General features: G+C 71.4%; 56 protein-coding genes, 2 tRNA genes and 1 other RNA gene (2 of these 59 running past the window's edge). 37 read left to right on the top strand and 22 right to left on the bottom strand.

What is annotated here, in order from left to right:
* Positions 1 to 457 carry the 3' end of a CCA tRNA nucleotidyltransferase gene (locus FHS22_RS30195; RefSeq protein ID WP_184947312.1) on the top strand. It extends 941 nt beyond the left edge of the window, so only the last 457 of its 1,398 coding nucleotides appear in the window; its start codon lies off the left edge, out of view; its stop codon occupies positions 455 to 457.
* Between the two features lie 80 nt (positions 458 to 537).
* On the top strand, positions 538 to 1,758 hold the full coding sequence (locus FHS22_RS30190; protein WP_184947373.1) for an adenosylmethionine--8-amino-7-oxononanoate transaminase: 1,221 nt from the start codon (positions 538 to 540) through the stop codon (positions 1,756 to 1,758).
* Here the strand turns inward: FHS22_RS30190 and FHS22_RS30185 are convergent.
* Positions 1,712 to 3,010, bottom strand: coding sequence for an MFS transporter (locus FHS22_RS30185; RefSeq protein WP_184947309.1), 1,299 nt, complete (start codon positions 3,008 to 3,010; stop codon positions 1,712 to 1,714). The genes FHS22_RS30190 and FHS22_RS30185 overlap by 47 nt on opposite strands.
* A gap of 160 nt (positions 3,011 to 3,170) precedes the next feature.
* Between FHS22_RS30185 and idi the strand changes: the two genes are divergently transcribed.
* Positions 3,171 to 3,752 (top strand): isopentenyl-diphosphate Delta-isomerase, encoded by a 582-nt coding sequence (gene idi / locus FHS22_RS30180; protein WP_184947306.1) that lies wholly within the window; start codon positions 3,171 to 3,173, stop codon positions 3,750 to 3,752.
* 52 nt (positions 3,753 to 3,804) lie between these two features.
* Here idi and FHS22_RS30175 read toward each other — a convergent pair whose 3' ends face one another.
* From FHS22_RS30175 to FHS22_RS30165, 3 genes are all read right to left on the bottom strand, one after another.
* A complete protein-coding gene (locus FHS22_RS30175) occupies positions 3,805 to 4,059 on the bottom strand; it encodes a hypothetical protein (RefSeq protein ID WP_184947304.1) in 255 nt (84 codons plus the stop codon).
* A 227-nt stretch (positions 4,060 to 4,286) separates the two neighbouring features.
* Positions 4,287 to 5,366, bottom strand: coding sequence for an inositol-3-phosphate synthase (locus FHS22_RS30170; RefSeq protein ID WP_184947301.1), 1,080 nt, complete (start codon positions 5,364 to 5,366; stop codon positions 4,287 to 4,289).
* A 23-nt stretch (positions 5,367 to 5,389) separates the two neighbouring features.
* Entirely contained in the window at positions 5,390 to 6,073 is a 684-nt protein-coding gene (locus FHS22_RS30165) for a PadR family transcriptional regulator (RefSeq protein ID WP_184947298.1), read from the bottom strand.
* 543 nt (positions 6,074 to 6,616) lie between these two features.
* Between FHS22_RS30165 and FHS22_RS30160 the strand changes: the two genes are divergently transcribed.
* From FHS22_RS30160 to FHS22_RS30150, 3 genes are read left to right on the top strand one after another with little or no spacing between them, the layout of a single operon-like run.
* Positions 6,617 to 9,277: a transglycosylase domain-containing protein gene (locus FHS22_RS30160; RefSeq protein WP_184947295.1), complete on the top strand. Its 2,661-nt coding sequence runs from the start codon at positions 6,617 to 6,619 to the stop codon at positions 9,275 to 9,277.
* Positions 9,274 to 10,590 (top strand): glycosyltransferase family 87 protein, encoded by a 1,317-nt coding sequence (locus tag FHS22_RS30155; RefSeq protein ID WP_184947292.1) that lies wholly within the window; start codon positions 9,274 to 9,276, stop codon positions 10,588 to 10,590. The genes FHS22_RS30160 and FHS22_RS30155 overlap by 4 nt, the downstream gene beginning before the upstream one ends.
* Before the next feature lie 18 nt (positions 10,591 to 10,608).
* Positions 10,609 to 11,772, top strand: a complete 1,164-nt coding sequence (locus FHS22_RS30150; protein WP_184947289.1) for a mannosyltransferase family protein — start codon at positions 10,609 to 10,611, stop codon at positions 11,770 to 11,772.
* Positions 11,773 to 11,952: 180 nt separating this feature from the next.
* On the opposite strand, the gene FHS22_RS30145 is transcribed toward FHS22_RS30150, so the two are convergent.
* Positions 11,953 to 12,711: a deoxyribonuclease IV gene (locus FHS22_RS30145; protein ID WP_184947286.1), complete on the bottom strand. Its 759-nt coding sequence runs from the start codon at positions 12,709 to 12,711 to the stop codon at positions 11,953 to 11,955.
* A gap of 95 nt (positions 12,712 to 12,806) precedes the next feature.
* On the opposite strand from FHS22_RS30145, the gene FHS22_RS30140 reads away from it, so the two are divergent.
* On the top strand, positions 12,807 to 12,986 hold the full coding sequence (locus FHS22_RS30140; protein WP_184947283.1) for a hypothetical protein: 180 nt from the start codon (positions 12,807 to 12,809) through the stop codon (positions 12,984 to 12,986).
* Positions 12,987 to 13,095: 109 nt separating this feature from the next.
* Here FHS22_RS30140 and FHS22_RS30135 read toward each other — a convergent pair whose 3' ends face one another.
* Positions 13,096 to 13,431: a hypothetical protein gene (locus FHS22_RS30135; RefSeq protein ID WP_184947280.1), complete on the bottom strand. Its 336-nt coding sequence runs from the start codon at positions 13,429 to 13,431 to the stop codon at positions 13,096 to 13,098.
* Between the two features lie 220 nt (positions 13,432 to 13,651).
* Between FHS22_RS30135 and rpsF the strand changes: the two genes are divergently transcribed.
* The 7 genes from rpsF to FHS22_RS30100 all read left to right on the top strand — a co-directional run bounded on the left by rpsF (position 13,652) and on the right by FHS22_RS30100 (position 18,104).
* Complete coding sequence (rpsF, locus tag FHS22_RS30130) at positions 13,652 to 13,942, top strand: 30S ribosomal protein S6 (RefSeq protein WP_184947277.1); 291 nt, start codon at positions 13,652 to 13,654, stop codon at positions 13,940 to 13,942.
* A 74-nt stretch (positions 13,943 to 14,016) separates the two neighbouring features.
* Positions 14,017 to 14,601 (top strand): single-stranded DNA-binding protein, encoded by a 585-nt coding sequence (locus tag FHS22_RS30125; protein WP_184947274.1) that lies wholly within the window; start codon positions 14,017 to 14,019, stop codon positions 14,599 to 14,601.
* Positions 14,602 to 14,689: 88 nt separating this feature from the next.
* The gene (gene rpsR / locus FHS22_RS30120) at positions 14,690 to 14,926 is read left to right on the top strand and encodes a 30S ribosomal protein S18 (RefSeq protein WP_012895699.1); all 237 of its coding nucleotides are present in this window, start codon (positions 14,690 to 14,692) and stop codon (positions 14,924 to 14,926) included.
* Between the two features lie 13 nt (positions 14,927 to 14,939).
* Complete coding sequence (rplI, locus tag FHS22_RS30115) at positions 14,940 to 15,386, top strand: 50S ribosomal protein L9 (protein WP_184947271.1); 447 nt, start codon at positions 14,940 to 14,942, stop codon at positions 15,384 to 15,386.
* Between the two features lie 144 nt (positions 15,387 to 15,530).
* Positions 15,531 to 16,409: an ABC transporter substrate-binding protein gene (locus FHS22_RS30110; RefSeq protein WP_184947268.1), complete on the top strand. Its 879-nt coding sequence runs from the start codon at positions 15,531 to 15,533 to the stop codon at positions 16,407 to 16,409.
* Between the two features lie 73 nt (positions 16,410 to 16,482).
* Positions 16,483 to 17,328, top strand: coding sequence for an amino acid ABC transporter permease (locus tag FHS22_RS30105; protein ID WP_184947266.1), 846 nt, complete (start codon positions 16,483 to 16,485; stop codon positions 17,326 to 17,328).
* Positions 17,329 to 17,360: 32 nt separating this feature from the next.
* Positions 17,361 to 18,104, top strand: coding sequence for an ATP-binding cassette domain-containing protein (locus tag FHS22_RS30100; protein WP_184947263.1), 744 nt, complete (start codon positions 17,361 to 17,363; stop codon positions 18,102 to 18,104).
* 84 nt (positions 18,105 to 18,188) lie between these two features.
* On the opposite strand, the gene FHS22_RS30095 is transcribed toward FHS22_RS30100, so the two are convergent.
* The 3 genes from FHS22_RS30095 to FHS22_RS30085 form a co-directional block, all read right to left on the bottom strand.
* A complete protein-coding gene (locus FHS22_RS30095) occupies positions 18,189 to 19,073 on the bottom strand; it encodes a glycoside hydrolase family 16 protein (RefSeq protein WP_184947260.1) in 885 nt (294 codons plus the stop codon).
* Positions 19,074 to 19,150: 77 nt separating this feature from the next.
* Positions 19,151 to 20,680: an APC family permease gene (locus tag FHS22_RS30090; protein ID WP_184947258.1), complete on the bottom strand. Its 1,530-nt coding sequence runs from the start codon at positions 20,678 to 20,680 to the stop codon at positions 19,151 to 19,153.
* Between the two features lie 116 nt (positions 20,681 to 20,796).
* Complete coding sequence (locus tag FHS22_RS30085; RefSeq protein WP_184947255.1) at positions 20,797 to 22,098, bottom strand: MATE family efflux transporter; 1,302 nt, start codon at positions 22,096 to 22,098, stop codon at positions 20,797 to 20,799.
* A gap of 399 nt (positions 22,099 to 22,497) precedes the next feature.
* Between FHS22_RS30085 and dnaB the strand changes: the two genes are divergently transcribed.
* Together dnaB and FHS22_RS30075 are read left to right on the top strand one after the other, a co-directional pair.
* Positions 22,498 to 25,143 carry a replicative DNA helicase gene (gene dnaB, locus FHS22_RS30080; RefSeq protein WP_338048014.1) on the top strand — a complete coding sequence of 882 codons (2,646 nt, stop codon included), beginning with the start codon at positions 22,498 to 22,500 and terminating at the stop codon, positions 25,141 to 25,143.
* A gap of 16 nt (positions 25,144 to 25,159) precedes the next feature.
* On the top strand, positions 25,160 to 25,510 hold the full coding sequence (locus FHS22_RS30075; protein ID WP_221474287.1) for a TetR/AcrR family transcriptional regulator C-terminal domain-containing protein: 351 nt from the start codon (positions 25,160 to 25,162) through the stop codon (positions 25,508 to 25,510).
* Positions 25,511 to 25,527: 17 nt separating this feature from the next.
* Here FHS22_RS30075 and FHS22_RS30070 read toward each other — a convergent pair whose 3' ends face one another.
* Entirely contained in the window at positions 25,528 to 26,271 is a 744-nt protein-coding gene (locus tag FHS22_RS30070; protein WP_184947250.1) for a phosphodiesterase, read from the bottom strand.
* A gap of 265 nt (positions 26,272 to 26,536) precedes the next feature.
* Here FHS22_RS30070 and FHS22_RS30065 point away from each other — a divergent pair, with 265 nt between their 5' ends.
* Positions 26,537 to 27,751 carry a DUF5685 family protein gene (locus tag FHS22_RS30065; protein WP_184947247.1) on the top strand — a complete coding sequence of 405 codons (1,215 nt, stop codon included), beginning with the start codon at positions 26,537 to 26,539 and terminating at the stop codon, positions 27,749 to 27,751.
* 117 nt (positions 27,752 to 27,868) lie between these two features.
* Here the strand turns inward: FHS22_RS30065 and FHS22_RS30060 are convergent, their stop codons facing one another.
* Both FHS22_RS30060 and FHS22_RS30055 read right to left on the bottom strand, forming a co-directional pair.
* A complete protein-coding gene (locus tag FHS22_RS30060) occupies positions 27,869 to 28,603 on the bottom strand; it encodes an ABC transporter permease (protein ID WP_184947245.1) in 735 nt (244 codons plus the stop codon).
* Complete coding sequence (locus FHS22_RS30055) at positions 28,600 to 29,511, bottom strand: ABC transporter ATP-binding protein (protein WP_184947242.1); 912 nt, start codon at positions 29,509 to 29,511, stop codon at positions 28,600 to 28,602. The genes FHS22_RS30060 and FHS22_RS30055 overlap by 4 nt, the downstream gene beginning before the upstream one ends.
* A 156-nt stretch (positions 29,512 to 29,667) precedes the next feature.
* On the opposite strand from FHS22_RS30055, the gene FHS22_RS30050 reads away from it, so the two are divergent.
* Entirely contained in the window at positions 29,668 to 31,194 is a 1,527-nt protein-coding gene (locus FHS22_RS30050) for a sensor histidine kinase (protein ID WP_184947240.1), read from the top strand.
* Positions 31,195 to 31,219: 25 nt separating this feature from the next.
* Positions 31,220 to 31,879 carry a response regulator transcription factor gene (locus tag FHS22_RS30045; RefSeq protein ID WP_184947237.1) on the top strand — a complete coding sequence of 220 codons (660 nt, stop codon included), beginning with the start codon at positions 31,220 to 31,222 and terminating at the stop codon, positions 31,877 to 31,879.
* Here FHS22_RS30045 and FHS22_RS30040 read toward each other — a convergent pair.
* On the bottom strand, positions 31,860 to 33,437 hold the full coding sequence (locus FHS22_RS30040; protein WP_184947235.1) for a methyl-accepting chemotaxis protein: 1,578 nt from the start codon (positions 33,435 to 33,437) through the stop codon (positions 31,860 to 31,862). The genes FHS22_RS30045 and FHS22_RS30040 overlap by 20 nt on opposite strands.
* A gap of 184 nt (positions 33,438 to 33,621) precedes the next feature.
* Between FHS22_RS30040 and dnaN the strand changes: the two genes are divergently transcribed.
* Positions 33,622 to 34,722 (top strand): DNA polymerase III subunit beta, encoded by a 1,101-nt coding sequence (gene dnaN / locus FHS22_RS30035; RefSeq protein WP_184947232.1) that lies wholly within the window; start codon positions 33,622 to 33,624, stop codon positions 34,720 to 34,722.
* A gap of 102 nt (positions 34,723 to 34,824) precedes the next feature.
* Here dnaN and FHS22_RS30030 read toward each other — a convergent pair whose 3' ends face one another.
* The 6 genes from FHS22_RS30030 to upp all read right to left on the bottom strand — a co-directional run bounded on the left by FHS22_RS30030 (position 34,825) and on the right by upp (position 38,986).
* Positions 34,825 to 35,514: a FadR/GntR family transcriptional regulator gene (locus FHS22_RS30030; RefSeq protein ID WP_184947229.1), complete on the bottom strand. Its 690-nt coding sequence runs from the start codon at positions 35,512 to 35,514 to the stop codon at positions 34,825 to 34,827.
* Between the two features lie 109 nt (positions 35,515 to 35,623).
* Complete coding sequence (locus FHS22_RS30025) at positions 35,624 to 36,982, bottom strand: helix-turn-helix domain-containing protein (protein WP_184947226.1); 1,359 nt, start codon at positions 36,980 to 36,982, stop codon at positions 35,624 to 35,626.
* A 133-nt stretch (positions 36,983 to 37,115) separates the two neighbouring features.
* The gene (locus FHS22_RS30020; RefSeq protein ID WP_184947223.1) at positions 37,116 to 37,649 is read right to left on the bottom strand and encodes a PH domain-containing protein; all 534 of its coding nucleotides are present in this window, start codon (positions 37,647 to 37,649) and stop codon (positions 37,116 to 37,118) included.
* The gene (locus tag FHS22_RS30015) at positions 37,646 to 37,804 is read right to left on the bottom strand and encodes a hypothetical protein (protein WP_184947220.1); all 159 of its coding nucleotides are present in this window, start codon (positions 37,802 to 37,804) and stop codon (positions 37,646 to 37,648) included. Before FHS22_RS30015 ends, FHS22_RS30020 begins: the two co-directional genes overlap by 4 nt.
* Positions 37,805 to 37,935: 131 nt before the next feature.
* A complete protein-coding gene (locus FHS22_RS30010; protein ID WP_184947217.1) occupies positions 37,936 to 38,160 on the bottom strand; it encodes a hypothetical protein in 225 nt (74 codons plus the stop codon).
* Between the two features lie 187 nt (positions 38,161 to 38,347).
* Complete coding sequence (gene upp / locus FHS22_RS30005; protein ID WP_184947213.1) at positions 38,348 to 38,986, bottom strand: uracil phosphoribosyltransferase; 639 nt, start codon at positions 38,984 to 38,986, stop codon at positions 38,348 to 38,350.
* 160 nt (positions 38,987 to 39,146) lie between these two features.
* Here upp and FHS22_RS30000 point away from each other — a divergent pair, with 160 nt between their 5' ends.
* From FHS22_RS30000 to FHS22_RS29985, 4 genes are all read left to right on the top strand, one after another.
* Entirely contained in the window at positions 39,147 to 39,656 is a 510-nt protein-coding gene (locus tag FHS22_RS30000) for a tRNA adenosine deaminase-associated protein (protein WP_377297256.1), read from the top strand.
* A 16-nt stretch (positions 39,657 to 39,672) separates the two neighbouring features.
* Positions 39,673 to 40,164, top strand: coding sequence for a tRNA adenosine deaminase-associated protein (locus FHS22_RS29995; protein WP_184947208.1), 492 nt, complete (start codon positions 39,673 to 39,675; stop codon positions 40,162 to 40,164).
* A 29-nt stretch (positions 40,165 to 40,193) separates the two neighbouring features.
* On the top strand, positions 40,194 to 40,637 hold the full coding sequence (tadA, locus tag FHS22_RS29990) for a tRNA adenosine(34) deaminase TadA (RefSeq protein WP_184947205.1): 444 nt from the start codon (positions 40,194 to 40,196) through the stop codon (positions 40,635 to 40,637).
* 24 nt (positions 40,638 to 40,661) lie between these two features.
* Positions 40,662 to 40,748, top strand: a tRNA-Ser gene (locus FHS22_RS29985).
* A gap of 572 nt (positions 40,749 to 41,320) precedes the next feature.
* On the opposite strand, the gene FHS22_RS29980 is transcribed toward FHS22_RS29985, so the two are convergent.
* On the bottom strand, positions 41,321 to 41,545 hold the full coding sequence (locus tag FHS22_RS29980) for a hypothetical protein (RefSeq protein WP_184947202.1): 225 nt from the start codon (positions 41,543 to 41,545) through the stop codon (positions 41,321 to 41,323).
* A 282-nt stretch (positions 41,546 to 41,827) separates the two neighbouring features.
* Here FHS22_RS29980 and ypfJ point away from each other — a divergent pair, with 282 nt between their 5' ends.
* The 3 genes from ypfJ to FHS22_RS39705 all read left to right on the top strand — a co-directional run bounded on the left by ypfJ (position 41,828) and on the right by FHS22_RS39705 (position 43,720).
* Complete coding sequence (gene ypfJ / locus FHS22_RS29975; RefSeq protein ID WP_184947199.1) at positions 41,828 to 42,682, top strand: KPN_02809 family neutral zinc metallopeptidase; 855 nt, start codon at positions 41,828 to 41,830, stop codon at positions 42,680 to 42,682.
* 70 nt (positions 42,683 to 42,752) lie between these two features.
* Complete coding sequence (locus FHS22_RS29970) at positions 42,753 to 43,055, top strand: type II toxin-antitoxin system VapB family antitoxin (RefSeq protein WP_184947196.1); 303 nt, start codon at positions 42,753 to 42,755, stop codon at positions 43,053 to 43,055.
* Between the two features lie 215 nt (positions 43,056 to 43,270).
* On the top strand, positions 43,271 to 43,720 hold the full coding sequence (locus tag FHS22_RS39705; protein ID WP_221474298.1) for a tyrosine-type recombinase/integrase: 450 nt from the start codon (positions 43,271 to 43,273) through the stop codon (positions 43,718 to 43,720).
* 781 nt (positions 43,721 to 44,501) lie between these two features.
* Here FHS22_RS39705 and FHS22_RS29960 read toward each other — a convergent pair.
* Positions 44,502 to 44,590 (bottom strand) — tRNA-Ser (locus tag FHS22_RS29960).
* Positions 44,591 to 44,672: 82 nt separating this feature from the next.
* On the opposite strand from FHS22_RS29960, the gene ffs reads away from it, so the two are divergent.
* From ffs to FHS22_RS29925, 7 genes are all read left to right on the top strand, one after another.
* An RNA gene (gene ffs / locus FHS22_RS29955) (signal recognition particle sRNA small type) lies at positions 44,673 to 44,771 on the top strand.
* 31 nt (positions 44,772 to 44,802) lie between these two features.
* Complete coding sequence (locus FHS22_RS29950) at positions 44,803 to 47,199, top strand: DNA polymerase III subunit gamma and tau (RefSeq protein WP_184947193.1); 2,397 nt, start codon at positions 44,803 to 44,805, stop codon at positions 47,197 to 47,199.
* 285 nt (positions 47,200 to 47,484) lie between these two features.
* Complete coding sequence (locus FHS22_RS29945; RefSeq protein WP_184947192.1) at positions 47,485 to 47,838, top strand: YbaB/EbfC family nucleoid-associated protein; 354 nt, start codon at positions 47,485 to 47,487, stop codon at positions 47,836 to 47,838.
* 3 nt (positions 47,839 to 47,841) lie between these two features.
* Positions 47,842 to 48,441, top strand: coding sequence for a recombination mediator RecR (recR, locus tag FHS22_RS29940; RefSeq protein WP_184947189.1), 600 nt, complete (start codon positions 47,842 to 47,844; stop codon positions 48,439 to 48,441).
* Positions 48,434 to 48,964: a DUF5063 domain-containing protein gene (locus tag FHS22_RS29935; RefSeq protein WP_184947187.1), complete on the top strand. Its 531-nt coding sequence runs from the start codon at positions 48,434 to 48,436 to the stop codon at positions 48,962 to 48,964. Before recR ends, FHS22_RS29935 begins: the two co-directional genes overlap by 8 nt.
* A gap of 91 nt (positions 48,965 to 49,055) precedes the next feature.
* Positions 49,056 to 50,330: an aspartate kinase gene (locus FHS22_RS29930; protein WP_184947184.1), complete on the top strand. Its 1,275-nt coding sequence runs from the start codon at positions 49,056 to 49,058 to the stop codon at positions 50,328 to 50,330.
* The gene (locus FHS22_RS29925) at positions 50,327 to 51,400 is read left to right on the top strand and encodes an aspartate-semialdehyde dehydrogenase (protein WP_184947181.1); all 1,074 of its coding nucleotides are present in this window, start codon (positions 50,327 to 50,329) and stop codon (positions 51,398 to 51,400) included. The genes FHS22_RS29930 and FHS22_RS29925 overlap by 4 nt, the downstream gene beginning before the upstream one ends.
* Before the next feature lie 55 nt (positions 51,401 to 51,455).
* Here the strand turns inward: FHS22_RS29925 and FHS22_RS29920 are convergent, their stop codons facing one another.
* Positions 51,456 to 52,001, bottom strand: a complete 546-nt coding sequence (locus FHS22_RS29920) for a hypothetical protein (RefSeq protein WP_184947178.1) — start codon at positions 51,999 to 52,001, stop codon at positions 51,456 to 51,458.
* 220 nt (positions 52,002 to 52,221) lie between these two features.
* On the opposite strand from FHS22_RS29920, the gene FHS22_RS29915 reads away from it, so the two are divergent.
* From FHS22_RS29915 to FHS22_RS29905, 3 genes are all read left to right on the top strand, one after another.
* Entirely contained in the window at positions 52,222 to 52,896 is a 675-nt protein-coding gene (locus FHS22_RS29915) for a TetR family transcriptional regulator (RefSeq protein ID WP_184947176.1), read from the top strand.
* Positions 52,897 to 53,050: 154 nt separating this feature from the next.
* On the top strand, positions 53,051 to 54,019 hold the full coding sequence (locus FHS22_RS29910; RefSeq protein ID WP_184947173.1) for an LLM class F420-dependent oxidoreductase: 969 nt from the start codon (positions 53,051 to 53,053) through the stop codon (positions 54,017 to 54,019).
* 201 nt (positions 54,020 to 54,220) lie between these two features.
* Positions 54,221 to 54,404 carry the 5' portion of a YkvA family protein gene (locus FHS22_RS29905; RefSeq protein WP_184947170.1) on the top strand. The gene runs 155 nt beyond the window's last position, so the window shows 184 of its 339 coding nt (coding positions 1–184); its start codon is at positions 54,221 to 54,223; its stop codon lies off the right edge, out of view.

Genomic DNA, 54,404 nt, shown 5'->3' with positions numbered 1-54,404 from the left:
CCTGGGCGAGCTCCGCTTCCCCAAGGACGTGGTGGCCGACGTCTCCCGCCTGGTCGAGCTGCACCTGCGCTTCCACGGGTACGGCAGCGGCGAGTGGACCGACTCGGCGGTGCGCCGCTACGTCAGGGACGCCGGGCACCTGCTGGAGCGCCTGCACAAGCTGACCCGCGCCGACTGCACCACCCGCAACCGGCGCAAGGCCCAGGCCCTGTCCCGGACCTACGACCAGCTCGAGGAGCGCATCGCCCGGCTCGCCGAGGAGGAGGAGCTCGGCAAGATCCGCCCGGAGCTGGACGGCAACGAGATCCAGGAGATCCTCGGCGTCCCGCCGGGCCCGGTCGTCGGCCGGGCGTACAAGTTCCTCCTCGACATGCGGATGGACCAGGGCATCGTCGGCAAGGAGGGCGCCGCCGAGGCCCTGCGGGCGTGGGCGGGGGAGAACGGCCTGCTCCCCTGAGCCCGGGGCGACCGCGCGGCCCCGCCCGCGCGGAGGGCTCCGCCGGCGCCGCGGGCGGCCAATAGGGTGGCGGGGTGGACGTGCTGAATCTTGATCGTGATCATGTGTGGCACCCCTACGCCGCGGTGCCCCCTGCGGTGCCCGTGCACCGGGTCGTGCGGGCCGCCGGGGTGCGGCTGACGCTCGCCGACGGCCGGGAGCTCGTCGACGGCATGTCGTCGTGGTGGGCGGCGATCCACGGCTACAACCACCCGCGCCTCAACCAGGCGGTCAGGGACCAGCTCGGCGACATGGCGCACGTCATGTTCGGCGGCCTCACCCACGAGCCCGCCGTACGGCTCGCGCACCGGCTGGCGGAGGCGACCGGCCTGCCGAAGGTGTTCCTGGCCGACTCCGGCTCGGTGGCCGTCGAGGTCGCGATCAAGATGGCGTTCCAGCTCACCGGGCGGCACCGGCTGCTGACGGTGCGGGGCGGCTACCACGGCGACACGTTCGGGGCGATGGCCGTCTGCGACCCGGTCAACGGCATGCACCACCTGTTCTCCGGCGCGCTCCCGCAGCACGTCTTCGCCCCCCGCCCGCCCGCCGGCCCCGACGGGGCCTACCTCGCCGAGCTGGCGGAGACGGTCGCCCGGCACGCCCACGAGCTGGCGGCGATCATCGTCGAGCCGGTGGTCCAGGGCGCGGGCGGCATGCACTTCTACCACCCGGTCCACCTGCGCAGGCTCCGCGAGCTGGCCGACGAGCACGGCCTCCTGCTGATCGCCGACGAGATCGCCACCGGCTTCGGCCGGACCGGCGAGCTGTTCGGCTGCGATCACGCCGGGATCAGGCCCGACATCATGTGCCTGGGCAAGGCCCTGACCGGCGGTTACCTGTCCCTGGCCGCGACGTTGTGCACCGAGCGGGTGGCGGCGGGCATCGGGGTGCTGATGCACGGGCCCACGTTCATGGGCAACCCGCTGGCCGCGGCGGTCGCGGGGGCCTCGCTCGACCTGCTGGCCGAGCGGCCGTGGCGGGAGGAGGTCGCCGGGATCGAGGCGGGGCTCACCGAGGGCCTGTCGGGGGTCGCCGGGCTCCCCGGGGTGAAGGACGTGCGGGTGCTCGGCGCGATCGGGGTGATCGAGACGGTGGAGCCCGTCGACGTCCGGAGGGTCCAGGACCTCGTGATGGGGCACGGCGTCTGGCTCCGGCCGTTCGGCCGCCTGATCTACACCATGCCGCCGTACGGCGTCGGCGACGACCTGGAGCGGGTCACGGCAGCGATGACGGCTGCGGCGCGGGCGCTCGGGACGGCGTGACCATCCGGTAGAGCACCGCGCCCACGGCGTACCCGGCGGTGATGAGCCCGAGGACGGGCAGCGACCTCCCGTCCGGCGGCAGCAGCACCGCCGCCAGGGCCGCGGCCAGCACGTAGCTGCCGTTGAAGAGCATGTCGTAGATCGAGAACGCCCGGCCGAGATAGGCGTCCTCGACATCCCGCTGGACCACCGTGTCCGCGCAGATCTTGACGCTCTGCCCCGCGACGCCGAGCACGAAGCCCGCGGTCGCGAAGCCCCACTGCTGGAACGGCGCGCACAGCGCGAACGACAGGACCCCGGCGGTGACCAGCATGGCCGAGACCCACCGCTCGGTGCCGAACCGCTGGGTGGCCCACGGCGTGACCAGCACGGCCACCGCGAAGCCCGCCCCCGACGTGGCGACCACGACGGCCACCGCGTCCAGCGCCTCCTCGGTGTTCTCGGCGAAGTAGTAGCGCGAGAGCATCACCAGCATCGCCGTGCACAGGCCGTACATGAACCGGTGCGTGGCCATCGCGCCCATCGCCGCGGCGGCGGCCCGGTGGTGGACGATGTGCCGCGCGCCCTCGGCGAGACCTCTCACCACGTGGCGCACGGCCTCGCGGGCCTGCGGCCGGTCCGGGTCGTAGGCGGGCCCGAGCAGCTCGCGGCGCATCGTCCTGGCGATCAGCGCGCTGACCCCGAAGATGAGCCCGGACACGACCATGAGCACCGCGACGCCCTGGTCGTCGGCTCCGAAGAGTTTGCGCAGCAGGAAACCGGCGCCCACGCCGACGACGGTCAGCACGGTGCCCGAGGTGGGGGTCACCGCGTTGGCCACCATCAGCCGCTCGGCCGGGACGACGTGCGGGAGCGAGGCTCCGAGCGCGGCGAGGAAGAACCGGTTCACGCCGAGCACGCAGAGCGCGGCGGCGTAGAAGATCCAGTCGGGGACGTCGGCGACCAGGAGGGCGCCGGTGGCCAGCAGCAGGGTGCCCCGGATCAGCGGCGCCACGACCAGGATCTGCCGCCGGGACCAGCGGTCGATGAACACGCCCGCGAACGGGCCGAGCAGGGAGTACGGCAGGAGCAGCACGGCGAGACCGGCGGCGATCTGGGCGGCGCTGGTGCTCTTCTCCGGGCTGAAGAACGCGAATCCGCCCACCGCGAACTGGAAGATCCCGTCGGAGAACTGGGAGACCAGGCGGGTGCCGTACAGCCGCCTGAAGTCCCGGCCCCGCAGGACCACGCGCAGATCGGATACGAAGGACACCCGATCAGCCTACGTGGGCCGCTCCGGGCGGGGACATCGGGAACAACCCTGAGATCCTCGGAGCCGGAGGGTCATGGAGCTGGACGGCCGTATATGGATCTTTCATCATGTATCGCTGATCAGGCGTGATGACCCGTCATGATCACGTACCCTACGTGACGTGACACCTGACGAACACGTGGTGCTCCTCGACAACGACGGGAACGCCGTCGGCACGGCGCCCAAGCTGGCGGTGCACGGCCCGGACACCCCCCTGCACCTCGCATTCTCCAGCTACGTCTTCGACGGGCAGGGGAGGGTGCTCCTCACCAGGCGGGCGTCGCACAAGCTCACCTGGCCGGACGTGTGGACCAACAGCTGCTGCGGCCACCCCCTGCCGGGCGAGCCGGTCCGGGACGCGGTGGCCCGCCGTCTCTCCTACGAGCTGGGTCTCCGGGCCGACCGGGTGGACCTGCTGCTGCCCCGCTTCTCCTACCGGGCGGTCATGGACAACGGCATCGTGGAACGGGAGCTCTGCCCGGTCTACCGGGTCGTCGTCTCGACCGAGGCCGCGCCCAACCCCGACGAGGTCGGGCAGGTGCGGTGGATGCCGTGGAAGGAGCTCGTCGACGGCGTGCTCTCCCGGGACATGGCCGTCTCCCCCTGGTGCCGCGAGCAGCTCCCCCATCTCGACGGCCTCGGCGCCGACCCGCTGGCCTGGCCGGTCGCCGACCCCGCCGGCCTGCCCCCCGCCGCCCGCTGACCGGACGCCGCCCCGTGGCGGGCGGGCGGCCGTGCGGCCCTCACCCGCGGGGTCAGACGCTGAAGGGGCCCTGGTACTCGGTGTAGTCGGAGACGCCGTCGCCGTTGAGGTCGACGCGGACCTCGTCGGTGTAGCCGTCGCCGTCGTGGTCGAGGTAGACCACGTCGGTCACGCCGTCGCCGTCGGTGTCGTAGCGCTCCTCGTCGGCCACGTAGTCGCCGTCGGTGTCGATGAGCTGGGCGTCGGTGCCGCCGTCGCCGTCGGTGTCGTAGTAGTCGGTGGTGGTGACGTCGAAGTCGGCGCTCATCTGCGTGCTCCCCGTATCTGCTCGGTGTGGGTTCGTCAGATAAGAGGCGCGGGACGCGGGGTTTGTTACAGCGGCCTTCCAAGATTTTTCCGGAGGCCCCACGTGCCGCCGTCCCGGCAGGGACCGGCCGGCCGCACCAGGAGGGGGCCCGCCGGACCGGCTCCTCCGGCTCGGGGAAGGCGGGAGCCCTCCGCCCCCGAGAAGGGCGGAGGGCTCCGGAGGCACGGCTAGCGCTCGACCTCGCCGCGGATGAACTTCTCGACGTACTCGCGGGCCTCGTCGTCGGAGTACTGCTCCGGCGGGGACTTCATGAAGTAGGAGGAGGCCGAGAGGATCGGGCCGGAGATGCCCCGGTCGAGGGCGATCTTGGCGGCGCGGACCGCGTCGATGATGATGCCGGCGGAGTTGGGGGAGTCCCACACCTCCAGCTTGTACTCCAGGTTCAGCGGGGTGTCGCCGAAGGAGCGGCCCTCCAGGCGCACGTAGGCCCACTTGCGGTCGTCCAGCCACGGCACGTGGTCCGACGGGCCGATGTGCACGTCGGCCTTGCCCATCTCGTGCGGGATCTGGGAGGTGACCGACTGGGTCTTGGAGATCTTCTTGGACTGCAGGCGCTTGCGCTCCAGCATGTTCATGAAGTCCATGTTGCCGCCGAAGTTGAGCTGGTAGGTGCGGAGCAGCTCGACCCCCCGGTCCTCGAACAGCTTGGCCATCACCCGGTGCGTGATGGTCGCGCCGACCTGCGACTTGATGTCGTCGCCGACGATGGGCACCCCCGCCTCGGTGAACTTCGCGGCCCACTCGGGGTCGGAGGCGATGAACACCGGGAGCGCGTTGACGAAGGCGACCTTGGCGTCGATGGCGCACTGGGCGTAGAAGCGGTCGGCCTCCTCCGAGCCCACCGGCAGGTAGGACACCAGCACGTCCACCTGCTTGTCCTTGAGCACCTGGACCACGTCGACCGGGGCCTCGTCGGACTCCTCGACCATCTCCCGGTAGAACTCGCCGAGACCGTCGAGGGTGTGGCCGCGCTGCACGGTGACGCCCGTCGGCGGAACGTCGCAGATCTTGATGGTGTTGTTCTCCGAGGCGACGATGGCCTCGGACAGGTCGCGGCCGACCTTCTTGGCGTCGACGTCGAAGGCGGCGACGAACTCGACGTCGCCGACGTGGTAGTCGCCGAACGTGACGTGCATCAGGCCCGGCACCCGGGTGCCGGGGTCGGCGTCCCTGTAGTAGTGCACGCCCTGCACGAGCGACGAGGCACAGTTGCCCACACCGACAATGGCTACGCGCACCGAACCCATGGCACTCGCTCCCCTTTTCGTCATCAGTTGTCTTCCGGGGCGGTGGGCCGCTCCGGCGTATCGTCTCCGGACGCGGACGTCCGGGAAGTCCCTTCCTGCGTGGCCTGCCGCTCCGCGTCCCCGGCCGGGCCCTCGCCCGCTCCGCTCACCGCGGACCCCTGCCGCTCCGTCGCGATCAGCTCGTTGAGCCAGCGGACCTCGCGCTCGACCGACTCCAGTCCGTGGCGCTGGAGTTCGAGCGTGTAGCTGTCCAGGCGCTCCCGCGTGCGGGCGAGAGCCGTACGGACTCCGTCCAGGCGTTCTTCCAGGCGGCTGCGGCGCCCTTCGAGGATGCGCAGGCGCACCTCGGCCTCGGTGTGCCGGAAGAAGGCGAAGTGGATGCCGAAGCTCTCGTCCTCCCAGGCGGACGGGCCGGCCTGGGTGAGGAGCTCCTGGAGGCGTTCCTTGCCCTCCGCGGTCAGCCTGTAGACGATCTTCGACCGGCGGCCGGTGAGGGGGACCGCGCTCTCGGGAGCGGGTTCCTCCTCGACGATGAGCCCGTCGGTCAGCAACTGGCGCAGGCACGGGTAGAGCGAGCCGTAGGAGAAGGCGCGGAACATGCCGAGCAGAGCATTGAGACGTTTGCGCAGCTCATAGCCGTGTAACGGGGTCTCGTGCAGCGACCCGAGCACGGCGAGCTCCAGCACGCCGCCACGTCCACCGGCCACTGGAAACCACCACCTCTCGCGTCGATGTATCGAGCCGATACATCTAGAGGATACGTCGACTCAACATATCCCTGCAATCAGCGACTTTCCCAAGAGGTTGGGAGCAAACGTCAAAAAGCCGTAGTCTGGCGCTTATGTGGTCACATGGAGCAGCGGTGAGCTCTGGTTCCCGTGTGCTCCGGGCCCATGGTGAATACGGGGAATTCCACGTCTACGCGGGAGAGGTCTGCCAGGGTGGCTTCCGGAGCCATCTGACGATCTCGCTCGTCCTCGGGAACGGAGATCCCCCAGAAGAGGTCGGCCACCAGTGAGCCAAGGCGCTGAGATCTCCCGGGATCGGAAGGTAGTCTCACCCGCCTGCACGCCGTTGTAGACCCGATGACCGAACGAGGACGCGTGAGTTACAGCAACAGCTATGACCCGGAGCCGGGCGGGCGCGAACAGCGCCCGGACGGATCGGCTCGCCAGGGGCGGCGCCGTCGCTCGAACCCAGGAGCCGCTCCCCGTACCGTCCCCCCGTCTCCACCGGTCCAAACCGGCGACATGGGCCGGGGCGCGCCGCAGCAGGTGCCGGGGGCGCAGCCGCCGCCCGGACGGCCGGCGCAGGGACCCGATCCCCGGTACGGCGCTCCCGTCCTCTCGCAGGGGCCGGGCGGCCCGGGCCCCGGTCCCCGCCAGGGCCAGGTGCCGGTGCCCCGGCAGGGCGCGACCCCCGGCCCCCGGCCGGGTGCGGCTCCCGCCTCCCACCCGGGCACGGCCCCGGGCCCCCGGCCGGGCACCGGCGGAGTGCGTCAGCGGGACACCGACCCGAAGGGCCGCCGCGCCGAGGCGGCCTTCGAGGACACCCAGGCCATGCTCGCCGCCCAGGCGGGCGGCGGCCGCCCGGGATCCGGCGGCGGCGGGCGCGGCAGGGGCGGCGGTGGCGGCGGTCCGCAGGAGCCCGGCGGGGAGCCGGAGGGCCGCAGGAACTGGAAGCGCTTCCTGCCCAGCTGGAAGATCGTGATGGCCAGCTTCGCGGTCCTCGCCGCGGGCGTCTCCGGCATGATCGCCGTCGCCTACGCCAACACGCCGATCCCCCAGCTGTCCAAGGACGACGTCGACGACCGCGGAAGCATCGTCTACTACGCCGACGGCAAGACCCCGATCGCCCGGCTCGGCGTCAAGCGCACCCCGGTGACCATCGACAAGATCCCGAAGCACGTCCAGGACGCGGTGATCGCCGCGGAGAACCGCAGCTTCCGCGACGACAGCGGCATCGACTTCAGCGGCATGGCCCGGTCGGTCTGGAGCACGGTCAGCGGCACCCAGGTGCAGGGCGCCTCGACCATCACCCAGCAGTACGTCCGCGGCTACTACGAGGGCATCAGCAAGGAAGTCACGATCCAGCGGAAGATCAAGGAGATCTTCGTCGCGGTCAAGGTCAGCCGGGAGCTGGACAAGGACGAGATCCTGACCCGGTACCTCAACACCATCTACTTCGGCCGCGGCGCCAACGGCATCGAGGCCGCCGCGAAGACGTTCTTCGACAAGCACGTCTGGGAGCTGACCCCGCCCGAGGCCGCGTACCTCGCGGGCCGGATCCAGAACCCGAGCCGGTTCGACACCCTGGAGCAGGAGAAGAAGTTCGCCGCGACCAAGGAGCGCTACGAGTACGTGCTCGGCGGCATGGCGCTGATGGACCCCGGGGCCTACAGCAAGTACTCGGGCACCCCGTTCGAGAAGCTGAAGTTCAAGGAGATCAAGTCCACCGAGCTCTACGGGGGGCTCAGGGGCTACATGCTCAACATCGTCGAGCGGGAGCTCAGGACGTACGGCATCACGAAGGAGATGCTGGAGACCGAGGGGCTGCGGGTCGTCACCACCTTCGACCGGCAGATGATGCTCGACGCCAAGGAAGTGGTGAACGCCCGGACCAAGGGGCTGGACCCGACCATCCACGCCACGGTGGCCTCGGTGGACCCCCGCAACGGGCGGGTCGTCGCCTTCTACAGCGGCGACGACTTCATCGACGACTACAACAACCGCGCCTTCGACTCCACCAAGCAGGCCGCCTCGGCGTTCAAGCCGTACGTGCTGGCCGCCTGGCTGGAGGCCGGCCACTCCCTGGAGAGCTACGTCGACGGCAAGAGCCCCATCGAGATGCCGGGGACCAAGCCGATCGCCAACGCGGGCAACCAGAGCTTCGGCGCGATCAACATGGTGAAGGCCATGGCCAGCTCCGTGAACACGGTCTTCGTGCAGATGGGCGAGGTGGTCACCCTCCAGGAGGTGGCCAGGATCGCCAAGGAGGCCGGGGTCGGCGAGAAGGCCAAGGAGAACCCCATCTACGGCGGGAAGAACGGCGTCGACTACGCCGTCGACGAGCAGAAGTACCAGGTCACCATCGGCAGCGCCTCGGTCACCGCGGTCGAGCAGGCCGCCGGTTACTCGATCTTCGCCAACGCCGGCAAGCACGTCGACTGGCACACCGTCAAGGAGGTGCGGCGGGTCGGTGACGGCACGGTCGTGGTGAAGGAGCGGCGCAGCGAGAAGGAGGTCATCAGCCCCGAATCGGCGGCCGACGCGACCTTCGCCATGCAGGCCGTGGTCAAGGGCGGCACCGGCGGCGCCGCGAACCTCGGCTCGCGCCCGGTGGCCGGCAAGACCGGCACCAACAACGGCTACAAGGACGCCTGGTTCGTCGGCTTCACCCCGCAGCTCGTCACCGCGGTCGGCATGTCCAAGGACGTGCCGTACACCATGGACGGCAAGCGCAGGCTCAAGGTGGACAAGTACGGCCTGCCGAACCGGAAGATCAAGAAGGTCCTCTGGAAGGAGGAGGAGATGCCCTCCTTCATCGGAGGAGGCGGCACCCCCACCCAGATCTGGCACGACTACATGGCCAAGGTGACGGCCGGCGACAAGGTCGAGCAGTTCCCGCCGAAGTCCGGCGTCGGCGTCCCGAAGAACCTGGCCACGCCCAAGCCGACCCCGACCCCGACCCCCGACCCGTTCGACTCCGGCGGTCCGGGTGACGACACCTGGCAGCCGGACCAGGACGGCGGCGAGACGGAGGACCGGCCGGAGGGCCGCGAGTGCCTGCCCTGGGACGGCTCGTGCGACGCGCAGGGCACCGGCCAGCAGGACGGCGGCTTCGGCACGTCCCCCGGGGCGGCGGTCATGCCGAGCCCGACGCCGAGCGCGAGCGGCGGCCGGAGCCGATGAAGAGCGCCGAGTCGCTCCGGGACCCGCTGCCCGGCCTCGGGGTGCGGGCGGTGCCGTACCTGCCCCTGGCCCTGTTCGCGGGGCTGGGGGCGCTGCTGGCCTACCTGTGGAAGTGGCCCTGCCGATTCAACGCGGCGTGGAACGACGGCACGCTGCAGTTCACGAACTTCTGCTACACCGACATCTACCCCCTGTGGTGGAACGAGCACCTCAACGAGGGCAAGGTCCCCTACTTCGACTACCCGGTCGAGTATCCCGTCGGCATCGGCGGGATCATGGAGTTCTTCCGCCGGATCATCCCCGGCGACCCGGGCAGCCTGGAGGCCGGGACGGCCTTCTACGACCTGACCGTCATCCTCATGGCGGTCTGCCTGGTCGTCGGCGTGCTGATGACGGCCGCGCTGGCCGGTCCGGCCCGCCGCTGGGACGCGCTCTGGTACGCCCTGGCCCCGGCGCTGGTCCTCACCGCCTACATCAACTGGGACCTGGCCGCCAACGCCCTCGCGCTGGGCGCGCTGCTCGCCTGGTCGAAGCGGCGGCAGTGGCTGGCGGGCATCCTGCTGGGCCTGGCGATCGCCACCAAGTTCTACCCGCTGATGTTCCTCGGCCCGCTGTTCCTGCTGGCGTGGCGGACGGGCCGGTGGAAGCCGTTCCTGCAGACCCTCGGCGGTACGGCGGGCGCCTGGCTCGCGGTCAACGTCCCGATCATGGTCTTCGCCTTCGACGGCTGGAAGCGGTTCTACGTCTTCAGCCAGGAGCGCCCGGCCGACTGGGGCTCGCTCTGGTACTTCTTCAACCAGAAGGGCTGGCCGGTCCTCGGGGACGCCGAGCGCCTCGACACGCTGGGCGTCCTCTCGCTCGGCGCGTTCTGCGTCGGCATCGCCGTCCTCACCATGACCGCGCGGAACCGGCCCCGCCTGGCGCAGCTCTGCTTCCTCACGCTGGCCGCCTTCATGCTGACCAACAAGGTCTGGTCGCCGCAGTACGTGCTGTGGCTGATCCCCTTCGCGGTGCTGGCCCGGCCCAACTGGAAGCCGATCGCGCTGTGGATGGCCGCCGAGTGCTGGTACTTCTTCGCGATCTGGCTCTACCTGGTCGGACTCCAGGAGGGCAACGCGCACCTGGGCATCTCCGGTGACACCTACTTCACCGCGGTGTGGGGCCGGGCCGCCACGATCCTGATCATGATGGCCTTCGTGGTGCGGGACATCCTCCGGCCGGACAAGGACCTGGTCCGGCAGGACGGGGCCGACGACCGGGCGGGGGGCGTCTTCGACGAGGCCCCCGACCGGTTCCGGATCGCCCTCACCTGACCCGCGAGAGCAGACCGTATGACAGCCTCCACCGAGCCCGTGCGCGCCGCCGGTCCCGAGTCCGGAGCCGAGGCGGGGCGGGCGCGCGCCGCCACGGCGGAGGCGCTGCTGCTCTGGTTCGCCTCCCGGCTGGGCATCGTCGTCGTCGCCGTGGTGGTGGGGGCCAGAGCCATGGCACAGGGAGAGACCGTTGCGCCGTTCCTGGAACGCTGGAAGCACTGGGACGCGGGCCTGCTCATCACCATCGCCGAGCACGGCTACGGCGGCGACCCGGCGGGGGACCCGGACCCGGGCCTGCCGGCCTTCTTCCCCGGCATGCCGCTGGCGCTGCGCGCGGTGAACCTGATCACGGGCGACTGGACGCTCGCCGGGCTGCTCATCTCCCTCGTCGCGGGCGCGGTCGCGGTGGTCGCGCTGGCCCGGCTGGCCGAGTTCGAGGGCCCGCCCGGAGCCGGTCGGCGGGCGGTGCTGGCGCTGCTGCTCTGGCCGATGTCGATCTTCCTGTTCGCCGGGTACAGCGAGTCCCTCTTCCTGGCCTTCGCCGTCCCGGCGTGGCTGGCGGCCCGCAGGGGGAACTGGCCGCAGGCGGCGCTCCTGGCGGCCGGGGCCTCCTGCGTGCGGATCACCGGCCTGTTCCTGGCGCTCGCGCTGATCGTGGAGTTCGCCGTCCAGCGCCGCCCGGTACGGCAGGCGCCCTGGCTGCTGGTGCCGTTCCTGCCGCTGCTGGCCTACTCCGCCTACCAGTACGGCAGGACGGGCGACTGGCTGGCGTGGAAGCACGCGCAGGAGGCGGGGTGGGGCCGGACGATGGTCTGGCCCTGGGAGTCGTTCCTGCAGACGTGGGAATCGGCGATGGGGGAGGGGCAGTTCGCCTGGGCGTTCCGGATGGAGCTCGCCGGGGCGGTCGTCGGGGTGACGCTCGTGCTGGTCCTGCTCTACCTGCGGCGGTGGAGCGAGCTCGTCTACGTGGGGCTCCAGGTGGGGGCGCTGATCTGCTCGGCCTACTACCTGTCGATCCCGCGCTCGGCGGTGCTGTGGTGGCCGCTCTTCCTGCTCATCGCCCGGCTCGCCACCCCGGGACCGCGCTGGCGCACGGGGATCGTCGTCGTCTACGCGCTGGTCATGGGCCCGCTGATGGCGCTCAACATCGTGGCGTTCACGAACGGCGCCTGGGTGGGGTAATCACCTCTACCCCTTCCCGGACGAAAGTAATCCAGGGAAGTTATCCACAGGCTGGGGATTTCCGGGCAGATCTGTGGATTCTCCGGGCTCTGCGGCTTCTGCGGGCGGGAGGTCATTTCTCCGGGAGTTCCCGGAGCCTCCCGGGGACGACCGGTTACCGGCCCTTTTCCGGGAGGCGGGTCACAGGCCCTCCCTCAGGAACGCGATGTCCTCCGCCTGCCCGGCGGACGGGGTCTCCACCACGATCGGCGCACCGGCCTTCCGGCAGACGTCGAGGATGAGCGCGGGGTCGATGCGGCCCGCGCCGAGGTTGGCGTGCCGGTCGGCGCCGGAGTCGAACGCGTCGCGCGAGTCGTTGCAGTGGACCAGGTCGATCCGGCCGGTGATCGCCATGATCCGCTCGACCACGTCGGCCAGCTCCTCCCCGGCCGCGTGGGCATGGCAGGTGTCCAGGCAGAAGCCCACGTCGAAGCCGTCGAGCGCGTCCCACAGGCGGGCGATCCGCTCCAGCTTCCTGGCCATCGCGTTCCCGCCGCCGGCGGTGTTCTCGATGAGCACGGGGACCTCGTGCTCCTCCATGCGCTCGAACACCTTGCGCCAGTTGTCGAAGCCCTGCTGCGGATCGTCGCCGGCGCCGACGTGCCCGCCGTGGACGACCAGCCCCCTGGCGCCCAGTTCGGCCGCCGCCGCCAGGTGCGAGCCGAGCAGCTTGCGGCTGGGGATGCGGATCCGGTTGTTGGCGGTGGCCACGTTGATCACGTAGGGGGCGTGGACGTAGACGTCCACGCCGGAGTCCTTGATCTCCCTGGTCCTCTCGCCGATGACCGGGCTCTTCCAGCCCTGGGGGTCGCCGAGGAAGAACTGCGCGACCTCGGCCCCCCGGGCCCTGGCGTGGGCCAGCGGATCGTCCTGGTCGACATGGGCTCCGATGCGTGGCATGTGTCCGAGGGTAGCCGTTTCGCGGCCTGATCCCGGGGCAGTCGGAGGGGGCGCCCCACCGCCCGCCCCGCGGGCCGTCCCCCCGAGGAGTCTCGATGGCCTACTACCGCAGAGGGATCAGCCTGATCGGCCTCATCTACATCCTGGTCGGCCTGTACGTGGCCTGGGTGTACGACTACATCACCCCGGCGCTGCTCAAGGACATCGCCGAGGCGCTGCTCGCCGTCCTGCTGTGGTTCCTCGTCCTGCTCGGGGTCGACCTGCACCTGGGCTGACGGCGGGGACGTACGGCGCCGCGGGCCCACGGTGCCCGGGGCACCGTACGTCCCATGGCGCCCGGCCCCGGCGCCGGACCTTCCGGTGCGGGGGTTCACGGCGCCGGGCTCACGGCACGAAGCCGCCGTAGAAGATGCCGAAGGCCACACCCACGAACGAGGCCACGATGCCCACGATGTTGAGCACCCGCTCGGGCGTGGTCGCCGAGAGGTACTGCGAGTAGAGACCCCCGGCGAAGCCCAGCAGCCCGGCCCACGACGCGATCACGTGCGACGCCGGGGAGAAGGTGGCGACCAGGGCCACCAGGCCGAGGACGAGCGTGGTGACGCTCAGGATGTTCTGGACGGGGTGGCGCCGGCCGTCGGTGTTCAGAGTGAACCTCGACGCCGGCTTCCCCGTGGGACGGATGACGGGCTTTCCCGCAGGACGGATGACGTGCGACATGGATCACACCCCCCTCTTCCTCTGTCAGTGGGGGTTCCCTCCGGAAAGTCCGCTGAACCTCCGACCCGCTGGTAGGCTGACGAGGCTGCGTCGTATGGGTGTGTTATCCGCCGCCCGCCATCCCGGTGCCGAAGTGGGCGTCCGGGGTGAAGACGTCGGCGTCCTCCTGTCACGGCACGGTGTCGTGACCGCAACAGTCCAGAGGAGGTTGGAAGCCAGCATGCGTCGTTACGAAGTGATGGTCATCCTCGACCCTTCGCTCGATGAGCGCACGGTGGCCCCTTCCCTCGACCAGTTCCTCACGGTGGTCCGCAATGACGGCGGCACCGTGGAGAAGGTCGACGTGTGGGGCCGTCGTCGGCTGTCCTACGACATCGCCAAGAAGCCCGAGGGCATCTACGCCGTCATCGACTTGACCGCGGAGCCCGCCACGGTCAAGGAGCTCGACCGGCAGATGAACCTCAACGAGGGCATCCTCCGCACCAAGGTCCTGCGTCCGGACGTGCACTAAACCCCGAATTTGTCGGGGGCCAGCCGTACTCTGAGCCGAGAACCAGCGAAGGCCGCAGGAAGGGCAACGCAGCCATGGCAGCAGGCGACACCACGATCACCATCGTCGGCAACCTCGTCGACGACCCGGAGCTGCGCTTCACCCCCGCGGGTCAAGCGGTGGCCCGGTTCCGCATCGCATCCACTCCGAGGTTCCTGGACAAGCAGACCAACGAGTGGAAGGACGGCGAAGGCCTGTTCCTGACCTGCAACGTGTGGCGGCAGGCGGCGGAGAACGTCGCCGAGAGCCTGCAGCGCGGCATGCGGGTCATCGTTCAGGGACGGCTGCGCCAGCGGTCCTACGAGACCAAGGAAGGCGAGAAGCGCACGGTCTACGAGGTCGAGGTCGACGAGGTCGGCCCCTCCCTCCGCAACGCCACCGCCAAGGTCAACAAGACCGCCCGCCAGGGCGGCGGCGGTGGCTTCGGCGGCGGCCCGGCCAACGACCCGTGGGCCTCCGCGGCCCCCGCCGCCCCCCAGGGCGGCGGCGGTTACGGCGGCCCGCAGCAGGGCGGCGGCTACGGCGGCGGCCCCCAGCAGGGCGGTGGCTACGGCGGCCCCCAGCAGGGCGGCGGTGGCTACGGCGGCGGCGGCGACTTCAGCGACGAACCGCCTTTCTGAGCAGTCCCCCGGGACCGCACCAATCCAGTCCCCAGTATCCGCAGCGACCATTCCCGCCTGACGGCGGGGCTCTGAAAGGAGCACCACGATGGCCAAGCCGGCACTGCGCAAGCCCAAGAAGAAGGTTTGCCTGTTCTGCCACGACAAGATCTCCTACGTCGACTACAAGGACACGGCGCTGCTTCGGAAGTTCATCTCCGACCGCGGCAAGATCCGTGCCCGCCGGGTGACGGGCAACTGCACCCAGCACCAGCGTGACGTGGCGACCGCTATCAAGAACGCTCGTGAGATGGCGCTCCTGCCGTACATGAGCACCGCGCGCTAAGGAGGTCCGACAGATGAAGCTCATTCTCACCAGTGAGGTCACCGGCCTCGGCGCCCCCGGCGACATCGTCGAGGTCAAGAACGGTTACGGCCGCAACTACCTGCTCCCCCGCGGCTTCGCGATCCAGTGGACGCGCGGCGGCGAGAAGCAGATCGCCTCGATCAAGAAGGCTCGCGACGCCCGCGAGATCCGTGACCTGGGCACCGCCCAGGAGGTCGCGGGCCGGCTCAAGTCCCTGAAGGTGGTCCTGAAGACGAAGGCCGGCGAGTCCGGCCGCCTCTTCGGCTCCATCACCACGGGCGACGTCGCCGAGGCCGTCAAGGCCGCCGGCGGCCCCCAGCTGGACCGCCGCCGCATCGAGATCACTTCTCCGATCAAGAGCCTCGGCTCCCACCGGGTCAGCGTCAAGCTGCACCCGGAGGTCTCCGCCGTCCTCGACGTCGAGGTCGTCGCGGCCTGACCCGGCAGCATCGCAGGGCCCTTCCCCGGTTGCCGGGGGAGGGCCCTCGTCGTCTCTCCGGAGGTCCGGCCGCCGAGGCCGGTCTCCAGGGCCGGGCAGGGATACGTAGAATTTCGTGGTCATTGCTCTATCTGGAGGTTCGTCATGGTCCGTCCTTCGATGCTGCTCGCGCTCGGCGCCCTCGCCGCGGCCGCGGTCGCCTGTGCGCCCGCCTCGGAGCCGGTCACCCAGGCGAGCCCCTCGTCACCGGCGGGCTCGACGGCCCCGGCGGCCTGCGCCAAGGACGGGCTCGCGCTGAAGACCCCGGGCAAGCTGACCGTCGGCACGGACAAGCCGGCGTACGAGCCCTGGTTCAAGGACGACGACCCCGCGAACGGCGAGGGCTTCGAGAGCGCCGTCACCTACGCCGTCGCCACGCAGCTCGGATTCGCCAAGGACGAGGTCGTCTGGGAGACCGTGGCGTTCGACACCGCCTTCGCCCCCGGCGCCAAGAAGTTCGACTTCGACGTCAACCAGGTCTCCATCACCCCGGACCGGGCCAAGGCCGTCGACTTCAGCGACGGCTACTACACGGTCAAGCAGGCCGTCGTCGCGGTCGAGGGCTCGAAGTTCGCGACGGCGGCGGACCTGGCCTCGCTGAAGGACGCCGTGATCGGCGTCCAGGTCGGCACCACCAGCCTCCAGGCGGTCAGCGACGTCATCAAGCCCTCCGCCCAGCCCAAGGTCTACAGCCAGCAGGTCGACGCGGTGAACGCGCTGAAGAACAAGCAGGTGGACGCCATCGTGGTGGACCTGCCGACCGCGTTCTACGTCACCGCCGCGCAGGTCGAGAACTCCACGATCGTCGGCCAGTTCGGCGCCACCGGCGGCACTCCGGAGGAGTTCGGCCTGGTCTTCGAGAAGGGCAGCACGCTGGTCTCCTGCGTCAACGAGGCCATCGCCGAGCTGGAGTCCTCCGGCGAGCTGGCGAAGATCGAGAGCCAGTGGCTCAGCGCGGCCGCGGGCGCCCCGGAGCTGAAGTGACCCCGTACTCCGCCGGACGGCCCGCCGTCCCCGGCGGAGGGGGCTCCCCCCTCCGCCGGCTCCAGGCCCACCGGTGAGCGGGGCCACCCGGGTCAAGAGCGACCGCCAGCTCCAGCGCGAGCGGCTCCGCCGTACCCGGGCCGTGCGGTCGGGGACGGTCGCCACGGTCTCCACGATCGTCTTCCTCGGGGCGGCGGCCGCGGTGGTCACCCGCTCGCCGGGCTGGCCGCGGGTGCAGGACTCGTTCTTCGACCCCGAGGCGTTCGCGAGGGCCTGGCCCGACGTGCTCGACGGGTTCTGGACGAACGTCCAGATCTTCCTGATCGCCGAGCCGCTCATCCTGCTCCTGGGCCTGCTCGTCGCCCTGGCCCGCAACCTCCGGGCACCGGTCTTCTTCCCGCTGCGGGCCCTGGCGGTGGCCTACACCGACGTGTTCCGCGGAGTGCCGACCCTCCTGGTCATCCTGCTGGTCGGCTTCGGTGTCCCCGCGCTCAACCTGCAGGGGGCGCCGAGGGACGAGGTGACGCTGGGCGTCATCGCCCTCACCCTCGCCTACGGGGCGTACGTCGCCGAGGTGTTCCGGGCGGGCATCGACTCGGTCCACCCCAGCCAGCGGGCCGCGGCCCGCTCCCTCGGGCTGAGCCACGGCAAGACCATGCGCTACGTGGTCCTGCCCCAGGCCTGGCGCCGGGTCGTGCCGCCGCTGCTCAACGACTTCGTCTCCCTGCAGAAGGACACCGCCCTGGTCTCGACCATCGGGGTGATCGAGGCGCTGCGCCAGGCCCAGATCTACGCGGCGAGCAAGTTCAACTACACGCCCTACCTGGCGGCGGCGCTGCTGTTCGTCCTGCTCACCATCCCCATGGCCCGCTTCACCGACTACCTGGCGGCCCGCTCGCAGAGGCGGCGCGGCCAGTGACACGCGACGACACCGGGGAGCGGAGAGGGCCCGTGAGCCTGCTGACCATCGAGGACGTCTGGAAGGACTACCACGGCACCAGCGTGCTGCGCGGGATCGACCTCTCGGTCGAGGCGCACGAGGTGGTCTGCCTCATCGGCGCCTCGGGCTCGGGCAAGTCCACGCTGCTGCGCTGCGTGAACCTGCTGGAGACCGTCGACGACGGCGCGATCTACCTGGACGGCGCCGAGATCACCGACGTCCGGGTGGACCCCGACGACGTGCGCAGGCGCATGGGCATCGTGTTCCAGGCGTTCAACCTGTTCCCGCACATGACCGTGCTGGACAACATCACGCTGGCACCCCGCAAGGTGCACGGCACCGGCCGGGCCCGGGCCGAGGAGGAGGCTCGCGACCTGCTGGCCAGGTTCGGCCTGGCGGACAAGGCCGGCGCCTATCCCGACCGGCTCTCCGGCGGCCAGCAGCAGCGCGTCGCCATCATCCGGGCCCTGGCCACCCGGCCCCGCCTCATGCTGCTGGACGAGGTCACCTCGGCGCTCGACCCGGCACTGGTCACCGAGGTGCTCGGCATCATCAGGGAGCTCAAGGAGGGCGGGATGACGATGATCCTGACCACCCACGAGATGGGCTTCTGCCGGGAGATCGCGGACACCGTCTGCTTCCTCGACGGCGGCGTGCTCCTGGAGCGCGGCACCCCCGAGCAGATCTTCACCGACCCGCGGGAGCCCAGGACCAGGCAGTTCCTGAAGAGCGTGCTCGACGCCCGCAGGCTGTGACCTCCCACGGCCTCGTGTGACCTCCCGTGACCTCCCGTGCGGCGGGCGCGGCCCGGGAGGGAAGGGCCCGCCGCACGGGCCGTCCTACCGCCTGGTGTACACGCGGACGTAGTCCACCAGCATGGTCGCGGGGAACCTGGTCCGCGCGCCGGGCGGGCCGGGCCACGTGCCGCCCACGGCGACGTTGAGCAGCAGGTGGAACGGGTGGTCGAAGACCCACCGGGAGCCGGCCTGCAGACCGCTCCTCCGGGCGGTGAAGTACGGCCTGCCGTCGAGCAGCCAGGTCACCTTCCCGGGCGACCACTCCACGGCGAACACGTGGAAGTCGTCGGCGAACCTGGCCCCGCCGGGCAGGACGGCTCTCCCGCCCACGCCGGAGAAGGGGAAACCCGGGCCGTGCATGCCGCCGAACACCGTGCCCGGGTGCCTGCCGATGACCTCCATCACGTCGATCTCGCCGTTGTGCGGCCAGCCGACCCGGTCGGCGTCGTCGCCCATCATCCAGAACGCGGGCCAGACCCCCTGCCCGGCGGGCACCTTGATCCTGGCCTCGAAGCGGCCGTAGGCCTGGGAGAACCTGCCCCTGGTGGTGATCCTCGCCGAGGTGATGTCGCAGGTGCCGTACAGGCAGCCCGCCATCCCCGGCAGCCGCTCCCGCCGGGCGGTGACGGCCAGGCGTCCCCTGCCGTCCAGGGAGGCGTTCTTCGCGCGGTCGGTGTAGTACTGCCATTCCTGGTTGCCCCAGCGGGGTTCGCCGCCGAGGTCGTGGACCCACCTGGACCCGGAGGGCCTGGCGCCCTTCCTCCCGTCGAACTCGTCGTGCCAGCTCAGCTTCCACCGGGCCGCGGCAGCCTCCCGCCCGGCCGGCCCGAGCGGGCCGCCGGCCTCGGCGGGGCGGAGCGGGGCGGTGAGCGCGGCCGCGGCCAGGACCGCGGCGACCGCGGCGGTACGGCGGGCGATCGGCTTCATTCCACCTCCGATGGGGGATGCCGAGACCGTCCCACGCCGGCCGGCGGGCGGTCAACGCCGGGCCGCCCGGACCGGCCCTAGCGGCGGTGCCGGCCCCGGAGGCCCACGGGGGGCTCCAGCGGCGGCTGCCCGCCCGCCAGGACGCTCTTGCGCCTGCCGTACGCCAGGTAGACCAGGACGCCGAAGGCCATCCAGGCGATGAAGTACAGCCAGGTGACGACCTGGAGGTTCACCATGAGCCAGAGGGTCGCCAGGATCGAGGCGATCGGGACGTACGGGGAGAGCGGGGCGCGGAAACCCCGGGGCAGGTCCGGCAGCGTCCGGCGCATCCGGATCACCCCGGCCGCCACCGCGAGGAACGTGAACAGGGCGCCGATCACGACCAGCGGCTCCAGCGTGAGCACCGGGACGAACTCGGCCAGCAGGATCGCCGCGCCGCCGATGACCAGAGTGGCCCGCGACGGGCTGTGGTAGCTGCGGTTGATCTTCGCCAGGGGGCGCGGGAACAGCCCGTCGCGGGCCATGGAGAAGACCACCCGGGTCAGCCCGACGAGCAGCACAAGGACGACCGTGGTGAGGCCGAGGACCGCGCCGGCGTTGATGACGTGGACCATGAAGCCCTCACCGGCCTGACGGAAGGCGCTGGCGAGCGGGGCGCTGGCGTCGATCTTCTCGTACGAGGCCATGCCGACCATCACGGCCGCGACCACGATGTAGACGACCGTGGTGACCACCAGGCTGCGGATGATCCCCTTCGGGATGGACCGGGGCGCGTCCTCGGCCTCCTCGGCGGCGGTGGCCACGACGTCGAAGCCGATGTAGGCGAAGGTGATCGTGGCGGAGGCGGCGAAGATGCCGAACCAGCCGAACGCGGTCGTCTGGCCGAACACCAGCCCCAGCAGCGGGGAGTCGAGGAAGCCCTCGGACGCCTTGATCGGGGCGGTCGGCGCCGGGATGGCCGCGAGGTTGCCCTCGTCGAAATGGAGCGCGCCGACGACGATGACCGCGCCGATGGCCGCCAGCTTCGCGACCACGATGATCCACAGGGTGCGCAGGCCGATCCGGGCGCCGAGCGCGACCACGCCGGTCAGCAGCACCAGGATGACCAGCGTGAACAGGTCGAACCCCTCGACCTGGCCGATGACCCCGGAGAGCGGTTCCGGGATCCGGACGCCCAGGTCCGCGAGCATCTGGGCGGCGTAGAGCGACCAGGCGCGCGCCACTACCGCGGCGGCCAGGAGCAGCTCCATCACCAGCGCCCAGCCCACGGCCCAGGCCCAGACCTCGCCGAAGATGACGTAGGTGAAGGTGTAGGCGCTTCCGGAGGCCGGCATGGCGGAGGAGAGCTCCGCGATGCAGAAGGCCACCAGGAGGCTGGTGATCCCCGCGATCATGAAGGAGAGGATCACACCGGGCCCGGCCATGGTGGCCGCCTGGCGGCCGGCGAGGCTGAAGATGCCCGCACCGATCATGACGCCGATGCCGAGGACGATGAGGTCGCTGGGGCCGTAGGTCTTGGCCAGGCCGTGGCGCGCGCCGGTCCAGCGGCCCGTCGCCTCGCTCGGAGGCAGACGGCGCGCGATGGACGGAGAGCGGCTCTCGGGCACGGCGCGGCCAATCCTGCTGGAGAGGGCAACATCCTTGTTGCCGGACCCGACTCACAGTGCCTCAGAGGGTCCCGCCCTAACAAGAGCCGGGCGATTACGTGGTGGACACCTCCAGGTCACGCACCGATCACCAACCAGTTGCTTCCGCTCGCGCGCAGCCCCAGAGTCACCAGCCGGGCGGCCATCCACAGCCCCAGCGCCCCCCAGAGCGCGACCAGCCCGCCGCCGCCGACGACGACCAGCAGCGCCGCGGGCAGGTAGGCGAGCGTCGTCCACACTCCGGCACGGGCGAGATAGGCCTGGTCCCCGGCGCCGATCAGCACCCCGTCCAGGACGAACACCGCCCCGGCGACCGGCTGCAGGAGCACCACCACCCAGAGCACGGCGGACAGCTCCCCGGCCACTGCGGCCTCCGCACCGAACAGGCCGGGCAGGAGCGGCCCGGCCGCGAGCACCAGCAGGCCCAGCACCACTCCGGAGCCGACCCCCCAGGCGACCATCCGGCGGGTCGCGGCCCGGGTGCCCGCCACGTCGCCGGCGCCCAGGGCGTGGCCGGTGATCGACTGCCCGGCGATGGCGATCGCGTCCAGGGCGAAGGCCAGCAGGGTCCAGATCCTGGCGGCGATCGTGTGGGCCTCGATCTGGTGCCCGCCCATCCGGGTGGCGACGGCCGTCGCGATGACCAGCACGGCCTGCAGGCACGCCGTACGGACGACCAGGGCGATCCCGGCCGCCCCGGCCGCCCTGATCCCGGCGAGGCGGGGGCGGAACGGCGCCCGGTGGCGGACGGCCGTCACGGCCAGGTAGACCACGGCGGCGAGGGTCTGCGCCAGGACGGTGCCCCAGGCCGAGCCCGCGACGCCCCAGCCCAGCCCCAGCACGAACAGGACGTTGAGCAGCGCGTTGAGCACGAACGAGCCGACGGAGACCAGCAGCGGCGTCACGGCGTCCTGCATCCCGCGCAGCACCCCCGTCCCGGCCAGGACCAGCAGCATGGAGGGCACGCCCAGCAGGCTGATCCGCAGGTACACCACCGCCTGCCGGGCCAGCTCGCCCTCCGCGCCGACCAGGTGCACGAGGTACGGCGCCAGCGGCCACACCACCGCGATGACCGCCAGCCCGACCCCGGCCGCCAGCCAGAGGCCGTCCACCCCCTGCCGGATCGCCCGCGGGGTGTCGCCCGCGCCGATCTGCCTGGCGACGGCCGCGGTGGTCCCGTAGGCGAGGAAGACGCACAGTCCCACGAGGGCGCTCAGCACCGTGCTCGCGACCCCGAGCGCGCCGAGCGCGGGCGCGGGCAGCCGGCCGACGATGACGGTGTCCGTCAGCAGGAACAGCGGTTCGGCGATCAGGGCTCCGAAAGCGGGGACGGCCAGCCGGAGGATCCGACGGTCGAGGGCACCGGGGGTAAGAGGCACGGCTCAATTGTGCCTCTTACGTTCCGCCGCGCTCCCCGGGGGTGGGGCGGGCGGCGGCGCGAGAGCCGGCGGACCGGGCGGGACCGGCTCCCCGGGGCGGGGAGCGGCCGGGACGCCCGGGAGAGGGCATGCGAAACCGGTATCGGCGTGTCGTCGCGACTTTCTTTTCTCCACAGGCAGTGGATGAAGTTTTCGCTGCTCAGAGCGTTATACCGGCCTGTGGATAACTATTATCCACAGGCCTGTCCCCAGGCTGCCCACACCCTTGGCCCGGAACTCCACACGTTATCCACAGGCCTGTCGACAGGCTGCGTTGCCACTGCTCCGGGGAGCGGCGAAACTGTCATACCGGTCGGCTACAACTGGGGATGGCAGGACCGCGAAGGAAGGGGGTGCGCGGTGAGCCTTGCGGATCCACCGGTCTTCGAGTCGGGGTTCGAGCGCACGCCGCCGAACAACATCGAGGCCGAGCAGTCCGTCCTCGGCGGCATGCTCCTGTCCAAGGACGCCATCGCCGACGTCGTGGAGATCGTGCGGTCCGACGACTTCTACCGCCCCGCCCACCAGATCGTCTTCGACATCATCACCGAGCTCTACGGCCGCGGCGACCCGGCCGACGCCGTCACCGTCTTCGACGAGCTGCAGAAGCGCGGCGAGGTCGCCCGGGTGGGCGGCGGCGCTTACCTGCACACGCTGACCGCCGTCGTGCCCACCGCCGCCAACGCGGGCTACTACGCCCGCATCGTCCGCGAGCAGGCCATCCTCCGCCGCCTCATCGAGGCCGGCACCCGCATCGTCTCCTACGGCTACGGCGGGCAGGACGAGGAGGTCGACGACCTCGTCGACCGCGCCCAGGCCGAGATCTACAAGGTCACCGAGCGCCGCACCTCCGAGGACTACGCCGCCCTGTCGGAGATCATGCCGGGCGCCCTCGACGAGCTGGAGGCCATCGGCAGCCGGAGCGGCCAGATGGTCGGCGTCCCCACGGGCTTCCAGGACCTCGACTCCCTCACCAACGGCCTCCACCCCGGCCAGATGATCGTCGTCGCCGCCCGTCCGGCGATCGGCAAGGCGCTCGCGCTCGACACGCCGCTGCCCACTCCCACCGGATGGACGACCATGGGAGAGGTCCGGGCGGGAGACCTCCTGATCGGTGCGGACGGCAAGCCCACCCGGGTGGTCGCGGCGACCGGCGTGATGCACGGACGCCCCTGCTACGAGGTGGAGTTCAGCGACGGGACGGTGATCGTCGCCGACGCGCAGCACCAGTGGCGGACGACCACGCGGGAGAGCCGCCGCCGGAAGGCGGACGCCGGCCGGTCCCTCCGCCGGTCCGCAGCGCCGGCCGAACACGTCACGAACGCCCCTGAGGCGTCGCCGGCGGAGCCCGGCGGGCCCGCCGCGCAGCGGGAGGTCCTCGCCGCTGCGGGAGCGGGGCTCCGCCACGTTCTCCGCACGGCGGGCAAGGAGGCCGGATCCACGGTGAAGGCTCCCCGGGCCGCCACCGGCCCGGCGCGGAGCCATGTCCGGAACACTCCGGCACGCTCGTGCGGACACCTCTCCGGAGCGCTGCACGCCCGGGTGATCCGGCCGGAGAACGCCGCCTCGACCGCGGTGCGCGACGACGTCGTCACCACAGAGGAGATCGCCGCCACGCTGCGCTGCGCTGCGGCGGACGGGCGGCCGAACCACGCGGTCGCCGTCGCGGCGCCGTTCCAGCTGGACGCGCAGGACCTGCCGCTGCCTCCGTACGCCCTGGGCGTCTGGCTGGGAGACGGCGACGGCGCCCGCTTCGTGCCGGACCCGGTCCCGGCGCCCGCGTGCTCCGGCTGCGGCGGCCCGTCCAGCGGCCTGCGGCGGTGCCGGACGTGCCGGGATCGTCACGGCACCGCGCAGGCGGTCCTGCGCTCGCTGGGGGTGCTCGGTGACAAGCACATTCCGCGCATCTACCTGCGCGCGTCCGAAGAGCAGCGGAGGGCGCTGCTGGCCGGTCTGCTGGGCACCGGCGGCCATGCGGGCGAGAACGGCCGGGCCCGGTTCGCCGTCATGGGCCGGAGGCTCGCCGAAGACGCGCTGGAGCTCGTTCTGAGCCTGGGACACCGGGCGACCATGAGGACGATGGAGGTCACGGACGGGAGGGCCGACTCCTCCCCCTGCTACGTGATCGACTTCGCTGCGGCGGAGAAGGCGCTCCGGCCGGCCCGCAAGGCCGGCCGCCGGGTGAGCCGAGCGCATCCGGCAAGCCCTGTCCGGTACATCGTGGACGTGCGACCCGTTCCCCCGGTGCCGGTGCGCTGCGTCGAGGTCGACAACGCCGACCACATGTACCTCGCGAGCAGGGCGTGCATCCCCACCCACAACAGCACGCTGGGTCTGGACTTCGCGCGATCCGCCGCCATCAAGCACGGCATGACGACGGTTGTGTTCTCACTGGAGATGTCCAGAAACGAGATCACGATGCGCCTGCTCTCGGCCGAGGCCAGGGTGGCGCTGCACTCCATGCGCTCGGGCTCGCTGACCGACGAGGACTGGGCCAAGCTGGCCCGGCGGATGGGCGAGGTGGCCGAGGCGCCGCTCTACATCGACGACTCGCCGAACATGTCGATGATGGAGATCCGGGCCAAGTGCCGCCGCCTGAAGCAGCGGCACGACCTGCGCTTCGTCATCATCGACTACCTCCAGCTGATGTCCTCGCCGAAGAAGACCGAGAGCCGCCAGAACGAGGTCTCCGAGATCTCCCGGGCGATCAAGCTGCTCGCCAAGGAGCTCGAGGTGCCGGTCATCGCGATCTCCCAGCTCAACCGTGGTCCGGAGCAGCGAACGGACAAGAGGCCCATGGTGAGCGACCTTCGCGAATCGGGATCGATCGAGCAGGATGCGGACATGGTCATCCTTCTCCACCGGGAGGACGCGTACGAGCGCGAGTCCCCCCGTGCCGGTGAGGCGGACCTGATCGTGGCCAAGCACCGTAACGGCCCCACCGCCACGGTCACCGTGGCCTTCCAGGGCCACTACAGCCGCTTCGTCGACATGGCCACCCACTGACCGTCCGGGTCGGCCGATGCGCGCGGAGGACGGCTCCGCATGCGGTGGACCCGCCGGTCAGGCGGCGGTGGCGGCCAGGGCGAGGACCAAGGACGACCTCGTCCTGCTCGCGGGCGACCACGTCTGGGACGAGGTCGAGCCGCCCGACCTCGCCGCCGCGGACCGGCGGACGGCGGCCACGAGGATGGCCGGCGGCCTGCACGCCATGCTCGGCAGGCACCCGTGGCTCGTGCAGGCCTTCGGCTCCTACCTCTTCTACGGCCCCGGCAAGGCCCGCCACGACGAGCACAGCCTGGCCGTCTTCGAGGCGGCCGGCTTCCGCGGCGCGGCGGCCGACCGGGCGGCCGACCGGGCGGCGGACCGGTAGGCGGCGCCGGAGAGCGGTCAGACGACCGGGCGGACGTGGGTGACGAGGTGGTCGCTGTCGAGGACGTGCAGGGCGAACTGCGGGGGCATGCCCGGGTCGACCGGGATCCGCCCGGTGGTCTCGGCGGGGATCAGCGCGGTGTTGATGACCCCGGGGGCGACCAGCAGGGGGAGGCCGGCGAACCGGGTGCTCGCCGGGGTGTGGGCGTGCCCGGCGAGCACGGCGACGACCCGGGGGTGGCGGCTCAGCACCTCCGCCAGCCGCTCGGGCTCGCGCAGGCCGATCGTGTCCACGTACGGGATGCCCAGCGGGGCTGCCGGGTGGTGCATGCCCACGACCGCCGGGGTGTCCGGCGACTCGGCGAGCACGGCGTCCAGCCAGGCGAGGGTCTCGTCCTCCAGGAAGCCCTCCGGACGCCCCGGGATGCTGGAGTCGCACAGCGCGATCGTGAGCCCGTCGAGCCGCAGGACCTGGTCGACCGGCCCGTCGCCGCCCCCGCCCTCGCCGAGGAGGACCTTCCGGAAGACCTGGCGGTCGTCGTGGTTTCCGGGGCACACGATCGTCGGCAGGCCGGAGTCCAGGAGCCCGCGCGCGGTCTCGTACTCCCCGGCCTCACCGTGGTCGGCGATGTCACCGGTCACGATGACGGCGTCCAGGGGGCCGGGCATGTCCGCCAGGCGCCGCATGACGGCCCGGGTCCGCTCGGCGCTGCCGGGGGAGCCGCCGATGTGGATGTCGCTCACGTGCGCCAGTGTCAGCATGCTCTCCAGGGTGCCACGCCGTACGGCGCCGCCGAAGGGGCGCGGTGGTCCGTTCCCGCGACGCCTCGTCTCCGCGGGCCCGTGGGCACTCCGGCCGTGGTCCTCCTGCGCGGTCTGCTCCGCCGTACCCGGGCCCCCGGGGAGCGGGGCGGCCGTCCGGAGGGCGGGTCCGGTCATACAACCAGGTGACATAGGGTCTGCAAGTCATTCTTAAGCCGCGTATGGAAGCTTTGTCGCACGTGACCGGTGCGACTGCGGGGTGAAGATGTTCGGGATCGTTCGGCCGTGCCGCCACGGCATGTGCGGAGGGCTGTTCGCGGCCTGGATGGCCCATCTGTGCGGGCTCTGCCTGGCGCTGCGCGACGAGCACGGCCACGCGGCCCGGCTGGTGACCAACTACGACGGGCTGCTGGTCTCGGTGCTGACCGAGGCGCAGTCCCCGGCCGCCTCCCCGCGCCGCAGGGCCGCCCCGTGCGCGCTGCGCGGCTTCTCCGGCGCCGAGGTGGTCGGCGCCCGGGCCGAGGGCGTACGGCTGGCCGCGGCGACCTCGCTGATCCTGGCCTCCGGCAAGATCCGCGACCACATCGCCGACCGCGACGGAGCCTACGCCCGGCGGCCGGTCGCCGCCGTCGCGGGCCGGATGGCCGCCCGCTGGGAGTCCTCCGGAGCCCGTACGGCCGCCGCCGTCGGCTTCGACCCCGGAGTGCTGGCCGACGCGGTGGAGCGGCAGACCCGGCTGGAGACCGAGCCCGGCCGCACCCTGCTGGAGCTGACCGGGCCGACCGAGGACGCGGTCGCGGCGGCGTTCGCGCACACCGCCGTCCTCGCGGGCAAGCCGCACAACGCCGAACCCCTGACCGAGGCCGGGCGCTGCTTCGGCAGGCTCGCCCACCTGGTGGACGCGGTGGAGGACCTGGAGGCGGACCGGGCGGCCGGCGCCTACAACCCGCTGCTCGCCACCGGGACCGGTCTCGCCGAGGCCCGCCGCCTCTGCGACGACGCGCTGCTCGGCCTCCGGCTGGCCGTGGCCGACCTGGACCTGCAGGAGCGGGGTCTGGTGAAGGCCCTGCTGGTGAAGGAGGTCCGCCGCTCGGTGGACCGGGTCTTCTCCCAGTCCTCTCCGGCGGCCTGCGCCCGCCCGGCCCCCGGCGGCACCGCGCAGGAGGCCGCCGCGGGTCCGCGAGGGAACGGCTCCCCGGAGGCCCCGCCCGTGGACGACCCCGGCACGGCCGCGCCCCGCGACCCGAGGCTGAAGCCGGAGCCCGGCTGCGGGCCCCGGCTCTGCTTCGCCCTCGGCTTCATGCTCTGCAGCTGCGGGCTCTACCGGCCGCCGTGGGACGAGGACCGCTACAAGTCCTGCGGCGAGCGCCTGGACTGCGGCGGCTGCGACGCCTGCGGCCAGTGCTGCGACGCCTGCTCGGGATGCTGCGACGCCTGCTCGTGCTGCGGCGAGGGCTGCGGCTGCGACTGCAACTGCTGATCCGCGCCGCCCGCGGCCGGCCGCGGGCGGCAGGACGCGGAAACGCCGCGGCCCGCCCGTTCCGAGGAGGAGCGGGCGGGCCGCGACGTGCGGGCGGGGCCGTGCCGGGGGCCCGGGTCACTGCCAGCGGAACAGCCGGGCGGCCAGCGCGCCGAAGGCCAGCAGGGTCGCGGCCATCACCACCAGGTGCAGCGTCTGCGGGGCGTGACCGGCCCAGGTGTCCCGGAGCGCCTGGGCGAACGGCGCCATCGGCAGGAAGTCGCCGATCCGCCGGACCAGGTCGGGCATCAGCTCCCGGGGGATCCACATGCCCGCCATGAACAGCAGCGGGAACATCAGGATCGAGCCGATGCCCGGCGCGGACTTGGCGGTGGGGGCCAGCGCGGCGATCAGCAGACCCAGCCCGAACAGCGAGGCGGTGCCGAGCAGGAACACCCCGGCGAAGGACAGCGGGCTCCCGGGGAAGGGGGTGCCGTGGACGAGGTGGCTCAGCCCGACCAGCAGGGCCGTGGCGACCACCGCGACCGCGAGGTTGTTGACGAGCTGGGCGACCAGCAGCCGGAACGGGCTGACCGGGGTGGTGGACATCCGGCGCAGCACGCCGCTCTCGCGGTAGGCCGCCAGCGTGCCGGGCAGCACGGTCAGCGCCATCGTCACCACCGCGAGGATCGTCATCATGGCGGGCAGGTGGTTGTCGATCACCCGCTGGCCGCCCATCTCCGGGCTGGCCTCCTGGAAGTCGGGGATCATGCCCAGACCGAGCAGGAGCCCGAGGGGGAGCAGGATCGCGAAGATCAGTGCGCCGGGCTCGCGGAGGAACAGCTTGGCCTCGACCAGGATCATCTTGTTCATCGGGCGTCTCCGTTGGTGATCTTCTTGCCGGTCAGGGCGAGGAACGCGTCGTCGAGGGTGGCCTGCTCGACGCGGAGGTCGGCGGGGACGACCCCGGCCGAGGCCAGGGCGCCGGTGACCGCGAGCAGCAGGTTGCCGTCGCCGGTGACCTCGACCCGGTCGCCGTCGCGGTGCACCCCGGTCACCTCGGGCAGCGCCTTCAGCACGGCGTCGTCGAGCGGACCGGAAGGGCGGAACCTGACGGTCTGCTGGTGCTCGATCCGGGAGATCAGCCCGGCCGGGCTGTCGATGGCGACCACCTTCCCGGAGTCGATCAGCGCGATCCGGTCGCAGAGCCGCTCGGCCTCCTCCATGAAGTGGGTGACCAGCACGATCGTCACGCCGCCGGCGCGGACCTGCTCGATGAGCTCCCAGGTGTCCCGGCGGGCCTGCGGGTCCAGGCCGGTGGTCAGCTCGTCGAGGATGGCCACGCGGGGGTCGCCGACCAGCGCCAGGGCGATGGACAGCCGCTGCTGCTGGCCGCCGGAGAGCTTGCCGTACCGGGTGTCGCGCTTGCCGGCGAGCCCGACGCGCTCCATCAGCGCCGCCGGGTCCACCGATGCCCTGTAGAAGGAGGCGTACAGGTCCAGGGCCTCCCAGACCTTGATCCGCTCGGGGAGCGCGGAGCTCTGCAGCTGCACGCCGAGCTGCTGCTTGAGGGCGTCGCCGCTCAGGCCGCCGAGTACCTTCACGCTTCCGGAGTCGGGGGTGCGCAGGCCGGCGACGCACTCGACGGTGGTCGTCTTGCCTGCGCCGTTGGGGCCGAGAACGCCGAAGATCTCGCCCTCCTCGACGGTGAACGACACGTCGTCCACCGCGAGCTGGTCGCGGTACCGCTTGCGGAGGTTGTCAACCTCGATCACCTTCATGACAACGACGGTAGAAACGGCGCGTCTCCGGCGTAATCGGTCTGACTACCGAGCGCGGGTCGGCCTGGGTACCGAGCGGGGGTGGGGATAACTCCACCCCCGTACGGTGCGCGACCCCACTGGCAGTACCCGGGCCGATCATCGAGACTTCATGGCATGAGGCGATACGCGGTGGCCACGGCCCGAGCCCTGCCCCTGGGGTTGCTGGCCCTGACGGACGTGGTTCTGACGGTCGTGGTCGTGCTGATGATCGTGCTCTCGTTCGCGCTGGGACTCATCTTCCTGTTCCCGCCGGGGGCCAGGATGCTCCGGCGGCGCACGGCGCTCGCCAGGAGGCTGAGCGACAGGTGGCTCGGGCGGGAGATCGGACCGTCCTACCTGCCGCCCCCGCCGCCGGTCCGGCGCCAGCCCGACGGGTGGTACCGCCACGACCGCCAGCTCTACAAGACACCCCGCGTGCCCGAGTGGAACAACCGCTGGAAGTGGATGTTCGGCGACCCGGCCACCTGGCGGGACCTGCTCTGGGTCACGCTCAACCCGCTGCTGGGCGCCGCCCTGCTGCTCCCCGTGATCGCCATCGGGTACGCCGTGTCCACGGCGCGGCAGGGGCAGCCGGTGGCGCTGCTCCTGGGTCTGATGGCCGTCGCCGCGACCGCCGCGACCCCCTGGCTGCTGCGCTTCTACGGCTGGTGGAACGAGATGCTGCTCGGCCCCACGGCCAAGTCCCTGCTGGCGAGCCGGATCCACAGCCTCAACCAGGCGCACCTGGAGACGGCCGACTCACAGGCGGCCGAGCTGCGCCGGATCGAGCGCGACCTGCACGACGGGGCCCAGGCCCGGCTGGTGGCCATCGGCATGACGCTCGGTGCCGTCGAGGCGCTGGTGGAGACCGATCCCACGGCAGCCAAGGCGCTGCTGGGCAAGGCGCGCGAGGCCTCCTCCACGGCGCTCACCGAGCTGCGCGGCCTGGTCCGGGGCATCCACCCGCCGGTGCTGTCCGAGCGCGGCCTGGGTGACGCCGTACGGGCCCTCGCCCTGGACAGCCCGTTGGAGGTCAAGGTCACCGTGGACCTGAAGACCCGCCCCGAGCCGCCCGTCGAGTCGGCCGCCTACTTCTCGATCAGCGAGCTGCTGACCAACGCGGTCCGGCACGGGGGCGCGGACCGCGTCTGGATCGACATCAGCAACCAGGGGAAGACCTTGCGGGTCACCGTCACCGACGACGGTTCGGGCGGGGCCGACCCGGCGCGGGGCAGCGGTCTGCGCGGAATCGAGCGGCGGCTGGCCGCCTTCGACGGGGTGCTGGCCATCAGCAGTCCGCCGGGCGGCCCGACGATCGTCACCGTCGACCTGCCGCATGCACTGGCCTGGGAGGACGACTCCGACAAGACGGCGCAGATGCCCAAGTGGAAATGGGCGATCGTCGGGTTCGGCTACGGCCTCGGCTGGCTCCCGCTCTTCCCGCAGGGAATCGTCACGGCGATCATGAAGATCATCGAGCATGAGAACAAGAGCTGGTTCTACATCCTCTACCTGCCCGAGCCGGTGCAGTGGCCGTTGATCATTTTCAACATCGCCCTCGGCATCGTCATGTACGGCGCGGCCGTGCTGATCCCGATCCAGCACTCCCGCGAACGGTGGATGGCCGAGGCCACCCCGCGCCGTCTATGGTTGCACCGGTGATCCCCCGCACTGTCCGGCCGGGCCGATGAGCGCCCGCGCCGTCATCGCCGAGGACCTCTACCTGCTCCGGGAGGGCCTGGTCCACCTGCTCCAGGCGCACGGCTTCGAGGTCGTCGCCGCCGTCGAGTCCGGCCCCGAGCTGCTGAAGGCGCTGACCACCGAGCGGCCCGACGTGGCCGTGGTGGACGTACGGCTCCCGCCCACCTTCACCGACGAGGGACTGCAGGCCGCGCTGGCCGCCCGCCGGGCCATCCCCGGCCTGCCCGTCCTGGTCCTCTCCCAGCACGTCGAGCAGCTCTACGCCCGCGAGCTGCTCGCCGACGGCTCCGGCGCGATCGGCTACCTCCTCAAGGACCGGGTGTTCAACGCCGAGCAGTTCGTCGACGCCGTGCGCAGGGTCGCCGCCGGGGGGACCGCGATGGACCCCGAGGTGATCGCCAAGCTGCTGGCCAGCACCGCCAGGCACGAGCCGCTCGGCGAGCTGACCCCGCGCGAGCGCGAGGTGCTGGAGCTGATGGCGGAGGGCCGCTCCAACACCGCCATCTCGCAGCGGCTCTTCCTCAGCGAGAGCGCGGTCGGCAAGCACACCGCCGGCATCTTCACCAAGCTGGGCCTGGCCCCCTCCGACGACGACAACCGCCGTGTCCTGGCCGTGCTGACCTACCTCAACGCCGCCCGGTCCTGAACCGGCCGGTGACCTCGCGCAGCCGGTCGGCGGTCTCCGCGAGCTGCCGGACCGAGGCGGTGACGGCGCCGGTGGCGTCGGCCATGCGCTCGGTGGAGGCCATGTTGGCCCCGGCGAAGGAGCCGACCTCGTCGAGCGTCTCGCGCAGCGTCGTGGTGCCGCCGGCGATCCGCTCGAAGGCGCCGCGGGCGTGCTCGTCGACGACCAGCACGGCCTCGCCGCTGCTGTGCTGGATCTCGGCCACCACGTTCGCGATGGACTGGGCCGCCTTGCTGCTCTCCTCGGCGAGCGCGCGGACCTCTCCCGCGACCACGGCGAAGCCGGAGCCGTGCACGCCGGCGCGGGCGGCCTCGATGGAGGCGTTCAGCGCCAGCAGGTTGGTCTGCCCCGCGATGCGGGAGATGGTGTCGACGATGTCGCTGATCCGGCCGGACTTCTCGTCGAGGTCCCGCATGACCCGCGTGAGCTGCTGAACGGTGCCGATGCCCTCCTCGACCAGGCCGGAGGTCTGCTCGGCGGCGCGCCGGGCCTGGCCGACGAGGTCGACCTGGCGCTCGGCGTTGCCGACCACCTCGCCCACGGCGGCGCGTACGTCCTCGGAGACGCCGGACAGCTCCCGAGAGGCCGTGTCGAGCGCGCCCGCCGAGTGGCGGACCTGCCCGATCGAGTCGTTCAGGTTGCGCACCATGGAGTCGAACGCCTGCCCCAGGCGGTCCTCGGCCGACTTCGGCGCCGCGTCGACCGCCAGGTCGCCGTCGGCCATCTGCTGGGACACCCCGGCCATCGCGTTCAGGTACTCCACCATGCGGTCGAAGGCCGCCGCGACCTCGGCGATCTCGTCGTCGGCCGCGACCTCGATCCGCTGGTCGAGGTCGCCGCGGGCGATGCGGTCGGCCGCCGCGGACAGGTCGCGCAGCCCGGTGGAGATGCGCCGGGCCAGCACCCGGCGGACGAGCAGGGAGAGGCCGACCGCGGCCGCCAGCAGCACGGCCAGCGTGGTGAACCCGATGACGACGTCGAGGCCGGCCTCGTCACGGCTCTCCGCGGCGGCCCTGACGTCCAGCTCCCTGAGGGTCTTCAGGCCCTCCTTGAGGTCGTCCCACCGCTCGTCGCCGGCGCCGCCGTCGAAGGTCGCGCGGGCGGCCGCGAAGTCCCCGCCGTCGGCCAGCCCGGCCAGCGGGCCGGTCACCCGGACGTAGTCGGTCCAGGAGCGCTCGTAGGCGGCCACCGCGGCGAGATGCGCCTCGTCCAGCGGCAGCGCGCGGAACTCGGCGAACAGGCCCTTCATCTCGGCGTCCTCCTCGGCCATCGCCTCGACGGTCGCCGCCCGCTCCTCGTCGCCCGCGGGCAGGGCGAGGTACTCCCACTGCTCCTTGCGGTACTTGTTCATCAGCCCGTCGACCTTGCCGGTGAGCTGCGCACCCGGCATACCGGCCTCGGCGAGGTCGCTCACCGCGGAGGAGGCCTGCCACAGGTGCCACGCGGAGGTGGCCGCGGGCAGCAGCAGCATGCCGATCACCATGGCGAAGCCGAGGCGCAGCGCCTTGTCGATGGTCATCCGTGCCAGCACACGCTGTATCGCGTTCACTCCGTTGCTCATGGCTTCACCATCGGCACGGGGCCCGCGGACCTGAGGACCGCCGGTCGCCGGGCTCACCCGAATGCCGGATATGGATGTTCTGTCGGTGGGACCGGCTACCGTTCTGGGAAGTACGGCATCCGCGCGAAGAAGGGGTTCCCAGGTGAAGTTCCGGGTCGACCGCGATGTCCTGGCCGATGCTGTGGTCTGGGCCGCCCGCATGCTGCCGGGCCGCCCGGCGCTCCCGGTGCTCTCGGGCCTGCTCCTGGAGGCGGCCGGAGAGGAGATCGTGCTCTCGGCCTTCGACTACGACGTCTCCGCCCGCGCGGCGGTGGAGGCCGAGGTGGAGGAGGCGGGCCGGGTGCTGATCCCCGGCCGAATCCTCGCGGAGATCACGCGGAGCCTGCCCGACGAGCCGGTGGAGATCGTCACCACGGGGTCGGAGGCGGTGCTGACCTGCGGAAGCGCGGAGTTCGGCCTGCTGACCATGCCGGTGGAGGACTTCCCGACGCTGCCCGCGATGCCGCCCAGGATCGGCGCGATCGGCGGCGGGGTCTTCGCGGGCGCGGTCGCGCAGGTCGCCCCGGCGGCCAGCCGCGACGAGACCCTCCCCATGCTGACCGCCATCAGGGTCGACGTCTCCGGCGAGCGCGTGACCATGGCCTCGACCGACCGCTACCGCATCGCCGCCAGGGACTTCGACTGGCGCCCCGAGCGGCCCGACGTGACGGCCGCGGCTATGGTGCCCGCCCGGGTGCTCGTCGAGGTGGCCAGATCGCTGCGGGGAGGTGAGGTGGCGGTGTCCATGGGCGAGGGCATCGCCGGGTTCGAGAGCGTCGGCAGGAGCATCACGGTCCGCCTGCTGGACGAGCAGTTCATCGACTACCACACGCGCCTGGCCGGCGACTGGTCCATCCGGGCCGACCTGCGGGTGGCCCCGTTCGTCGAGGCGATCAAGCGGGTGGCGCTGGTCGCCGGGAGCAACACCGCGATCAACCTGTCGTTCGGCCCGGGCCGGGTGGTGGTCCAGGCGGGCGGCGGCGACATCGGCCGGGCCACGGAGACGGTGGACGCGGAGCTGTCCGGCGACGACCTCAGGATCGCCTTCCAGGCGCAGTTCCTGCTGGACGGCCTGTCCGGGGTCGAGACCGAGCTCGCCCGGCTCAACATGGAGTCCTCGACCCGGCCCGCGCTCATCGCCGAGGTCCCCGGCGACGCCGACCCCGCCTTCCGCTATCTCGTCATGTCCCTGCGCCAGACCTGAGGGCCCGGGTCCGGTGGGAGGGGGCCCACCGGCGTTCACGGGGCCGGGAGGCCTCCCGGCCGAGGAGGGCGGCGCACGCCGGGCGGCGGCGCCGCACGCCTGTCAGGAGGGCAGCTCCTGGGCGTCGGTCAGCGCGATCAGGATGTGCTCCATGCACGCGTGGCCCGCCCGCTCGGCTGCGCTCGCGTCACCGGCGGCGATGGCGCGGGCGATCGCGTCGTGCGGGATGTAGCTGCTGTTGATCGAGGTGCCCGCGGCGGTGATGCTGGCGCGCAGGGCCGTGGAGAAGTCCTCGTAGAGGTCGATCAGGACGCGGTTGTGCGTGGCCTGCACGACCGCGACGTGGAAGGCGAGGTCGGCCTCGACGAACCCGTTGGGCTCACCGGCCTCCCAGGCTTTCTCCCGCGCGGTCAGCGCGGCCTCGATCGCGGCGATGTCGTCGCCGGTGCGCCGGGTGGCGGCCAGCCGTGCGGCCTCCACCTCCAGCGCCCGCCGCACCTCCAGGATCTCGAGCTGCTCGGCGGCGCGCAGCCGCCGCTGCATGGCCCCGGAGAGCTCGCTCGTGGCCCGGACGTAGGTGCCGTCGCCCTGGCGGCACTCCAGCAGGCCCGCGTGGGTGAGCGCCCGCACGGCCTCGCGGACGGTGTTGCGTCCGACCCCCAGCTGCTCGGCGAGCACCGTCTCGGTGGGGATCTTGGCGTTCATCTGCCAGGAGCTCGATGTGATCTGCTCTTTGAGCTGATCGATCACCTGGTCGACGAGGGACGCTCGCTGCGCCGTACGCAGACTCACAGTCCGCCTCCTCTGGGGGAACCAATCATCCTATGAGTCAATGACTGATAGACCCTAATTATTCCAGAGGCATAAAACCAAATCTGGAGCTCCAGCAGCAAGGAAGGTCTTACCGGACCAGCGCCGAATCCACGGTCATCCCGGTGAGCAGGCCGTGGACCCCGACTGCTTCCAGAGCCTTACGATACGCGCTCGTCTGCTCTTCTCCCGCACCGGCCCGGCCGTACAGGTCGCCGAGCCGGCGCCAGGTCCGCGCGGACTCGCGGTCGGCTCCGAGGGGAGCGGACCGGAGGCCGGACAGGAGGTTCCTGGCGGCGTCGAGGTGGGAGAGGGCTCCGCCGTCGCCGCGCGCGAGCGCGATCTCGGCGAGGACCAGCAGGGCGCCGGCGCCGGTGACTCCGGAGCTGCTCCCCGCCAGGTCGAGGACCGAGGCGGACAGGCGGGACGCGCCGTCCAGGTCGCCGCTCCTCAGCTCCACGGAGGCGAGCACGACCAGGCTCTCGGCGCGGTCGGGGGCGTGCCGGGAGAACGCTCCAAAGACCTCGCCCGCGGCGGTCGCGAGCTCACGGGCCTCGTCGAGCGACCCTCCGTCGAGGGCGGCGGCGAGACGCGACCACTCCATCGCGATGCGCGCCAGCTTGACCGCCATCCGGGCCGGGCGCCCGGTCGCGATCGCGTCGTCGGCGAGGCGGACGGCCAGCGCGGAGTCCTCCCCTTCCGCGGCGGCGACACTCGCCCGCCAGAGGCCCTGGATCTCCTCGTCCCGGACGGTCACGGCCGGCACGCCGTTGGCCTGGACGACCCGCCGGACGAAGGCCAGGCCGGGTGAGCCCGGCCCGTGCGGGGCCTCGGTCTCCAGCAGGGAGGCGGCGAGGTCCACGGCGATCTCGCCCTGGGTGAGGGCGAGCCGGTTGACCTGGGTCAGCGCGTCGGCGGCCAGGTCGCGGGCGCGCAGGACGTCTCCGCCGTGCCGGTAGCACCGGCTCAGGGCGATCGTCAGGGGCAGGCCCGCCAGGCGCTCGGGATGGGCGGCCGCCTCGCGGCGGAGCCGCTCAAGAGCCTCGACCGCCGCGTCGATCCTGCCCTGGGCCTCCAGGGCGCGCGCCCGGCCGAGCCGCGCGTGGGCGGCCAGCACGGCGTTCTCCTCGCCCGCGGCCTTGACGATCTCACCGAAACGCTCGGCCGCCGCGGCGGGGTCGCCGTGGTGCAGCTCCAGCTCCGCGTGGCGCAGGCCGAGCTCGGTGTCGATGCGCTGGCGAGGCTCGATGCCGTGCAGCAGGAACTCGGTGGTGCACCCTAAACGCTCCGCGAGCAACCGCGCGACCACGGGCGTGGGGGTGCGCTTGCCCGACTCGATAAGGGAGACGTAACTGTCGGAAAGGTCCGGCCCGGCGAGCTGGGCCTGCGACATACGCCTGCTCAGCCGCAGGCCGCGGACGCGGTCACCGATGGTTCCCTGACTCGGCATCTGATCTCTCAGGGCGGGGGATGGTCAATGTCTCCGCCATGATTGCATGAAGAAGTCGAATAGGGTAACCCCGCGGCGAGAATCTTCGGGCCGGGTGCTCCTCTTCTGTTACGCCATAGCGGGCATGAGGGGATTAATCATCCGAGTCGTTCGCGTTGGGAAATAGCATCTGGCAGACCTCCAGGTAGAGGGTCTCCGGATACGGGATGTATGTGACGGTCGACAATGCCTGGTCCTGACCGGCTGATTCGAGGATGAACTCCCCGTATCCCAGCATTCGGCCCGCCAGAGAGCGCTGGAAGCTCATGTCGGTCACCTTGGTGAGCGGCATCATGGCGACCTTGCGCGTGATCAGGCCGGTCGTGAGCAGCATGCGCTTGGACGTCACCACGAAGTAGTCGACCGACCACTCGGCCAGCTTCCACACGAAGCGGATCAGGATCAGCAGCCACGCCCACCAGACGACGAAGATCCCCTCGCCGGCGCCCTGGTTGCCGAGCCAGGTGCTGACGATGCCGGCGATGACGAGCCCGCCGAAGACCTCCGCGATGGGACGGATCAGGATGGCCGGGTGGCGCCGGACCATGATGACCTGGTGCTCGTGGGGGAGGAGGTAGCGGTTGACCGACGAGGGGGCGGAGTCCCCGTGGGTCACGAGTCTGCTCATGACAGGTGGGAGACGAATCGAGCCAGCGAGTCGGCCGCGTCGTACACCGAGTCGAGGGCGCCTCTGACCGCTCCCGCCGCGTCATCCGGTCTTTTGAACAGGAAGAATGCGACGAAGGCGATGGTTCCGTACTTCAAAACCTTCTTGACCTGCACTTGGGCCTCCTGCCGCCACTCACCCACTGCACCCGACGTATACATTACCCACACCGTTCGTGGGGTAAAGCGCCTCGGCCGATCCGGTCTTCCGCTCGTCGCGGAAACGGTGCCGGACCGGCGGGATCAGGTCACTCGCGCCCGCTCGCGACCAGCGCGAGGACCTGGAGGTGCTTGCGGGCGATCCGCTCGACCAGCCCGGGGTGGGCGTAGCCGGTGATCTCCAGCGCGCCGTAGTGGGCCGCGTCGATGCAGCGGGTCACGGTGGAGGCCGGGTGGACCGCGGAGAACTCCTCCCGCAGCGCGGCGCTGACGTCCGCGTAGGGGTCCGGCTCCGGGATGCTTCGCTCGCTCACTGTTCTCCCTGGTGTGCGCCCATGGTCGTGTCGACGGGGCGCGGAAGAGATGTCCTCAGGCACCCTCCGTACCCACGCAAACGCAGATTGTAACGATCGGATGACGGAAACGGCCTCGCGACCTGCGGGAGAAACACGGGGAACGGGCGGCGCCCACGGGCCGGGCCCGGGGAGCCGCCGCGGATCCTCAGACGACGCCGTAGAGGCGGTCGCCGGCGTCCCCCAGCCCGGGGACGATGTAGCCGTGCTCGTTCAGCCGCTCGTCGAGGGCGGCCGTCACCAGGCGGATCGGCCTGCCGCTGCCGGCGAACACCCGGTCCATGTGGGCGATGCCCTCGGGCGCGGCCAGCAGGCACAGCGCGGTCACGTCCTCGGCCCCGCGCTCGAAGAGGAACTCGACCGCCGCGGCCAGGGTGCCGCCGGTGGCCAGCATCGGGTCGACCACGTACACCTGGCGCCCGGACAGGTCGTCGGGGAGCCGGGTGGCGTAGGTCTCCGCCTGCAGGGTCGACTCGTTGCGGATCATCCCCAGGAAGCCGACCTCGGCGGTCGGCAGCAGCCGGGTCATCCCGTCGAGCATGCCGAGTCCCGCGCGCAGGATCGGGACGACCAGGGGATAGGGGTGCGCGAGCCGTACCCCTCCGGCCGGGGCGACGGGGGTCCGCACCGTCACCTCGCTGACCCGGACGTGCCGGGTCGCCTCGTAGGCGAGCAGGGTCACGAGTTCGTCGGCGAGGCGCCGGAAGGTGGGCGAGTCCGTGTTCGCGTCCCGCAGGACGGTCAGCTTGTGCGCCACGAGCGGGTGGTCAACGACCAGGGTCTCCATGACCGTCAACGGTATCCCGGACGCTCCCCCCGGGGATAACGGAGCACGGGTGACACGTGCCACGGGTGGGATTTGATCACAATTTAGGCGGAGAGGCATACGGCCATGCCTTGCGTCTGGAACCATTGACATCCGTACAGGCCGCTCGGTGGGGATGACGATGACAGACGAAGATGCGCTCGACTTCGCCATCGTGGTCTATCGCGAGGACGACCGGTGGGAGGCGGAGATGCTTCCCGTGGCGCTCACCTCCGATCTCCACGGGCTGATCCACGCCCTGCGCCAGCAGCCGAGCATGAGCGGCGCGATTGGCCTGGTCGCCGTGGGGGATGAGTTCTTCGTGGCGCTACGGGTGTTCGGTGAGCAGGTGGAGGTCTTCCTCTCCGACGTCGCCGCGTCCTGGGACTTCCCGCTCGCGCGGCAGGTGCTGGAGTACCTCGACGTCCCGGTGCCCGACGAGGACGAGCTCGACGCGATCCTGCAGGACGAGGAGACGGCGCTCCCCGCGGGAGACCTGTCGATCTTCGCCGACCTGGGGCTCGACGAGATGGAGCTCGGCGTCCTGTCCGGGGACATCGACCTGCTCCCCGAGGACGTGCTGTCCAGCATCGCGGCGCGGCTGGGCTTCTCCGAGCCGTTCGAACGCGCCATCGACTCAGTGTTCGGCTGACCCCAGGAGATCGGCCATGGCCTCCAGACCTTCCGGCAGCAGCGTCTTCTCGGCAGCGTTCGTCCGCACCGCAAGCGGCTGGCGGGGCGCCGAGGTCGACCTCGGCCGGGCCGAGATCGTCGACGACTTCGGCGACGCGGTGCAGGAGCACCTCGGTCTCGACGGCGACGAGCTGGCCCTGCTCTGCGTCGAGGTGGAGGACGAGTGGTTCGCGCTCGTCCGCTACCAGGGGGACGAGGAGCCCCGGGCCTTCCTGTCGGACGCCCAGGCCGGGCTCACCGACGACCTCGGCGAGCTCTTCGGGGAACTGGCCGGGGTCGCGCCCGACACGGACACGCCCGAGGTGGGCGTACGGCCGGCGGGCGACTTCGAGCTCCTGAGCGACCTGGGGGTGAGCCCCGAGGAGCTCATCGAGCTCAGCATGGAGGAGGGCGCGCTCCCGGCGGACACGCTCTCGGTGATCGCCGAGAGGCTGGCCTTCGCCGACGAGCTCGACCGGCTGCGCTGACGGGCGCGTTGAGCGGCTACGCCCCCGCGATGCGGCTCGCGCTGGCGCAGGCCGTACGGGCCGGCGAGCGCGGGGAGGTGCCGGTCGGCGCGGTCGTCCTCGGACCGGACGGCGCGGTGCTGGCGCAGGCGGGCAACGACCGGGAGTCCCTGCGCGATCCGACCGCCCACGCCGAGGTGCTCGCCCTGCGCGAGGCGGCGCGCGGACGCGGCGAGTGGCGGCTGGGCGGCTGCACCCTGGTGGTCACGCTGGAGCCGTGCACGATGTGCGCGGGGGCGGCGGTGCTGGCCCGGGTCGAGCGGGTCGTGTACGGGGCGGTGGACGCCAAGGGCGGTGCGGCGGGGTCGCTCTGGGACGTGCTCAGGGACCGCCGGCTCAACCACCGCCCCGAGGTCGTCATGGGCGTGCTGGCGGACGAGTGCGCCGCGGTTCTCACGGGGTTCTTCGCCGCCCGCCGTACGCGCGAGCAATAGCGGTTATCCGGTAAGCTGCTCGGCGGTGGTGTCGCCTAGTGGCCGAGGGCGCACGCCTCGAAAGCGTGTGATGGGGCAACTCATCCGTGGGTTCAAATCCCACCACCACCGCCGCTAAAAGGGCCTCTGACCTGCGCAAGTGAGTCAGAGGCCCTTCGCATATCAAGATCATGGGGGCACGGCCCTCCCGCTAATCTTGAGATGCGGCCCGGGTGGCGGTGACGCCTCTGATGGGGACGGGATCACACGTCAGCCGGTGATCCCGTGCGCTGGGCCGGCAGATCGGGGTCCATGCGGCGAATGGGGACCGTGGCCTGGGCGACGACCTTCTGCTGCGGATCGATCGGTTCACCTGGGTTGGGATCTACTCATCCTCGGGTTGCTCTGCCGTTCCATCGACCGGACGCGTGACGAAGGTCCCCTTGCCGTGGACGACGCGGACCATTTCCGTTCCCGGAGCTCCTTCATCGCTCTCCTGACGGTCATTCGCGCCCGGCGGGGAGTTCGTGGCGCCGGTTCGAGGTCGTTCGGTGAGAAGTGCACGTCGAATCGCGCCAGGGAACGTGCACTCCTCACCGAACGACCTCTGGTCGTCAGGTTGCGGGCGGGGCCGCGCCGCCGAGCCGTACCAGGTGGGCAGCCCGGGTGGGGCCGGGGAAGCGGCCCGGCGGCGCGGGGCTTGTTCACTCCTGGGGGGCGGCGTCCGTGCGGAGCCAGCGGGGCAGGAGGGACTGGACCGCGGGGATCGCCATGATCCGGGCGAAGGCCCCGGAGACCGCGAGGGCGGCGGCGACTCCGGGCAGGGCCTCGGACACGCCCGTGGCGTCCACGATCAGCGGAAGGGCGGCGGAGACGCCCACGGCGGTCTGCAGGGCGGTCCGGACGGCTCGTTTGGTGTCGTCGGTCATGTTTCTCTCCTCAGGGGACGACCACGCCCGGGGGCGGGGAGGAAAAGGGGGAGAGGGTACGGCTCCCGCCGGCCGGCGCCGTATCCCGCGGGACGAGCGATCGCATCGAGGACATCAACGAAGTACCCGGCTGTGAGCTGCAATAATCACACAAAGTCAGGGGAATGAACGTAAAGTGATCGGTATGCGCCGCTCCGGCGGGCGGAGGGTGGAGCGGGCGGGCATGTCCGGCGCTTCTGGGGGCAGGGGAGGGCCGAAGCGGACTCGGAAGGGACGTCGGCGATGGATTTCAAGGACGATGTCCAGCTGGACACCTCGCAGGTCGAGAGCGGTGGCCGAGGCAGGATCCCCGGTGGCGGGCTCGCGGTCGGCGGGGGTGCGGCCGGGATCATCGCGCTCATCGTGGCGCTGATATTCGGGATCAACCCCGGCAACATCACCGGCGGGGACCCCGCGCCGGTGGGCCCGAGCTCGAACCTCGGGGAGCAGTGCAGGACCGGTCAGGACGCCGACCAGAACGAGGAGTGCCGGGTCGTCGGCGTGGTCAACAGCATCCAGGAGTACTGGCCCACGGCGATGGAGGGCTACCAGCCGGCGAAGACCGTGCTGTTCTCCGGCGCGACGAACACCGGCTGCGGCGCCGCCGACTCCTCGGTGGGCCCGTTCTACTGTCCGAACGACCAGCGGGTCTATCTCGACCTGAGCTTCTTCGACCAGTTGCAGAGCCGGTTCGGCGCCGAGGGCGGGCCGTTCGCCCAGGCGTACGTGATCGGCCACGAGTACGGCCACCACGTGCAGAACCTGACCGGCGTCCTCGGCCGCTCGCAGAACGACCGGCAGGGGCCGGAGAGCGGCGCGGTCCGGGTGGAGCTGCAGGCCGACTGCTACGCGGGGGCCTGGGCCAAGAACGCCTACGAGACCGGTCTGTTCGAGAAGCCGTTCACCCAGGCCGACATCGAGCAGGCGCTGAGCGCGGCCGCCGCCGTGGGCGACGACAACATCCAGGAACGCGCCCAGGGCCGGGTCGATCCGGAAGGGTTCACCCACGGGACCTCGGCGCAGCGCGTCAAGTGGTTCTCCACCGGTTACCAGACCGGCGATCCGGGCCGCTGCGACACCTTCTCCGGAGGGATCTGAGCCGGGCCTGCGACCTGCGGTGAAAAAGCATAAGCAGGCAAAGGTCCAGAATCTCTCCTAAAATACATGGGTGATCTTCAAGCAGGTCGGCGATGGACGGCCATACCCCGAACACGGCCTCTCCAACCGCGAGTGGGCGCAGATCCCGCCGCGGCAGGTCCGGCTCGACACCCTGATCACCACGAAGGCGGTGCTCGACCTGCACTCCCTGCTCGCCAAGGACTCCACGTTCTACGGCGACCTCTTCCCGCACGTGGTCCAGTGGCGCGGCGAGCTGTACCTGGAGGACGGCCTGCACCGCGCCCTGCGCTCGGCCCTGCACCAGCGCTCGGTCCTGCACGCCCGCGTCCTGGAACTCCCCTCCGACTCCTGAGTACGGCCCGCACGCGGACCGAGAACTTGCCGTGAGCACGAAAGATCGCCATATTCGGGCGGGTGAGATCGGATAAGACGTTCTCCGGAGCCGGGGCACGCCGGTTCCGGGGCGGCGCCTGCCGCATCGTGCTCCTCGCCGCCGTTACCGCCATCACGCTGGCCGGGACGGCCGGCGCCTTGGCCTTGGCCCTGGGCCTTCGCTAGAGCGAAGCCCTGGGCCTGAAGTGGATAGACATAGACCTCGACAAAGGCACTCTGCGCGTACGGCGAGGCCGCCAGCGCCCCAAGTACGAACACGGGTGCGGGGAGAGCTGCGGACGCAAGGCGGGGTACTGTCCCCAGCGCAAGCAGGTCCGAGCGGACACAGCAGAGACGAAGTCCCTAGCCGGACGCCGAACCATTGGCCTGCCTGGCCAGCTCGTCACCCTACTCCGCGCGCACCGAGAGGAGCAGGACGTCGACAGGGCGAACGCCCGGGACCTCTGGCAGGAAGGCGGGTGGGTCTTCACCACCGCGACCGGCGGCCCTCTCAATCCGAATACCGACTACCACCAGTGGAAGGACCTACTGAAGGCCGCCGGACTCCGAGACGCCCGGCTGCACGACGCACGGCACACCGCTGCGACGGTCCTCTTGCTCTTGGGGTCCCCGAGCGAACCGTGATGGCCATCATGGGATGGTCAAGCACCGGCATGACCCGTAGGTACCAGCATGTGACCGACACCATCCGGCACAGCGTCGCCACTCAAGTCGGAGACCTCCTGTGGCATGAAGACCGGTTCGTTTCTTAGAACAGAAGGCGCACCCCCCATACCACAGCAAGCGCTAGGACGTTCACGATGAGCGATGTTGCGAGGATTCCCTCGGCACGGGGAGTACGAGCTAATCCGATGGCCGTAAATGCTCCCACGATGATCCAAATACTCCCTGCGGCTGCTGCAGGAAGGCTTCGCCACCAGCCCTGGAACGGGCCCACTACAGGGACGTCGCTTAGATCCCATGTCAGGAAGAGACTATCCGTGAAGTGCCACGACTCGCTTAGTAAGAGTCCCCAGCCCGCTACACAAGATGCCAAGCCCTGTACTCCCAGAAGAAGATCCATGGTATCTGCTCGCTGCCGCCTCCGCTTCGGCTTGCGCGACGGTTGAGAAGCCCTCCCTGGCGACTGTCGAGCGGATTGTGTGCCACGTGCGTTGTTGGGGCTCGGTCCCGCCTTGGAGCGGTAGAGAGCGATCACTGAGACGATGAACGACATGATGCCGAAGAAGGCTCCTACGACAGATGCGATCTGGTCGGCAATCTGTAAGGGGGACTCCACCCCTACCTGTGTACAAGGGACTACAGGGTGTGTCTAGATCTCGCGACAGCTAGGTCAACTGAGACTAGAACTGAGACGGGAACGCCAGAGGGGCCAGCCCGCATGCGCGGGCTGGCCCCTCTGGGCTGGCGGAGGATAGGAGATTTGAACTCCTGAGGGGTTGCCCCCAACACGATTTCCAATCGTGCGCCCTAGGCCAACTAGGCGAATCCTCCGTCGGCAAGCTTAGCGGACTTCTGGCACTGCGTTGCACACCAAATCGCGGACCCGAGCACCGCGCCGGGGGGATAGACTGTTCCCGGACCCCTCGCGCGGCGTCATCCTGTGAACCTCCCCAGGGCCGGAAGGCAGCAAGGATAAGCGGGCTCTGGCGGGTGTGCGAGGGGTTCCTTCGTTGCAGGACCCCTCGCAGGCGGGAGCTCCCTGGATGAGTCTGGCGCTCTACCGCAAATACCGGCCCGGGACCTTCGCCGAGGTCAAGGGCCAGGAGCATGTCACGGAGCCGCTGCGGCAGGCGCTGCGGAGCGGCCGGATCAACCATGCTTACCTGTTCAGCGGCCCCCGCGGGTGCGGCAAGACCTCCAGTGCCCGGATCCTGGCCCGCTCGCTGAACTGCGAGAAGGGCCCGACCCCCGACCCCTGCGGCGAGTGCGAGTCCTGCGTGGCGCTGGCCCCGACCGGCCCCGGCCACCTCGACGTCATCGAGATCGACGCGGCCTCGCACGGCGGTGTCGACGACGCCCGCGACCTTCGCGAGCGGGCCTTCTTCGCGCCCGTCTCGGCGCGCTACAAGATCTACATCATCGACGAGGCGCACATGGTGACCCGCGAGGGGTTCAACGCGCTGCTCAAGCTCGTCGAGGAGCCCCCGCCGCACCTGAAGTTCGTCTTCGCGACCACCGAGCCGGAGAAGGTCATCGGGACGATCAAGTCCCGGACCCACCACTACCCGTTCCGGCTGATCCCGCCGACCGCGCTGCGCACGCTCATGGAGGAGATCCTCACCTCCGAGGACGTCCCGTTCGAGCCCGCCGCGCTCCCGCTGGTGGTCCGCGCGGGCGCGGGCTCCGCCCGCGACTCGCTCTCGATCCTCGACCAGCTCTACGCCGGGTCCGACGAGAGCGGCATCACCTACGCGCGCGCGGTCTCCCTGCTCGGCTACACCGACGGCGACCTGCTCGACGACGTGGTGGGCGCGTTCGCGGCGCGGGACGGCGCCGCGGTGTTCCAGGCCGTGAACCGGGTGGCCGAGGGCGGCCACGACCCCCGCCGCTTCGCCATGGACCTGCTGGAGCGCTTCCGCGACCTGGTGATCCTGGCCAACGTGCCGGAGGCGGCGAGCAGCGGCCTGCTCGACCGGCCCGCCGACGAACTGGAGCGGCTCCAGGCGCAGGCCGCCTCGATGGGGCCCGCCGACCTGACCCGGGCCGCGGAGGTCTTCAACACCGGGCTGATCGAGATGCGCGGGGCGGCCTCACCCCGGCTGCTGCTGGAGCTGATGTGCGCCCGGGTGCTGCTGCCCGGCGCCGCGCAGGGAGAGGCGGCGCTGCTGGCCCGGCTGGAGCGGCTGGAGCGGAGCGGGCCGGCCGCGGCTCCGTCCGCCCCCGCCGCCTACGCCCCGTCCGCTCACGTCCAGCCGGCCCCGGTCCCCGCCGTCCACACCCAGACCGCCACCGAGGTCCACGCCCAGCAGGCTCCGGCGTACGCGCCGCCCTCCGCGCCCTCCGCGCCGCCCGGCTCCGGGCACCCCGCGTCCCCCGCCCCGGTGGGCGCCGTGCCGGGAGGGCAGGACTCGGGCGGTACGGCGGCGCACACCGGCGCGGCTCCCGGCTCCGCCGCTCCCGCCTCCCCGGCACCGGCCGCGGGGGCCGACGACGACTGGCCCGCCGCGGTCAGGCCGGGCGCCGGCCCGGTCGAATCCCGGACCCAGACCCAGACCCAGACCCGGACGAGGCCGGAGCAGGCCTCCGCCGCGCCGGCCTCCGGTGCCGAGGCGGGAGCCGTGCAGCAGGCGTGGCCGCAGGTCCTGGAGGGCGTCAAGCGGCGCAGCAAGGTCGCCTGGTCCCAGGTCTCGGAGAACGCCCGGCTCGTCGGGGTCGAGGGCAGGATCGTGACGCTCGGCTTCCTCCATCCGGGTGCGATGCGCAGTTTCGTCAACGGCGGCAAGGACGCGGTCATCGCGGAGGCTCTCCAGGAGGCGCTGGGCGGCACGTGGAAGGTCGAGGCCGTCGTGGGGGGCTCGGGCGGTGCCCCGGCCTTCGGCGGCGGGCGCCCGTCCGCCCCGGCGGCTCCCCCGCAGCCCCCGGCCCCCCGGCAGGAGCCGGACATGTCCCGCCCCGCCCCGCAGGCGTCCGTCCCCGCACCCGCCGGCGCACCGGAGCAGGAGGCCCGCCCGGCCCCGGGCGGGCAGGACGCCCGCGTGTCCGCGGGCGGCCCGCAGGCCCCGCAGACTCCGCAGGCCGGTACGGCTCAGGCGCCTCAGGGAGGCGGTACGGCTACCGCCCGGCCCGCCACGGACGAGTCCTGGCCGGACGAGCCCATGCCGGACGACCCCGGCTCGCCGCCCGCCCCCGGTCCCGGTCTCGCCGCCGCACGCTCGGCGGCCAGGGCCGCGGCCCAGAGCGGCCCCCGGCCGGGCGGGAACAGGCCGGGCGGCGGCAACGCCGCCTGGCCGGACGCGATCCCGGGGCGTGCGCCGGTCTCCGAGTCCGACGAGGTCGATCCGCTGAACGACGCGGACGCCGACGTCGACGCGCTCACCGGCATGGCGCTCATCCAGCGCGAGCTCGGCGGCCGGGTCATCGAGGAGATCGACCACAGCTGACCGGGCCCCGCCTCGCCGTACCGGCCCCGGGCGGTGGAGCCGGAGAGTGAATCAGCGGATACCGCCGGTGCGCGCCCGCGTCGCGTGAGAGTGTGGTCACATTCCGCTGCGGCCGTCGCGCGGCGGTGCGGGGCGGGGTCCCGGATGTCTGGAGGGGGGTTCGGGACCCGGTCTGCCGGGGAAACGGATGCGTCTTGGGGAACACACGCTCGCGCCGGTGCGCGACTCGGCCCCGAACCCGTAGGCTCGGTGACGACTGATGTCACGGACGAGGAGCGCACCACGGTGAACCCAGGGGATGTCAACCTCCAGCAGTTGCTGGAGCAGGCACAGCTCATGCAGCAGCAGTTGGTGAGCGCCCAGCAGGAGCTGAACGACGCGGAGATCGAGGGCTCGGCGGGCGGCGGTCTGGTCGTGGCCACGGTCAACGGCGGCGGCGAGCTGCTGGAGCTGAAGATCAGTCCGGAGGCCGTGGACGCCGCCGATCCCCAGGAGACGGCGGAGACGATCGCCGACCTGGTCATCGCGGCGATCAGAGACGCCGTGCGGGCCGCCGCCGACCTGCAGCAGGAGAAACTCGGTCCGCTCGCCCAGGGGCTGGGCGGAGGGGGCGGCCTCGGCCAGCTCCCCGGGTTCTAGGTCATGTACGAGGGCGTCGTCCAGAACCTGATCGACGAGCTCGGCATGCTGCCGGGCGTCGGTCCCAAGAGCGCGCAGCGGATCGCGTTCCACCTCCTGGCCGCGGACCCGACCGACGTCAAGCGGCTCGCGCACGCCCTGCTGGAGGTAAAGGAGAAAGTCCGCTTCTGCCGGATCTGCGGGAACGTGGCGGCGGAGGAGGAGTGCCGGATCTGCCGTGACACCCGGCGCGACCTCCACGTCATCTGCGTCGTGGAGGAGTCCAAGGACGTCGTGGCGATCGAGAAGACCCGCGAGTTCCGCGGCCGCTACCACGTGCTCGGCGGGGCGATCAGCCCGATCGACGGCGTCGGCCCCGACGACCTGCGCATCCGCGAACTGATGACCCGCCTGGCCGACGGCCGGGTGACGGAGTTGATCATCGCCACCGACCCCAACCTGGAGGGGGAGGCGACCGCCACCTATCTCGCCCGTCTGGTGAAGCCGATGGGTCTGAAAGTCACACGACTGGCCAGCGGCCTGCCGGTAGGCGGTGACCTCGAGTACGCCGACGAGGTCACCCTGGGCCGCGCGTTCGAAGGACGGAGGCTGCTGGATGTCTGATGAGTGGAGCACGTTCGCGGACCGGATCGCGACGCACGCACAGAACTACCTCGACGGGCTGACCCGGCTGGCGGGCGGCGAGGGCGGGGACGCCGTCCTGCCGCTGCTGCTGGTGGAGGTCGCGCAGGTGAGCTCGGCCGGCGCGCAGCTCGGCGCCAGCCAGGACGTCATCCTGTCCGGCAACTGGGAACCGCACCTGAGCGAGGACCCCGACGTCGACCCGCTGCGCACGGCGCTCGCCGAGCGGCTGGGCCCGGTGGACGACTACGCCGAGGTCTTCGACCCCTACAAGGACACCTCCGTCACGCCGTACCGCCTCTCGGACGACCTGAGCGCGGTCGCGGCCGATCTCATCCACGGGCTGCGGCACTACCGGGCGGGCCGCCCGCTGGAGGCCCTGTGGTGGTGGCAGTACTCCTACTTCAACACCTGGGGAAACCACGCGGGAGCGGCAATGCGGGCACTTCAGGCGCTCGTCGCCCACACCCGCCTCGACGTGGCCGAAGAGCGCACGACGGTGTGATCGTCCACATAGTGGTCTAAACCAGGGGGAACATATCGGCACCCCAGTAGACTGAGAGCTCCACAGCCCTAGATTGCTTCGGAGACATCTCGTGGCGCTCGTTGTTCAGAAGTACGGTGGTTCGTCCGTCGCCGACGCGTCCTGCATCAAGCGGGTCGCCCAGCGGATCGTCGCGACGAAAAAAGCCGGCAACGACGTCGTGGTGGTCGTCTCCGCGATGGGCGACACCACCGACGAGCTGCTCGACCTCGCCCAGCAGGTCTCCCCGCTCCCGCCGGGCCGCGAGCTCGACATGCTGCTCACCTCGGGTGAGCGCATCTCGATGGCGCTGCTGGCGATGGCGATCGCGAACCTGGGGCACGAGGCCCGCTCGTTCACCGGCTCCCAGGCCGGCGTCATCACCGACTCCACGCACGGCAAGGCGCGGATCATCGACGTGACGCCCGGCCGCATCCGCGAGGCGCTCGACCTCGGCCACATCGCGATCGTGGCCGGTTTCCAGGGCGTCTCGCAGAACACCAAGGACATCACCACGCTGGGCCGGGGCGGCTCGGACACGACCGCGGTCGCGCTGGCCGCCGCCCTGGAAGCCGACGTGTGTGAGATCTACACCGACGTGGACGGCGTCTTCACCGCGGACCCGCGCGTCGTGCCGGCCGCCCGCAAGATCCCCAGGATCTCCTACGAGGAGATGATGGAGATGGCGGCCTGCGGATCGAAGATCCTGCACCTGCGCTGCGTCGAGTACGCCCGCCGGTTCAACCTGCCGATCCACGTCAGAAGCTCGTTCAGCACCAAGGAAGGCACGTGGGTCGTCTCCGACCCCGACAGTGAGGGAACAGAGATGGAGCAGCCGATCATCTCCGGCGTCGCGCACGACCGGAGCGAGGCCAAGATCACCGTTGTCGGGGTGCCCGACAAGGTCGGCGAGGCTGCGACGATCTTCAAAACGCTGGCGGACGCCGAGATCAACATCGACATGATCGTGCAGAACGTGTCGGCGGCGGCGACCGGGCGGACGGACATCTCCTTCACGCTTCCCACGAGCGACGGCCCCACGGCCCTGACCGCTCTGAAGAAGGTCCAGGAGCGCATCGGTTTCGAGTCGCTGCAGTTCGACGACCAGATCGGGAAGGTGTCGCTGATCGGCGCGGGCATGCGCTCGCACCCCGGCGTCACCGCGACGTTCTTCGCCGCCCTCGCCGACGCGGGGGTGAACATCGAGATGATCTCCACCTCGGAGATCCGCATCTCGGTGATCGTCGGGCAGGACGAGGTGGACGCGGCCGTCGGCGCCGCGCACCGCGCGTTCGACCTCGACGCCGACCAGGTTGAGGCTGTTGTCTACGGAGGTACCGGGCGATGAGCGCTCGCAAGCCCACTCTTGCTCTTATCGGCGCGACCGGTGCCGTCGGCACCGTCATGCGCGACATCATCTCGACCCGGGAGGACGTCTACGGCGAGATCAAGCTCGTCGCCTCCGCCCGTTCCGCGGGCAAGGTCCTGCAGGTCCGCGGCGAGGACGTGGTCGTCCAGGAGCTGACCCCCGAGGTCTTCGACGGCGTCGACATCGCGATCTTCGACGTGCCCGACGAGGTCTCCGCGACCTGGGTGCCGATCGCCGCCGGGCGCGGCGCGGTCGTCATCGACAAGTCCGGCACCTTCCGGATGGACCCGGACGTGCCGCTGGTCGTGCCGGAGGTCAACCCCGAGGCCGCGCGCAACCGGCCGCGGAACATCATCTCCACCCCGAACTGCACCACGCTGTCGATGATGGCCGCGATGGGCGCGCTGCATGAGCAGTACGGCCTGCGCGAGCTGGTGGTCGCCTCCTACCAGGCGGTCTCCGGCGCGGGCGTGGCCGGTTCGGCGCGGCTCTACGACGAGGTCGAGGCGCTCGCGGGCGACCGCACGGTCGGCCAGACCGCCGGTGACGTGCGCAAGGCGCTCCAGAACAAGCTGGGCGAGGAGGAGTCCCCGTTCCCGGCCCCGGTGGCCTTCAACGTCGTGCCGTGGGCGGGCTCGCTCAAGGACGGCGGCTGGGCCTCCGAGGAGCTCAAGCTCCGCAACGAGTCCCGGAAGATCCTCGGGATCGACGACCTGAAGGTCTCGGCGACCTGCGTCCGCGTCCCGGTGATCACCACCCACTCGCTGGCCGTGCACGCGACCTTCGAGCGCGAGATCACCGTCGCCGACGCCCACCGGATCCTGGAGGCCGCCCCGACCGTGGTCGTCATGGACGACCCGGCCAACGGCGTCTTCCCGACCCCGGCGGACGTCGTGGGCACCGACCCGACCTACGTGGGCCGGATCCGCCAGGCGCTCGATTTCCCGAACACGCTCGACCTGTTCGTCTGCGGTGACAACCTGCGCAAGGGCGCGGCCCTGAACGCGGCGGAGATCGCCGAGCTGGTCGCGGCCGAGTTCGCCGGCTAGTCCGCACCGCCCGCCCCGGCGCCGTTCCAGGACGGCGCCGGGGCGCGGCGGTTCCTCAGCGGAAGAGGATGTCCCAGTGGGACGGGGTGCGGGCGTACAGGGCCCGCGCGGAGCGGTAGAGCCGCGCCCCGTCGTCGCGCAGGCCGTCGGCCGGGTACCTGCCGGTGATGTAGCGGTCGATGCACGGGTTGGGGGCCACGTCCACCTTGTAGCCGGTGCCGTGGCTGTAGCGCCCGTGCTCGTGGCCGGTCTCGGTGCCGCCGGTCAGGACGACCGGGCAGCCGCTGCGCCGCTTGAGCCGGATCACCTTCCTGAGCGTGGCCGCCCGCACCTTCTCGAAGGAGGTGCAGCGCCGGTTGCCCCGGTCGGCGCACCCGCCGGAGGAGACCCAGCCCAGCCCGGCCCGTTGCAGGAGCCGCACGGCCTGGGAGTGGCTGAGCAGCCGCCCGGGGCGGTCGGTGCCGGGCAGGGCGGGCCGCTGCGCGCCGAGCGGGGCGGCGTGCCCGGCGCCGGGCCGTACGGCCTGCGCGGCGGCGTCCTGCGGGAGCAGCAGGGCCAGGGAGGCCTGCAGGACGAGCAGGGTCAGGACACGTGTCCTCATCATCCATCCTCCGTCTCGGGTCGCCCTTCCGCCCGCAGGTCCGCTCCGCCGGTCCTGCGGGCAGGCCGCTGTGCCCGTCGGCTCGCTCGCTGCGCTCACGCACAGCAGCAAAGTCACCCCGGGTGCCCGTGTCTTCTCCCGAGGCCCGGTTTTTGCCCTGTGATGCCGATCACCGTGAGCCGCGCTGACCTAACGGGGCGATGGGCCGTACAGTGACGACGTGGCCGCGCCGACCCAGAGGACCCGTGGATCCGACAGGACTCGAGAGATCATCGTGGAGACCGCCCTGCGGCTGTTCCGCGAGCGGGGCTACGAGGCGACCACCATGCGGGCCATCGCCGCCGAGGCGGGGGTCTCGGTGGGCAACGCCTACTACTACTTCTCCTCCAAGGAAGCGCTGATCCAGGCCTACTACGACCGGGCGCAGGCGGAGCACGAGGCGGCGTGCGAGGAGCTGCTGGCCGCCGAGCGCTCCTTCGCGGGGCGCCTGGGCGGGGTGCTCCGGGCGTGGGTCCGGGTCTCCGAGCCGTACCACGAGTTCGCGGTGAAGTTCTTCAAGCACGCCGCCGAGCCGACCAACCCGCTCAGCCCGTTCAGCGTCGAGTCGTCTCCCGCGCGGGAGGCGTCGGTCGCGATCTACCGCCGGGTCGTGGACGGCTCGGCGGACCGGATGGACGCCGAGCTCAGGGCGGAGCTGCCCGAGCTGCTCTGGCTGATGTCGATGGGGATCGTGCTGTTCTGGGTGCACGACACCTCCGAGGGCTGCCGCAAGACCTACCGGCTCATCGAGCTCACGGTGCCGCTGGTGGACCGGCTGGTCGGCCTCTCCCACCTGCCGGGCCTGCGGGGCATCGCGCGCGACTTCATCGCCGGGGTCCACGAGCTGCGCTCCTGAGCCTCCGGGCGCCCGGGGCTCCCGGACACGGCAGGCCCGCCTTCCTGACATACCGTCCGGTTGGTATGGTCGAGCTGTTGACGGACCCTCGGTCGGGTGCGGCACGCTACACCAGAATGTCGTTCTGGACAGAGGGACCATGGGAGGCAGCACGATGGCGACGGGCGCACGCTGGGGGATGACGGTCCCCTTCTACGACCGCTCACTGGCCGCATCGAAGGACCTGGTCGCCGAGCTCCCCGGGCTCGGCTACACCGACGCCTGGTCGGCCGAGGTCAACGGCGTCGACGGCTTCACGCCGCTCGCGCTGGCCGCCGAGTGGGCCCCCGGGCTCCGCCTGGGCAGCGCGATCGTCCCGGTCTCCACCCGGGGCCCCGGCCTGCTGGCGATGTCGGCCGCCACGCTCGCCGACCTGGCCCCCGACCGGTTCGTCCTGGGCATCGGGGCCTCCTCGCCGGCCATCGTGGAGCGCTGGAACGCCGGGGAGTTCAGCAAGCCGTTCTCCCGCACCCGCGACACCCTGCGCTTCCTGAAGAAGGCCCTGGCGGGCGAGAAGGTCACCGAGAAGTACGAGACCTTCGAGGTCAAGGGCTTCAAGCTGGAGCGCGCCCCCAAGGTCCAGCCGAAGATCGTCCTGGCGGCGCTGCGCCCCCGGATGCTCCACCTGGCCGCCGAGGAGGCCGACGGCGCGATCACCAACTGGCTCTCCCCCGAGGACGTGCGGAAGGTCCGCGCCGAGGTCGGCCCGGAGACCGAGCTGGTCGCCCGCCTGTTCGTCTGCGTCACCGAGGACGCCGGCAAGGCCAGGGAGCTGGGCCGGTGGATGCTCGCCAGCTACCTGACCGTCCCCGTCTACGCGGCCTTCCACGACTGGCTGGGCCGCGGCGAGGTCCTGCGGCCGATGCACGAGGCCTGGGCCGCGGGGGACCGGCAGGCGGCGCTCAAGGCCATCCCCGACGAGGTCGTGGACGCGCTGATCGTGCACGGCGACGCCGCCGCCTGCCGGGCCAGGATCCGGGAGTACGTCGCGTGCGGCCTGGACACCCCGGTGCTCGCGCCCATCCCCGGCGGCGAGGTGCCGATCGCGCAGGCCGTACGGGACCTGGCGCCCGGCGCGGACTGACCGGCGGGCAGGCGTCCGGTACGGCGGGCCGCCCCGCGCCGCGGCCCGCCGTACCGGCATCCGGCGGAGGCACGGGCGCGGCGGAGGGTTTCCGGAAGTCCGCGCGCCGGTCCGGAACCGGAGGGCGTGATCACGCGTTATATCGTGACGAGGCCGGGTAGGAGACGCGGCCGGACGAGCGTGTTCTGCGAGGAGGTTCCCATGGCGAAGGCGGCGCGAGCGGCACAGGCCTGGCGGGCGTACCGGGACGTGACGAGGCCGGGATCGCCCGGCATCGGCGCCAGGCTCAGGGCCGTCCCCCGGCTCGTCGGCGCGGTGCTGAACGGCACCTACCCCGGCATGGGAAGGGGCAAGCTGGCCCTGATGGGCCTCGGCGTGCTCTACA

Origin of the sequence: Thiemannella venezuelensis, assembly GCF_014203605.1 — a bacterium.
GTDB lineage: Bacteria > Actinomycetota > Actinomycetes > Streptosporangiales > Streptosporangiaceae > Planomonospora_A > Planomonospora_A venezuelensis.
This window is presented reverse-complemented; position numbering and strand designations above follow the sequence as displayed.

What these genes read in the sequence shown, in the direction of transcription:
- FHS22_RS30070 (WP_184947250.1), bottom strand. Translation starts at nt 26,271, where the DNA reads ATGCTGACACTGGCGCACGTGAGCGACATCCACATCGGCGGCTCCCCC.
- FHS22_RS30020 (WP_184947223.1), bottom strand. Translation starts at nt 37,649, where the DNA reads ATGAGCAGACTCGTGACCCACGGGGACTCCGCCCCCTCGTCGGTCAAC.
- recR (WP_184947189.1), top strand. Translation starts at nt 47,842, where the DNA reads ATGTACGAGGGCGTCGTCCAGAACCTGATCGACGAGCTCGGCATGCTG.
- tadA (WP_184947205.1), top strand. Translation starts at nt 40,194, where the DNA reads ATGCGGCTCGCGCTGGCGCAGGCCGTACGGGCCGGCGAGCGCGGGGAG.
- FHS22_RS30140 (WP_184947283.1), top strand. Translation starts at nt 12,807, where the DNA reads ATGGCCTACTACCGCAGAGGGATCAGCCTGATCGGCCTCATCTACATC.
- FHS22_RS30125 (WP_184947274.1), top strand. Translation starts at nt 14,017, where the DNA reads ATGGCAGCAGGCGACACCACGATCACCATCGTCGGCAACCTCGTCGAC.
- FHS22_RS30000 (WP_377297256.1), top strand. Translation starts at nt 39,147, where the DNA reads ATGACAGACGAAGATGCGCTCGACTTCGCCATCGTGGTCTATCGCGAG.
- rplI (WP_184947271.1), top strand. Translation starts at nt 14,940, where the DNA reads ATGAAGCTCATTCTCACCAGTGAGGTCACCGGCCTCGGCGCCCCCGGC.
- FHS22_RS29995 (WP_184947208.1), top strand. Translation starts at nt 39,673, where the DNA reads ATGGCCTCCAGACCTTCCGGCAGCAGCGTCTTCTCGGCAGCGTTCGTC.
- FHS22_RS29950 (WP_184947193.1), top strand. Translation starts at nt 44,803, where the DNA reads ATGAGTCTGGCGCTCTACCGCAAATACCGGCCCGGGACCTTCGCCGAG.
- FHS22_RS30160 (WP_184947295.1), top strand. Translation starts at nt 6,617, where the DNA reads ATGGGCCGGGGCGCGCCGCAGCAGGTGCCGGGGGCGCAGCCGCCGCCC.
- FHS22_RS30060 (WP_184947245.1), bottom strand. Translation starts at nt 28,603, where the DNA reads ATGAACAAGATGATCCTGGTCGAGGCCAAGCTGTTCCTCCGCGAGCCC.
- ypfJ (WP_184947199.1), top strand. Translation starts at nt 41,828, where the DNA reads ATGGATTTCAAGGACGATGTCCAGCTGGACACCTCGCAGGTCGAGAGC.
- FHS22_RS30145 (WP_184947286.1), bottom strand. Translation starts at nt 12,711, where the DNA reads ATGCCACGCATCGGAGCCCATGTCGACCAGGACGATCCGCTGGCCCAC.
- FHS22_RS30050 (WP_184947240.1), top strand. Translation starts at nt 29,668, where the DNA reads ATGAGGCGATACGCGGTGGCCACGGCCCGAGCCCTGCCCCTGGGGTTG.
- FHS22_RS30175 (WP_184947304.1), bottom strand. Translation starts at nt 4,059, where the DNA reads ATGAGCGCCGACTTCGACGTCACCACCACCGACTACTACGACACCGAC.
- rpsR (WP_012895699.1), top strand. Translation starts at nt 14,690, where the DNA reads ATGGCCAAGCCGGCACTGCGCAAGCCCAAGAAGAAGGTTTGCCTGTTC.
- rpsF (WP_184947277.1), top strand. Translation starts at nt 13,652, where the DNA reads ATGCGTCGTTACGAAGTGATGGTCATCCTCGACCCTTCGCTCGATGAG.
- FHS22_RS30095 (WP_184947260.1), bottom strand. Translation starts at nt 19,073, where the DNA reads ATGAAGCCGATCGCCCGCCGTACCGCCGCGGTCGCCGCGGTCCTGGCC.
- FHS22_RS30170 (WP_184947301.1), bottom strand. Translation starts at nt 5,366, where the DNA reads ATGGGTTCGGTGCGCGTAGCCATTGTCGGTGTGGGCAACTGTGCCTCG.
- FHS22_RS29925 (WP_184947181.1), top strand. Translation starts at nt 50,327, where the DNA reads ATGAGCGCTCGCAAGCCCACTCTTGCTCTTATCGGCGCGACCGGTGCC.
- FHS22_RS29935 (WP_184947187.1), top strand. Translation starts at nt 48,434, where the DNA reads ATGTCTGATGAGTGGAGCACGTTCGCGGACCGGATCGCGACGCACGCA.
- FHS22_RS30045 (WP_184947237.1), top strand. Translation starts at nt 31,220, where the DNA reads ATGAGCGCCCGCGCCGTCATCGCCGAGGACCTCTACCTGCTCCGGGAG.
- FHS22_RS30055 (WP_184947242.1), bottom strand. Translation starts at nt 29,511, where the DNA reads ATGAAGGTGATCGAGGTTGACAACCTCCGCAAGCGGTACCGCGACCAG.
- FHS22_RS30040 (WP_184947235.1), bottom strand. Translation starts at nt 33,437, where the DNA reads ATGACCATCGACAAGGCGCTGCGCCTCGGCTTCGCCATGGTGATCGGC.
- FHS22_RS30075 (WP_221474287.1), top strand. Translation starts at nt 25,160, where the DNA reads ATGCGCGCGGAGGACGGCTCCGCATGCGGTGGACCCGCCGGTCAGGCG.
- FHS22_RS30150 (WP_184947289.1), top strand. Translation starts at nt 10,609, where the DNA reads ATGACAGCCTCCACCGAGCCCGTGCGCGCCGCCGGTCCCGAGTCCGGA.
- FHS22_RS30135 (WP_184947280.1), bottom strand. Translation starts at nt 13,431, where the DNA reads ATGTCGCACGTCATCCGTCCTGCGGGAAAGCCCGTCATCCGTCCCACG.
- upp (WP_184947213.1), bottom strand. Translation starts at nt 38,986, where the DNA reads ATGGAGACCCTGGTCGTTGACCACCCGCTCGTGGCGCACAAGCTGACC.
- FHS22_RS30155 (WP_184947292.1), top strand. Translation starts at nt 9,274, where the DNA reads ATGAAGAGCGCCGAGTCGCTCCGGGACCCGCTGCCCGGCCTCGGGGTG.
- FHS22_RS30025 (WP_184947226.1), bottom strand. Translation starts at nt 36,982, where the DNA reads ATGCCGAGTCAGGGAACCATCGGTGACCGCGTCCGCGGCCTGCGGCTG.
- FHS22_RS29910 (WP_184947173.1), top strand. Translation starts at nt 53,051, where the DNA reads ATGGCGACGGGCGCACGCTGGGGGATGACGGTCCCCTTCTACGACCGC.
- FHS22_RS30065 (WP_184947247.1), top strand. Translation starts at nt 26,537, where the DNA reads ATGTTCGGGATCGTTCGGCCGTGCCGCCACGGCATGTGCGGAGGGCTG.
- FHS22_RS30110 (WP_184947268.1), top strand. Translation starts at nt 15,531, where the DNA reads ATGGTCCGTCCTTCGATGCTGCTCGCGCTCGGCGCCCTCGCCGCGGCC.
- FHS22_RS29980 (WP_184947202.1), bottom strand. Translation starts at nt 41,545, where the DNA reads ATGACCGACGACACCAAACGAGCCGTCCGGACCGCCCTGCAGACCGCC.
- FHS22_RS29920 (WP_184947178.1), bottom strand. Translation starts at nt 52,001, where the DNA reads ATGAGGACACGTGTCCTGACCCTGCTCGTCCTGCAGGCCTCCCTGGCC.